This is a genomic window from Pseudonocardia sp. NPDC049635 (assembly GCF_040659795.1).
GTDB lineage: Bacteria > Actinomycetota > Actinomycetes > Mycobacteriales > Pseudonocardiaceae > Pseudonocardia.
On the sequence record NZ_JBFAON010000034.1, the window covers coordinates 1 to 49,525 of the forward strand.

A 49,525-nucleotide genomic window follows, 5' to 3' on the forward strand; every position below is an offset into this window, starting at 1 on the left:
CGCCGTCACTCCCGGCTGGGCAACCTCAGCCCCGCGACCTACGAGCAGCAGCTCACGACACAGAACGAGGTGTCCGGCTGACGGGTGTCACTCCACATTACGGCTTCGTCATCGACGTGCTCGCCGCCTACCGCCCGACCGGCAAGGGCCGCGTCGAGCGCCAGGTCGCGATCGGACGAGATCATGTCCTGGCCGGGCGCACGTTCACCTCGCTGGCCGAGCTGGACGCGGCGTTCGCGGCGTGGGTGCCGATCCGACGCGGGCAGGTCCACCGCACCCACGGCGAACAGATCGGTGTCCGTGCGGCCCGCGACCACGCGGCGCTGGGGCCGTTGCCGCAGTTCGGATACGCGGTCACCGAGACCCACCTGCGCCGGGTCGGGCGGGATGCGTTGATCTCGTTCGCCGGCTCGTCCTACTCCGTCGCCGCGAGAGCCGCGGACGGGCGCCTGACGAAGGCCGGGCAGCGGGTCGAAGTCCAGGTCGCGGCCGAGCACCTGGAGATCTGGCGGCTCCCGGTCGATGGCCCCGACCAGACGCCGACGCTACTGGCACGCCATGCTCGCTCACCGCTGCGCGGGCAGATGGTCATCGACCCACAGCATTGGGCCGAGCTCCCCGACGGCCACACCCGTTCCACCACCCTTGATGCTGCACGCTCCCCGGACCCTGAACCCGTTGCCACACAGCAGATCCCGGGAATATCGATGTCGTCGTCGATGGTGTTCGACCGGTCTCGGGCCGCGTTCGAGGTCACCGTCGCTCGACGGCCGCTGACCGACTACGACCGCCTCGCCGGACTGCCCGCACCACCAGAGCCCGCCAACGAAGCCGCTGGCCCGTTGAGCGAGGCCGCCGAGTCGGGCGAGTCGTTGGTGGGTGCGGCATGAGCGAGCTGATCACCAGCCGGATCACCACGCACGCCGCTCGGCTCGGCCTGCCGCACCTGGCCGAGAACGTCGAGCTGCTCATCGACCGCGCCGAGGCGGACTCCATGGGTTACCGGGAACTGATCGACACCATCCTCGGCGAGGAACTCGACCTGCGCGAGGGACGGCGGTTGCGGACCGCGCTGAAGCTGTCCGGGCTGCCCCATCACAAGACCCTCGACGAGTTCGACTTCGCCTTCCAACCCGACCTCGACGTCCGCAAGATCCGTGACCTCTCGGCGCTGGCGTTCGTCGAGGCCCGCGGCAACGTCGCTCTGCTCGGCCCGCCGGGCACCGGCAAGACCCACATCGCCGTCGCGCTCGCCGTCGCCGCCTGCCGAGCCGGGCACTCGATCTACTTCACCAGCCTCGATGACTGCGTCCGCCAACTCCGCGCCGCCGAGGCCGCCGGCCGGTTCGCCAAGAAACTCCAGACCTACCTGCGGCCCTCGGTGCTCGTGTTGGACGAGGTCGGCTACCTGCCCTGCGACCGAGCCGCGGCGAACATGGTGTTCCAGCTGATCAGCCGCCGCTACGAACGCGGCAGCATCATCCTCACCAGCAACAAGACGTTCTCCGAGTGGGGCCAGGTGTTCACCGACGAGGTCATCGCCACCGCGATCCTCGACCGGCTCCTGCACCACTGCGACGTCGTCGCGATCAACGGCCCCAGCTATCGACTCAAGGACAGGACCCTGTCCTCGGTCCCAGCGGCCGTGTCATGATCCCGCCCGGGCCAACGACACATCAGGTCGTCCACCAACCGACACCACAGCCCGTCCCCGGACACCACCCGGTTACACGGCTACCTCCACGACCGGCCACCGGCCGAGTACGAGCAGGCGTTCTACGCTGCCCAACAGGACGACCGCGAGACGGTCGAAATCCTATGAGCCGGGCCTCCACCGAGCCCAGGGCGAGTCATTCGACCGGGTCGACTACCGCGGGCGCAACCTGGTCGAGCGTGGGTTCTGCGACGTCAAGCAATGGCGCGGTCTGGCGACCCGCTACGACAAACTCGCCCTGACCTACCGCGGCGGGGTTGTGCTGAAGGCGATCGTCACCTGGCTACGCGCTTTAAGAGACCTTCCCTAGGCCGAACAAGGCGGTCGAATCGTCACGAGGACCCTCTCCCTATTCCGACGGGCGTCGCCCGTGGCGTAGTCGAGGGTGCAACCCAGTTCTACGACCGTCGGTTCGGTCGCTCGCAGCTCCGCCGCTTGCTCGCTGCCACACCCGTAGGTCTTGGCGGCCGCCGCCTCCGCCGAGCGCGGTGGGTGACGTGCCCTGCTGCTTCGGAGGTCACCATCATCCTGAGCGCGTCGCGACATGCACAGACGCCCGGCCCCCGGACAGGACCTCGTCCAGTCCGGCCCGGAGTCCGGCTTCCATGATGTCTAGATGGTCCTCGGTCGCGGTGAGGGGCGGCGAGACAGCTATCGATGTCGACATCGGCCGGACGATCACGCCGGCGCGCCGGGTCGCCGCAGCAACGGCTGCGGGGAGCCAGGGGTCGGACGCGACTCTGTCGGGGTCGAGGTCGACAGCACCAAGCACACCGACGCCGCCACGCGATCCCGCAACGAGCGCGTGGTCGTTGAGCCTGGTGAGCCGGTCGAACAAAGAACCCTCCAGGACAGAGGCCCTGGCCTGAAGCCCTTCGCGCTCGATCACCCTTATCGTCGCGAGGCCTGCGGCGCAGGCCGCGGGATGACCGGAATAGGTCTGCCCGTGGCGGAAGACGTTGCCGGGCGAGTCCCAGAACGGGCTCGCGACCGCGCCGGAGACGACAACGCCGCCGAGCGGCTGGTACCCACTCGTCACGCCTTTAGCGAACGTGATGAGATCAGGTTGGACGTCGAAACGCTCAATACCGAACCAGTTGCCCAATCTACCGAATCCGCAGATGACGGCGTCGGCGACGAACAGGACGCCATGTCGAGCGCAGACGTCGGCCGCTTCACGCAAGTACCCGGGCGGTGGTGAGAGGACCCCTCCTGCACCTATGACAGGTTCGCAGAAGAATGCGGCGACACGATGACTTCCTAACTCCGTGATTCGGCGCTCCAATGAAGAAGCGTCGTCCCATGCGACCTGAGCTACGTCAGGGACGAACGGGGGAGCAACTCGGTTCCCGGGCATCCCGGCCAGGGCGGTGCCGAAGCCGTGCGTCCCGTGATATCCGTGCTCCCGGTGAAGTAGAATCGTGCGCTCGGTCTGTCCGACGAGTTGGAAATGCGATCGGCACAGTTTTGCAGCCGTGTCTATCGCGTCCCCGCCCCCACTGGTGAAGAAGATCCGTGGTGATTCGACGGGAGCTCGGGCAGCGAGGGCGTCGGCGAGTTCGAGGGCGGGCTCGTTGGCGAAGTCGGCGAACAGGTGGAACGCGTCGAGCTTGGCAAGCTGTGTCGCGATCGCTTCAACGATCTCGACGCGCCCGTGTCCGACATTCGAATACCAGAGCGCGGAGGTCGCGTCGAAGTACCGGTGGCCGTTCGACCCCCATATCCAGACGTCCTTTGCGTGCTGGATCACCAACCTCTCGTTGCGCACGGTGTGCATGTCGGCGAACGGGTGCCAAAGGGTCATCAAGTGCCTCCTAGGCCGGGAAGTAGATGGTTGACTGGCGGATGACGAATCCCGGGCAACCGGTTGAAATAAGCTCTATGTCGACTTGCTCCCGAATCCGGGCGCGTGGCCGGCGGAAAGGCGTGCCCGGCGGCCCCGAATCGTCCACATCGGACCCAATCGTGAAGTTCCGGTGAGCGACCGTGTGGCCGGGTCCTGCCAGGTCTGCGCGGGAGAACGCCACCCCATCTCCGGGACGCCCCGCATCCGACGAGATGCTGCAGGAGCACGTGCGGCCCCCCCGCGTTACTTGTCGCCTGTGTACCGGTCCCCGGAATGCAGCGATCACACCCGAGCCAGCCACGCGGTAGGTATGTCCTGGTCGTCCATTCGGTCGCCCAGCCGCGCGCCACTGCGGCCCTTGACGACCCGCTGTGTCGCGTCGGGGGTTGCCTTTCCTACCCTCGTCCTGTGGGAATCTCCGCGCGGGCGCTCGCCGCCGACCATCGGCTGGACCTCACCATCGTCGCAGGTGAGGCAGCCGCCGATCGTCCGATTCGTTGGGTGCACGCCATCGAACTCGTCGACCCGACGCCGTGGCTGTCCGGTGACGAGCTCGTGATGACTACCGGTCTAGCGCTGCCACTGGGGGATGACGAACGCATAGCCTACGTCGACCGGCTCGCGGACGTCGGCATCGCGGCCTTGGCTTTCGACACCGGGACGGCGCACGGCGCGGTGCCGCCGGCGGTGGTGGCCGCCGCCGACCGGCGTGGCGTACCGCTCCTGGCCGTGGGACCGCAGCTGCCCTTCATCGCCATCAGCAGGGTCGTGGTCGACGCGCTCGCCGACGATGAGCTTCGTGAGGCCCGACTCCTCTCGGCCCGCCAAGCCGACCTCGCCCGGGCGGCCATCACAGGCCAGGCCGCGGGCGTAGTCCGCTCCCTTCGACGAACACTCCATTGCCAGGTCGTGCTGACCGATGCGGGCGGCGGGGTGGCTGCGGACACCTCCGATGAGGACCGGCGTCTCGCCGACCGGGTACGAGGGCTGATCGGACCCGGCGGACGTTCCGGGACGAGTGTCATTGTGGACGAGCATGGGACGCTGCTGGTCCAGGCGCTGTCATCGGCAGCGCGCAAGCGGGCTGGCTACCTCACCATCAGCGCCAGCCGCCAGCTGTCCCCTTGGGAACGGGCCCTCGTCGGGCACGCCGTTGCCTTGTTGACCGTCGAGTCTGCCCGCCCCGCGCCTGCGACTACGTCGCTGCTCGAGGCGCGACGAAGCGCCCACGCCGTGCTCGTCGGAACTCCCCGGAGCCAGGCCGCGCTACTCACGGCGCTCGATTTCGACCCGAACGCCGAAGTCGTTGTTCTGGCCGTCCTCGGGATCGGGACGGCAGGTCGGACGATTACCGTCGTCAGCAGGAGCCTCGATGAGGTCCGGGTTCCCCACCTCATCGGCGACGGCCGATCCGGGCCGGTGTTCACCGTGCCTGAGTCGGCTGTCGCCACTGCCGTCGAGGCGGTCCGAGGATCCATCCGCGACGGGGGTGTCCGGATAGGGATCAGCGGTCCGACGACGTTCTCCGCCCTCGCCCTCGCCGTCACCCGCTCCACCGCCGCGGCGATGCACGCCGTGGCCTCGGATCGTGTCGTCATGTCGTTCGATGACGTCGGCATAACAGAGCAACTGGTGGCGGCGATGCCGCGAGAGCAGCTCCGAACCCTGGCCGGGGCCCTCGTGCCGCTCAGCGGCACCCTGCTGGACACGTTACGTGCGTACCTCACCTGCAACGGACATCTAGAGGCCGCCGCAGGCGTGCTCGGCATCCACCGGCACACGCTTCGCCAGCGCTTGGAGCGCAGTGAACGGCTGCTCGGCCGTTCTCTCGGGAGCGCGGCGGCACGAGTCGACCTGTGGCTCGCGCTCCGTGCGGCGGACCTAGTCTCGGACTCCGAGATGGACAGCTAGCTGCTCCCGGACTGTACAAGGCGTCCATAGCTGGGCCACCAGAACCTCCTTAGCCTTGCCATCCAACGGTGACCGCGCGAGATCACGATCACGCTGCAGTGGTGGGCGAGCCCGGAGTTCGGGAGGGGCTCATGCTTCTTGCACTTGCAAGAGTGATCTGTTAGGACTAATCACGATTCGCGTCGAAGAGGACTCCGATCCGTGCTGGCGATCTGGAAACGGATTGCTTTCGTGCTTGTCGCCGGCGCACCCCAAATGATTTCACCAGAGGACGATTGGATTCTTCGATGAGCGATGACCCGCCACCTGTTCCCCGACTAGGCGCACTCGTTCCGGGCGGGGGTTTGGAAATCGAGATACGGAACCGGTTCGTTCGCGCTTCTGTCTGGTTGGCATCGCGGCGGCAGCGATGGCCGTCGGGCACGGTGGTGACCCGAGGTGCTGTGCACCGCACCCCCGCCGCCCCGCACCCCGAGGGGACCGATGGACCACGGCGGGTGACGCACACGAGTACTGGCTGGGTTTCGGCTCGGTTGCGACGCAGCTCCGCACTGTTCGTGACGACGGCCGTCGCGGGCGTGGTCGTGCTCGCGGGCTGCGGCACCGGCACCGGGGGCGGGGAGCCGGGCACCGCGGCCGGAATCCCGGCCGGGGACCCGGTCGCCGGTGGGACGCTGCGCTGGCGCGCGTCGTCCGACGAGGGATGCATCGACCCTGCCCAGGTGCAGTTGCGGCCGTTCGTCGCCTTCGGCCGGCAGATGGTCGATTCGCTGACCTACCAGAACAACGACGGCGAGATCGAACCGTGGCTCGCCTCCGAGTGGACGGTCAACGAGGATGCCACGGCCTTCACCTTCACCATTCGCGATGGCGTCACCTTCGGTGACGGCACACCGGTCACCGCCGACATCGTCAAGCGGAACTACGACGCGATCTCGCAGATGGGGGTCGCATCCCCGCTCGGGTCTCCGGTGCTCGCCGGGTACACGGGGAGCAGTGTCGAGGGCAACACGGTGACGATGTCATTCGGCAAGCCGTCTGCGTCGTTCCTTCAGGGCAGCTCGATCCCGGCCCTGGGCATCGTGTCCCAGGCGACGCTCGATAGGACGCTCGCCGAGAGATGTGCGGGCCAGGTCGACGGGACCGGTCCGTTCGAGGTGCAGGAGTACGTGCGCAACAGCACGATCACGCTGGCCCGGCGCGAGGGATACGCCTGGCCGCCTGCCAGTTTCGATAACCAGGGGAACGCCTATCTGGACTCGATCTCCGTGCAATTCGTGCCGGACGGATCCGTCGCCGTCGGCATGATCCTCTCCGACCAGATCGACTTCGTCACCGACATCGTTGTGACCGACGCGGATCGGATCGTGAACAGCCCCGGTGTGACGGTATGGGAAGCGATCCAGCCCGGGACCAACACCGGCCTGGCGACCAACCCGAAGAGTGGACCGATGGCTGACTTGCGAGTTCGGCAGGCAGTCAACAAGGCCATCAATCGCGAGGAACTCGTCGCGGCGACATTGTCGTCAATCGACACTATCGCGCCTGGGATCCTCTCGCCGAAGAACCCGGGATTCGCCGATCTCTCCGAGATGCTCACCATGGACGTCGCCGGGGCTGGCGCCCTGCTCGACCAGGCGGGTTGGATTCCAGGACCGGACGGCGTCCGAATCAAGGACGGACAGCCGCTAAGCATCGAGATCATGTATTATGTCCCGCCGCTGGCCCCGTATCAACCCATGCTCGAACTCATCCAGCAACAGCTCGCCGAGGTGGGCATCGAAGCCGAGCTGTCGCCGCAGACCGTCGCTCAGGCCTTCGATAACGAGCGCACGTTCAACTTCGACCTGAGCCTCAACGGACGCACCCGATGCGATCCCATCGTCCTCGCGGACTGGTTCGGAGGTTACGACCCGGAACTGGACACGCTCATGGCGGCGGTCGAGGCGGAGCCGGACACCGCGCGCCGGAATGAGATCGCCGCGCAGGCGCAGAGGTTTGCAATGGAGAACGTCTACCTGGTGCCGACGAACGTGTGGCGGTACCCGCAGGCCTACCGGTCCGAGGTGCAGGGAGTGGTGTTCGACTGCGCCAACGTCCCTGCGATGTCTGAAGTGTGGATGAGCGAGTGACCGTGCCTCAGGCGTCCGACGATCCCATTGGCGGCGCCGTCGTTTCCACCTCCGACCCAGATAGTTCAGTTTCCGCCTCCCCACTCGTCGATCTCGGCGACCAGCACCAGGTCCGATCGGCGATGCACCGGTTTGCGACCGGAGTGGCGGCGGTATGCGGGCTGGCCGACGGGCAACCGCGTGGCATGGTGATCAGCCGCTTCGCGTACGTGTCCTCGGCCCCCCCGATCGCCGCGATCTGCATCCACGCCGGATCGCCATCATTCCCGGAGGGATCGATGACCTGGCCGGTACTTCGGGAGCTGCCGACGCTGGGAGTCAGCATTCTCGGAGAGCAGAACCTGGATGCCGCTCGGTCGCTGTACCGGCGCCCGGAGGAACGATTCTCCGGGGTATCGTGGCGAGCCGATGAATCCGGCGCCGTCCTGATCTGCGGGAGCATTCTTAATCTGCAGTGTAGAATCCGTAGTAGCGTTCGTATTGGGAGCCACGATCTGGTTCTGCTGGATATCGTGGAGGCACAGGAAGGCCTGGATTCGGCTCCGCTGCTGTTCCACGGCGACCTGTACCGGGTGCTCGACCCGGTCCGTCAACATTCTATAACTGGAGGTGAGTAACCGTGGTAATGCCGTTCCGGCTGGCGCTGTTCTCGATGTACGGAGCGCGGCACTGGGACCTGCCTCAGTTGCAGAACAACGACTGGCGCCGGGCTCCCATGTATGTCGAGGCGGCCCGGATGTTGGAGACACGCGGTGGACTCGAGGCCATCATCTTCGCTGACGGGGCAGCGATCCCGACCGCGTACAAGGGCTCGACCGAGGCGTACGTGCGCTACGGCCTGGAGGGGGTCAACGGCGACGCTGTCCCCCTGCTTGCCGCGATCGCAACCTCGACCCGGCACATCGGCCTCATGTGTACGATGTCGACCTCGCTCTACCCGCCATACCTGCTCGCGCGGATCCTGGCCACCCTGGACCACCTCAGTGGCGGGCGGGCCGGCTGGAACCTGGTCACCTCGGTCGGGGAGGTAGCGAAGAACTTCGGTGCCGACGCTCTCCCCGAGCACGACGAGCGCTACGACCGGGCCGAGGAGTTCCTGGAACTCGTCACGCAGTTGTGGGACAGCTGGGCCCCCGGCGCCGTGCTGCGTGACCGTGACGGGCTCCGCTTCGCGGATCCGGAGCGGATCCGGCCGGTGAACTACGAAGGTACTTACCATCGGGCCGCCGGGCCGCTCACGGTTCCCCGTCCGCCCCAGCGCCGTCCCACGATCATGCAGGCAGGTAGCTCGGAGCGGGGGCGGGACTTCGCCGCGAAGAACGCCGACATGATCATCTGCATTCGGAACTCACCGGAGGCGATGAAGGACTTCCGCGACGACATCCGGGAGCGGGCCCGCTCGTTCGGGCGCAACCCGGACAGCGTCAAGGTCTTCTTCACGGTGCGTCTGTTCGTCGGCGACTCATACGAAGACGCGCTGGCCCTGCGGTCGTCCATGATCGACCGGGCGACGGTGAACGAGGAGGTCGGGCTCGCGAACTATTCTTATCGGGCGGGTTACGACTTCAACAGGCTCCCCCTCGACGAACCGTTGCCCGCCGATTTCCGGACGGGGCACTCGCAGAGCATGGTCCCGCAGTACACCGAACGCGGGCAGACCCTCACCCTGCGAGAGATCGCGCTCGCCGAGGCGCGCAAGGAGAACTTCCACCTCACCGGTACGCCGAAGGACGTCGCCGACGGGATGGTGGACCTGATGGAGCAGGTCGGTGGTGACGGCATCGCGATCCGCGACACGAACGACCCGACGACGGTCACCGCCGTGGTGGACCGTGTCATCCCGCTGTTGCGGGCTCGGGGCGCGGTGCGCAGCCGGTACCGCTACTCGACGTTGCGGGAGAACCTGCTGGATCCGGAGTTCACGTCATGACCGGCGCCGTCGGTCAGACCTATGGACCAGGCCCCGGCCGTCGCCGGACTCGAATGTGGGGAGCTGCGAGGATATGACGGACAAGCGGCCGATCCGGCTGGGTTGGGTGAGCTCGATCAGTCCCGCGGGTTGGGAAGACGACCGCTTCCCGCAGATGCTGGACTGGACCCGACCCGAGATGTATGTCGAGATGACCAGAGTGCTGGAGTCCGCCGGGTTCGACTTCGTCGTCCTCGACGATGAGCAGCTCACACCGGACGCGTACGAAGGCTCGCTCGCGGCGGCGGCTCGCCGTGGGGTGGCGCTGCCCCAGCTCGACCCGTCGGTACTGATCCCGATGTTGGCCGCACATACCCGGTCGATCGGCTTCGTCCCGACCCTGTCGACGGCCCTGTATCCGCCCTTCATCCTCGCCCGGTTGGTCCGCACCCTCGACCACCTGTCGGACGGCCGGGTCGGCTGGCGGCCGGGTACGACGGTAAGCCGTTGGGCTGCTCGAGCGGCGGGGCTCGCACCGCCCGGGGGGGGCGAGCAGCGCGAGCGGGTCGAGGAGTACATGCGAGTCGTTGCCGCGTTGTTCGCCAGCTGGGAGCCCGACGCGGTGGTGGAAGACCCGGTGTCGGGGACGTTCGCCGACCCGGAGAAGGTTCGCCCGATCGACTTCGTCGGACAGTATTACCAGGTCCGCGGACCGCTGAACGTCGTGCCCTCACCGCAGTACGACCTGCCGGTATTCCACACCGTTGCCGAGGAGGCCGACATCGGGTTCGCGGCCGCCCACGCCGACGTCGCGATTGTCCCGTTCGCCCCGGTCGAGGAGATCCGAGGCGTCCGGGAGGAGTTGCGGCACCGTGCAGTGAGCGCAGGCCGCTCACCGGACGCGGTTCGCCTCTACGTGGGGCTGAACCCACTCGCTGGCCGGACCGCCGATGCCCGAGAGGCGATCAGTCGTCCGCTCCCGGAGACGGAGTGCATTGAGTTCGGGCTGGTGCGGTTGTCCTGCGGCACCGGCATCGACCTGGCGAGCGTGCCACTCGACGAGCCGCTCGACGACACGCTCACCAAGCAGATCGAGAGCAGCCCGTTCGGTCGGTCCGCGGCGATCGCGCGAGCGTCGTCCTTGCGTGAGGCGGCCGCGGCCGTCGGTGTCGCCGGGCCGTACGACGTCAGTGGCGACGCGGAGGAGATCGCCGACGACCTCGAGCGGATCGCCGATGCGACGGCTTGCGACGGCTTCGTGCTCCGTGGCCGCTGGATCCCGACCGAGGTGAACTATGTCGCGAACCATGTTGCAGCGGTCCTGCGCATGCGGGGACGGATGGCGCCGCGCGAGCGCTCGTCACGATTGAGCGACCGGTTACCCGCAGAGCCGGCGCGATCGAGTTGATGGTCACGACGACTGACCGGGCGCCCCATCCGGCCCGCCCGTCCCGGGCGGGCACCGGGGGCCCGGCTGGATTCTCGATGCTCCTGCTACGGCGGGTCGGTCAGGTACTTTTCGTCATCTGGCTCGCGTTCACCCTCTCATTCATCCTGCTGAACGTCCTTCCCGGCGATGCCGTGCTGGCCAAGCTCGGCGGGGTGGACGCTAACAGGCAGATCACCGAAGCCGAGCTCGCCGCGATCCGGGCGCAGGTCGGTCTGGACGGACCGCTGGTCACGCAGTATCTGCAGCGGCTCGGCGGCGTGGTCACCCTGAATCTCGGCCACTCCCTACAGACCCGGGAGCCGGTGCTGGACATGCTCGTCACTGCACTCCCACCGACGCTACAGCTGGCCGCGGCCGGGTTTCTGCTGGCCATCGCCTTCGGCGGGTTGCTCGGAGCAACTGCCGCGTACACCCGTACGCCGTGGCTGCGCACCGCGCTGTTGGCATTCGGTACGATCGGCACCGCGGTGCCGGCATTCTGGATCGGGATCTCGCTGATCACGCTCTTCTCCTTCTGGTTGCCGCTCTTCCCGGCCAGCGGGACCGCCGGTCCTTCTTCCCTGGTCTTGCCTGCGATCACGCTGGCGATCATGCCGGCGTCGCTGGTGACCCAGGTCTTCTACGAAAGCCTGGCGCGGGCGATGTCCGAGCCGTTCGCGACGACCGCGGTGATGAAGGGGGCCAGCCGCATGAGGGTTCTGGTACGGCACGGGATCCGCAACGCGGCCGTGCCGGTGGTCACGCTGGCCGGGGTCGTCGCCGGCTACCTGCTGGTTGGATCGGTGGTCGTCGAGACCGTGTTCTCCCGAGCCGGCATCGGGTATCTGACGGTCAACGCAGTCCGCACGGTCGACCTGTCTGTGATCTCCGGCCTGGTGGTGTTCAGTGCGGTTGTCTTCGTCACGTTGAACCTGCTCGTCGATCTGGCGTGCCCGTTCATCGATCCCCGGATGCGTGCGGGGATGACGTCGTGACCGCCGCACGGCAAGCGCCTGCGCCGGCTGCAGCGGTCACCGAGTCGCCGGGTTCGGGGCCGCTCGTCCGGCCGCGGGTGCGCCCGGAGTTCGTCTTACCGGCGGTCGTGGTGGCGTTCTTCGTGCTGATCGCGCTGTGGCCGGAGCTGATCGCCAGCCAGGACCCGACCTTGGCCCAACCGCGAGAACGGCTGTTGCCACCCAGCGCCGAGCACCTTTTCGGGACCGACTCGATCGGACGCGATCAGTTCGCTCGGGTCGCACACGGGACGTTGCCGTCGTTGCGGGCCGGTCTCATCGCAGTGTCCATCGGGCTCGTAGGTGGGGGGCTGTTGGGGCTGGTGTCCGGTTTCAGTCGCGGACCGCTCGACCTGGCCATCGCGCGGTTGTGCGACGCGCTGCTGGCCATACCCGGCCTCCTCATGGCGCTCGCGTTCCTGACCGCCATCGGTTCCGGGGTCACCGTCGCGGCGTGTGCGATCGGCATCGCCCAGATGCCGGTCTTTGCACGGGTCATGCGCGCCGAGGTGAAGCGGGTCAGCGCTTTGCCCTACACCGAGGCAGCCGCGGCAGCCGGGGTGGGGCCGGTGGCGACGGCCGTCCGGCACGTCCTGCCGAACTCGTGGGGCCCGGTCCTCGCGCTCGCGGCGTTGGAGTGCGGGCAGGCAATCCTCATCCTCAGCTCGCTGAGCTACCTGGGGTTCGGGGAGCCGCCACCGGCACCGGAGTGGGGTGCGCTGATCGCGGCGGGCCAGTCCTACCTGGCGGTCCAATGGTGGTTGGCGGTGCTACCCGGTGTCGTCCTGGCCGCAATGGTGATCGCGATCACGCGCCTTGGTCACGCGGCGCGTCGGAACGACCGGTGACCGGGTCGGCCTACGCCGGGCACCCCCTACTTGGACGAGGACGCGACTCATGACAAGCGACGCTCATGTGCAGGTGCGTGGACTATCCGTGTCGTACCGGGTGGGTGGCCGGCAGGTCACCGCAGTTAACGATCTCGACATCGAATTCTGCCGGGGAGCGGTGACCGCCGTCGTCGGCGAGTCGGGATCGGGCAAGAGCACGGTGGCCCGGGCGATCGCCGGGATACTCCCGTCCAACGCCAGGGTCGACGCGGGGGAGGTGCTGCTGGGCGGGCAGGATCTCCTCCGGCTGTCAGAGCGGCAGCTGCGGACCATTCGGGGCAGTCGGGTCGGGTTCGTCCCGCAGGATCCGACGGCGAGCCTCAACCCGACCCAGCGGATCGGCGCTCAGGTGGCGGAGGCGGTGGTACTTCACCTGCCGATGCGCGGCGCGGCACTACGGGATCGGGTGGGTGAACTGCTCGCTGGTGCGGGACTCACCGACGTCAAGCGGATCTCCCGGAGCTTCCCGCACGAGCTGTCCGGCGGGATGCGACAGCGCGTGCTCATCGCGATCGCGCTGGCGGGCGGCGCCGAGCTGGTGATCGCGGACGAGCCGACGAGCGCCCTGGACGTCACGGTCGCGGCACGGGTCCTGGATCAGCTGACCAAGATGGTGACCTCCGCCGGTACCACGCTGGTGATCATCACGCATGATCTCTCGTTGGCCACTCACCGCGCCGACCGGGTAGCGGTGCTGCACCGGGGAGCCGCTGTCGAAGCCGGCCCCGCTGCTGAGGTCATGGCGCGCCCGCGACACGAGTACACCAGCCAACTGCTCGCGAGCACCCCCGGGCTCCGGGACCGGCGGCAGGACCGCGTTCGGCCGGACACCTCCGCCGTGGACGGTGCACTGGTCCGTTTGGAGGGCGTGTCGAAGTCCTTCGGCGGCAGCCGGTACGGCAGAGCCGCGGTCGCGGCGTTGTCGGATGTGTCGTTGCGTCTGCTGCCCGGGCGGACGTTCGCTTTGATTGGCGAGTCCGGATCTGGGAAGTCGACGACGGCGAGGATCGTGCTCGGTCTCGAAAGAGCCGACAGCGGCACCGTCGAGTTGTTCGGGCACGATCTAGCCGATGTCGGGCGGCACGCCATGCGCGAGCTCCGGCGGCGGGTCCAGGTCGTCTATCAGAGTCCCTTCGCCTCACTGGATCCGCGCTTTTCGGTCGGCCGGAGCATCCGGGAGCCACTCGTGGCGCATCGGGCGGGCACCCGGGCTGAACAGCTCGCTCGGGTCGATGAACTACTCAACCTGGTTCGCCTGCCGTCGTCCTATGCCCGCCGGAGACCCGCCGAGCTGTCCGGTGGGCAGTGCCAGCGGGTCGCCATCGCCCGCGCGCTGGCGTTGTCGCCCGAGTTGGTCGTCTGCGACGAACCGGTGTCGGCGTTGGACGCTTCGGTCCAGGCACAGGTGCTAGATTTGCTGCGCGAGATCCAGGAACGTTCCGGGGTGGCCTACCTGTTCATCTCCCACGACCTGGCCGTCGTGCGCGATATCGCGCACGATGTCGCGGTGATGCAGAACGGCCGGATCGTCGAGTCCGGCGGTATCGACGACATCTTCGAACGACCGACACAGCCCTTCACCCGGTTGTTGCTGGAGGCAAGCCTGCGACACGCCGGCGGGACGGTGGAGGCCACCATCGGGTCCGAGGGCTGAGTGGTGCGGTCGACGACGGGTCTACCCCGTCCTGCCGTCGGTCAGCACCGCATCAAGGTCATCGGTCAGGTCGGTGAAGTACTGGATCTCGGCTCGCAGGCGGTACTCGGTGTGCCGAAGGGCCCACCGCTTGGTCGGGGGAAACGCTCCGTGCCGTCGGGACAGCGCTGTAGGACAGCCCTGTCAAGCATCTTCTGCGGCAGCTGGATGCGCTCGGCCAGTACGGTGGGGAGGGTCCGGCGATTCGTCTCGTCGATCCGGGCGAGTGCCAGGTCGAAGGGGTCGTAGCGGAACCACACCTCGGCGAGCCCTTCGGCGCGCAGCTCGGCAAGGGCGCGACGGCCCTTCTCGGGGATCTCGTAGACGCGGCGCATCGGACGGTTCCCGACGATCTCCTGACCGAAATTGCGCAGCAGGCCCTCGGCGGCGAGCCGATTCACCGCCCCGTACAGCGCACCGACCGAGACTTCGGTCCAGAGGTGGACATGCCGGGCCACACCCTCGAACCGGAGGCGATGACCGTGCATGGGCCCGAGTTCAGCGAAGGAGAACGAAGAGGCGAATGGATGACATGAACCTTGCCCTCGGGAGACTAGAGATGGGTTCAGAATGAGCTCGGCGTGTCTGCTGTAGACACTCGCTGAGCTGCGGCAGAGTCGTCCGACATGGCTGCCGATCTTGTTCCTGACTCGTTGTGGGAGCGCCTGCGCCGCCCGGCGCGCGGGTCGTCACCCAGCTGCGGGGCACGTCTGGACCCCGATCGACGCCGGCGCCGCCGGTGCCATCCTCGCCGCTCTCGGCCATCACGCGGTGCGCCTGTTGCCCGGCCCCGCCACCGCGGCTGGGCTACCCGATCCGATCCAACCGTGCTGCCCGTGCCCACATCGGGGCCGGTTCCCGTTCCGCCCGTCTCCTGGAGATCCCGTGACCGTCACCGTCGTCGTCGGTAACCCAAAGCCCGGTTCCCGCACCCGCGCGGCCGGTGAGCTGCTCGCCGAGCAGCTCACCGGTGCCGCGCCGGATCACGTCATCGAGCTGATCGACCTCGGTCCCGGCCTGCTCGGCTGGGGTGATGAGGCCGTCGCTGCCGCCATGAAGACCGTGCAGGCGTCCTCGCTTGTCGTGTTCGCCAGCCCGACGTTTAAGGCCACCTACACCGGGCTGCTCAAGCTCTTCCTCGACCAGTTCGCAGGCGGCACCGGACTGCTGGACGTCGTCGCTGTACCGCTGATGCTCGGCGCCGGCCCGACCCACGCCATGGCGCCCGACCTGACACTCAAACCCGTCCTGGCAGAGCTCGGCGGCACCTGTGCGCTGCCTGGCCTCTACCTTCTCGATTCGGGTTTTACCGACGATCCCACTCTCTCCAGGTACGTCGAGCGATGGACGCCGGTCGCTCACGCCCTCATGGCCATGTGAGGTCCCCGGTGGCTCGGAGTGCCTGACAACCGAACCCGAGACGGTTCAGCGGATGCCATGTGGGCGTTTCTGACCCTGGTAATCGAGCGTGGTTCCTCTGGCATGTCGTTGGATGGACCTCGAGGCCTCCGGCGATTCGGCTGACAGCTTCGACTGGTGGCGTCAGTCGTGAGTGGCGTGTGGGCGCCCGACTTCGCGGGATTGTCGGACGAGCCTCTGCGCGAGCTGGAGACGAGATCGCTCGTACTGCGCGAGTGCGCGAGGGATGTCGTCGGGTATGTCCACCAGCGCGCGGACGAGGGCGTCGATGTCGAGGAGGGCATTGTGAAACCCGGCTCCCGTGACGGGGCTGACGGCGTGTGCGGCGTCGCCGATCATGGCGACAGGGCCGCGAGAGAGCCTGGTGGGCAGGTATTCGGCGACCGGGGTGCCGACGAACTGTCGTGACGCGAGCCGGTCGCGGATGGCGCTTCTCCACGGGTTCGGCCATCGGATGGTGGCGTCGAGGAGGGTGTGTAGCACCCTGTCGTCGAGATCAGGTCCGTAGAGGCTGTGGACCACAGTGCGTCCTTGCAGAATCCCGTTCATCCGGAGGTAGGCGTTGTGGCGTGCGTCGAACCAGGTGAACGAGCCGAGGCGGTGGCCCGGGCGGATGTCGGCATCGCTGCCAGGGATGGCGAAGGTGACGAGCAGTTGCTTGCCGTGCTGGTGCCAGCCGACGCGAGCGGCGCGCGCGCTCAACGGAATTCGGAGCGTGCTCTCCTCTATGAGTCCGCGCCACAGAATGTACCCGCTGTACTCGGCGTGCGGGCGGCGCGGTTCGATGTGACCTCTGACAGTCGAGCGGTGTCCGTCCGCCCCGAGCACGAGATCCGCCGTCCATTCATCGGCATCCGTGTGCACTGACGCGCGGCCGTCGGGCGAGACCTGGATGCCGGTCACGGTGATCCCCCGATGCGCGGTGATGAGTCGCTCGCGCTTCATCGCGTCACTGAGTCGGTCGTAGACTAGCCGCCAAAGGGTCATCGGTGCGTTGAATCCGACCTCGATCGTCGGGATGTCCCAGGTCGGTGCGCCTGTGACTCGCGAGAGGAGTCCCAGATCGATGCCGATGGACATGCCGGTCGCGTCTGATCGAGACTTCTCGAGGATCGTGACCCGCCATCCTGCATGTGCCAGCGCGAGCGCTGCACTGCGCCCTGAGAGGGATGCGCCGACAATGACCGCGTGGAGTCTTTTTGCACGGGATGTCACGGCGCGACCAGTGGAGGCAGGGCAGGGATGGCACGTTCGAGGAATCCAGCCGGGAACTCGGCGACGTGCCGTGCGCGCTTCACGAGCTCTGCGCGCGGCCGGAGATCCGCGGATGTCGGCGCCGCCTCGAGATCGATGAAGCTCTCGATCACCGCTCCGGCGGGCTCATGGAAGTAGACGGTGAGGCGATCGCCGGGGCCGTGATGCACCGGGCCCCACAGATACCGGGGATCGGTGTCCACTGTGGTGAGAAGGCTTTCTGCGCTGAGTGCTTCCCAGGCGTAATGATGCAGAACCGACCTGTCGCCGGTGAAGAGCGCGATCGACTGCTGCTCGCCGGCGAAGCGTAGAAAGGCGGCGTTGCGGCGGCCGCGCAGATGCGCGGCCGTTTGCATGCCGAGAGTCTCGGTGAGGAATGCTGCGAGGGCATTCGGCTCGGGTACCTGCCGATTGACATGGCCCAGGCGGGATGACGTTGCGCCCGCGGTCGCTTGTGCGAGGACGCGCCACCGGATGCCCTGGGGACCGGTGAACGCGACGTCGTCGGAACCGGCGCCAGCGGATCCGACGGCTTCGGTGCGGAGCCCTGCCCGGTGGAGCCTGTGGCGCAGACCGTGCAGCGCCCCCGCGTCGCTCGCGAGCAAGGACACGTGGTCGAGACCCGGGGTGGCGCCCTCGATGTATTCGAGCTCCGGCACGGACGCGACCGCGTCTCCAGCAGGCGATGGCCGCGGAGAGACGGCGAGCGGCGCGCCGAGGATTGCTGCGGCGAGTCGGGCGTTACCGGTGGGATCGGGTGTGCGGATGGTGACGGACGCCACCGTGGCGATCGGGCCGGGACGGTCGCTACTACTCATGCGTGAGTACGATCTTGCCCGCCGGTCCGGATTCGAGGTGACGCGTGGCGGCGACGATGTCGTCGAGCGGATACGTGGCGGCGATGCGTATGTGGAGTCGTCCATCCGTGACACGCTCGACGATCTGCTGCAGGATCTCCGTGGACGTCGCGGCGGCGGCACCCGTCACCGCCGCGCCCACTTCGGCCGCGCGGGCGAACGATGTCGCCGTGACCAGGCGATCCGGGCGAACTCCTTCTGCGAGTCCGAGGTCGAGGTACTCGGGGCCGACCAGGTCGATGACGGTATCCAGTTGGCGGCCCGCCAGCGCTTCGTGCACTCGGTCGGAGAGTCCCGGGCCGTACGCGACCGGAACGGCTCCCAGGCTCACGAGCCATTCGGCGCTGCGTTCGGAGGCGACCGCGAGCACCTCCACGTCGCGCCTTCGAAGCAGCTGCACGATCGTCGACCCGACGCCCCCGGACGCGCCGGCGACGAGCGCTCGCTCGCCCGGTGCCGCCCCGCTGCGCTCGACGAGGGCCCAGGCGGTCGCCCCGATCATGTACAGCGAGCCGGCCACCTCCCATGGCATGTCCTGGGGCTTCCGGACCAGCTGATCGTCCGCGACGAGCACATGAGTGGCGTGGGTCGTCCACTGGCGGTTCCATCCGATGACCTCGTCCCCGACTCTCCACGCGGTGACCTCAGGTCCGACGGCGGACACGACACCTGCAAGGTCGCTGCCCTGCGTTCCGGGGAACGTGACCGGGAAGTGGGACCGCAACTCGCCGGAACGCCGGTGGGAGTCGAGCGGGTTCAGCGCCGCCGCCCGCATGCGCACCACGACCTCTCGAGGACCGGGCACGGGGGCGCTGGTCTCGGTCAGATGGAGCACCTCGGGCGCACCGTACCGGTCGAACTGGACGATCTGCGCGATCTCGGACATCGAAAACTCCTCCCACAAGCGGAATAGCCATTCCGCTTCGTTGGATAGCATATGGAAGTAGGATTCCGTTTGTCAAAGCGAGGAGAGGTGGCTGATGCGGTCGGATGCGCGCCGGAATCGAGAGAAGCTGCTCGACGCCGCACGCCGGCTGCTCGCCGAGCGGGGTCACGAGGTGTCCATGGAGCAGATCGCCGCTGCCGCCGGAGTAGGTCTGGGCACGCTGTACCGCAACTTCGACAGCAAGCAGGCGATGCTCGCCGACGTCGTTCGTGAGCGCTACCAGACCCTCATCGAGTTCGCTGGGCGCTGCGAGCAGATCGATGATGCCGCCGAAGGACTCCGAGCGGTGTTCGAGGGTTACCTCCAGATCGCCGAGGACGACGCGGTCTTCCGCTATGCGATGCTCGGGGAAGAGCTCGACTGGCACGACGTCGGGGAGCACAAGGCCCTTTTCGCCGGCCATGTGGAGCGCATCATGCGTCGTGGAGCCTCGGCCGGCGTGCTACGAGACGACATCACGTTCGCGGACTTTCCGATGCTCGTCTGCGGCGTGCTCGCGACCATGCACTACCAACCCGGCCCCCGACCCGATTGGCGCCGCCATCTCGCACTCACCATGCGTGCGATCATGCCCTGACGGCGACATCCGCCAGCCGACAGGCCGACATGTTTGACCTCGACGGTGAACACGATGCGGGCCACGGGCATCCCTCACGCCGGTGGCCAGCACGCACGATCGCCGCGATTCACTTCGGCTTGCCACCGGCTTCGAGCCTCGGCATCCGCCGATCTGCTGCACCCGTGAAGGCGCGCGAACCAGGTCCACCATGATTGCCACCAGCGCCGCGCTGGAGGCAAGCCGGCAAACCACCCTCGCCCGGGTCGTGACCGGCCTGCAGCGCAGCCGCGGCACCGTCGCCCTCGACGGAAAACCGCTGACCCGCCGCGGACGGCTGCGCGCCAGCGCGGTCGTCATGCAGGACGTACAACGGCAGCTGTTCAGCGACACCGTACGAGGCGAGATCGAGCTGGCCGCGACCGACGCCTCGCATCCGACGGACGTCACCGCGCTGCTCGAACAACTCGACCTCGCCGCGGTCGCCGAGCGACACCCACCGTCACTGTCCGGTGGGCAGCAACAACGCCTCGTCATCGCCGCCGCCCGCATCACTGGGCGCCGGGTCGTGGTCTTCGACGAACCCAGCTCCGGAGTCGACCGCCACCCCCTCTGCAGTCCATCTCGCAACGGATCCGCCACGTGGCCGACAGCGGTGCTGTCGTACTGCTCATCAGCCACGACGAGGATCTCCTCGCGCTCACAGCCGACATGCAGCTCACGCTCGCCCCGGCCGAGGGGGCTGACACGGCGACGGTCAACGGGGACCACGGCCCCGTCTCCCGCGACTACCGGAGCCACCCAGGCCACCGACCCTGCCACGCCACGTCTGCTGCGAAAACCGGAAGAGCCGCTAATCCGGCACACCACCGCTTCTGCGCCAGAGCAGGAAAGTTGACAGTCCTCCGTCGCCGGGGTCGGCAGCACTGTCAGTGGTGGCCGAGGTGGTCACCGGCCCGTGCCGCGGTGGCGAGTGCGGCCACGACCGGGCCGAGCGCCACCCGGGCCTGGTCCAACGCCCCGGCCACCTCCCGGCAGGTATCAGCCCCCGACCGGTCACCACGGTCGTCGTAGAGTGTGAACGCCTCGGGGAGGTGGCCGGCGACGTGCGCGGACAGCTGCGCGAGCAGCTGATCCCACCGTGCGGCCGCGGACTCGACCGCGGCGATGAGCTGCGCTACTGCGGCGGGGGAGCCCAGCGCGTCGGGGTGGCGGGTGGTGTTGTTCAGGTAGCGCACCAGCTCGCTGAGCGCCTCGCCCGCCGCCGCGGTGAGCTCGGGGGTGCGGGGCCCGTCATAGGGCCACACGGCGGCGACGAGGTCGCCGCCGCGGAACTCCAGCCATCCAGCGCAGCCCGCACCTCATCGCCTCGACTGTGCTCGCTCAACGGGCCCTCCACGGTCACAGGGGTGCAGTCGGTCGGCCCCGTGGACGAGCTGCCCGGGGTGCTGGTGCGGGGTTCTAGCGGATGGTGATGACGGTGATGTCGAGGTCGAGTCCGGTCCAGGCCTGATCAGCGGTGATCGCGGGCCCGTCGAGGCGGGCGGCCAGGGCCAGGCAGCACCGGTCACCCAACGACAACCCGACGGTGCGGGTGGCCGGACACAGCTTGGCTGCGGTGGCGGCGTCGAGGGGTTCGATCCGGATACCGAGGGTGCGCACGACGGTGAGACCTGTGCGCACCTGCCCGAGCGCCACCCCGACCGTGACGAGGACTCGGCGATCTCCGGACGCATCCGCTCGATCAGCTGCTTCTCGGCCGCCAGCATCACCGCGGGCAGCGGCGAGCAGAGATTCACGTGGTCGGCCAGCGGGAGGCGTTCCTCCTGGGAAGCCGTCACGGCGTGGTCCGACGCTGCCGGACGGGGGTGAGGGTCTCGGGGGGCTTGGGACCTGAGCCGGCACCGCCGGTCGGGCAGGGCAACGCTCCGACGGTCGACACGGACACCTCCAGCGTGCCGACCCGTTCGATCGTGACGGTGACCTCGTCGCCGTCCGCCACCGTGCCGACGCCGGCGGGTGTGCCGGTGGTGATGACGTCTCCTGCCAGAAGCTTCGTCACCGAGGAGACGTAGCTGACGAACCGGGGGACGTCCCAGATGAGGTCGGCGATGTCGGCGTCCTGGCGGATCTCTCCGTTCACCCAGGTGCGCAGTGTGATCGTGCCGAGGTCACCGACCTCGTCCGGGGTGACCAGGTGCGGGCCGATGGGGGTGAATGTGTCGAACGACTTGCGGGTGGAGCGGTCCTCGCCCCCACGCATGGTCATGTCGATCAGGCAGGTGTAGCCAGCGATGTGCTCGGCGATCCTGTCAGGTGCGATGTCACGTCCGTCTTTTCCGATCAGCAGGGCCAGCTCCCCCTCCTGGTCGAAGCGCCGGTCGGTGTAGGGCAGGCGGACGACGCCACCGTGCGGTGCGACTGACGACGGTGACATGAGGAAGAAACCCAGCGCCGAGACGTTGCCGATCTGCTGCATCTCCTCCTGGTGGTCGCGGTAGTTCACGGGCGCCGCGATCACCTTGCCCGGTTGTGAGACCAAGGGAGCGTAGACTGGGGGTCCGGGCAGCTCTGGCTGGGCGAACGCCGTCTGCTCGTCGGGCAGCCCCACCCGCAGCAGCTCGACCATCGGGTCGGTGCTGGTCCGGTCCTGCGGGAGCAGCCCGGAGAGGTCGTGGAGCCGGTCGCCGTCGAGTGCGGTGACGATCGTGCGCCCCTCATGGATCAGGCTGGCGAAGCGCATCAGATGCCGTTTCTCTCGTGTGCGGACGCATGAGGTACGCCGTGGCCGACATGGTCAGCGTAGAGCCAGTCGAGCTCGGAGTAGTCGTCATCGGCGCGGAGGCGGAAGTACCGGTCCCGCAGGGTCGTCACCATCGGGTCGGTGGTGTGCCACAGGTCACCCCACGGGCGGGCCACGAGCTGGCACTTGGTGGTCTTCGCGAGGCGACGTTCCTGGTAGGTGCGAAAGGCGTCCTGCGGTTCTCGGTGGTGGACGAGCTCGTGGGTCAGCACGAGGACGTCCTCGAGTGCCTGGCAGGCGCCCTGGGCGAGGTACTGACGCATGGCGTGGGCGGCGTCGCCGATCAGGACGGTGTGTTGGGTGACCCACGACGTGAGGGGGTCGCGGTCGTAGATGGGCCAGACCCGGTGGCTGTCGAAGAGGTCGAGCGCGGCGAGGACGGTGTCGCACGAGTCCGCGAAGACCTCCGCGAGCTCCGCACGCTCGCCCCAGCCTGCGCGTCCGTCCTTCGCCCAGCCACTCTCGAACACGGCGACCTGGTTGTAGAGTTGGCCTCCGCGCACGGGGTACTGGATGAGGTGCCGGTTTGGCCCGATCCAGAGGATCATGTCGGTCGGGTCGAAGCCGAGGTCGGCGTCCGCGATCGGGACCGTGCCGCGGTAGGCGACCTGACCGGTGAAGAGGGGCTCGCTGTCGTCGTGGAGCCGTCGTACCTTCGAGTGAATGCCGTCGGCGCCGACGACCACGGTGGACCGGATCGAGGCGCCGCCCTCCAGGTGGACGGTGGCGTGGTCGGGACCGTCCTCGACCGTGACGACGCGGGCGTTTGTCTGCATGGTGACCCCGGGGGTGCGCCGGGCCGCAGCGACCAGTGCCTCGAGCAGGTCGTGGCGGTGGGTGACCACGTACGGGTACCCGTAGCGGGCGACGAAGCGGTCACCGAAGTCGAGGGCGGTGAGTCGCTCCTTGCGGACCGCATCCATGACGATCGTCGAGCGCGGGGTCACGGCCAGGGGCCGGAGGTCCTCCCATACTCCCAGCCGGTCGAGGCTGCGGACGGCGTTGGGGCCGAGCTGGATCCCCGCACCGATCTCGCCGAACTGCTGCGCCTGCTCGAGGAGCAGCACCTCCTTGCCGGCGAGGCCGAGGGCACGGGTGATGGCGACTCCGGCGATGCCGCCGCCGATGACGATGACGTCAGGGGGACCGGTCATCGGGCGGGCTCGGTGCGGTGGACATGGAGCGCCTCGAGAACGGGGGCGTCGCTGGTGACGAAGAGGTCGAGCTGTCCGTCCGACGCCGCGACGGCGTGGGTCGCCCACGACGGGATCACGTAGACGTCACCGGCCCGGAGATCGTACTCCTGGTCCGCGACCGTCGCGGTTCCACCGCCAGCGAGGACCGCGACCACGCGGGAGCCGGTCTGCCGCTCCGGCGGGAGCTCGCCACGGGGTCGGACGCGCAGCATTTCGCAGCGCATTGTCGGCATCACGTCCGCGGCGCGGGTCGGGTCCTTGAACCGGACCGTCGCCGCCGACTCCCCGGTCGCTCCCAGGATCGCCTCGAGGGCGGTGTCAGTGTCGGCCCACCGGTAGACGAGCAGCGGTGAGTGCGGGGTCGCCGGGTCGTAGAGGCCCACCGGCACGATGCCCGGGTGGGCGTAGTTGATCTCGGAGCCCGACACCGGGTCGGTGCGCTGGTCGACCTCATCCAAGGGGCCCTCCTCGAAGAAGATCGCGTCGAGGAAGTCGATCATCGGTAGGTCGAGGACGTCGAGCCACACCATCGACCGCGGGCTGGGGTTGTGGTGCTGGTGGAAGCACATCGACGGGGTGAGGACGAGGTCCCCTCGCCCCATGTGGAGGGGGTCCCCGTTGACGAGGGTCCAGACACCGCTCCCCTCCAGGACGAAGCGCAGCGCTGCCGGGGAGTGCCGGTGCGCGGGTGCCACTTCGTGCGGGCCGAGGAACTGCGCCGCTGCCCATAGGCTGTTCGTGGCGTAGGGGGCACCGCTGAGACCGGGGTTCGCGAAGGCGAGTACGCGGCGATCGCCGCCGCGGTCGATCGGCACGAGCTCCATCGCACGCTGGCCCAGCTTCATGAGGTCACCGGTCCGCCACCGGAAGGGGACCATCCGCGGAGCAGGTGCCGCGGTGAGGAGGCCCTTCATCTCCCAGAGGGGTTGCAGGTCGTGGGCAGCGAAGTCGGCGTAGAGCTCGTCGAGATCGGAGTGGCCCGCCGCCACAAAGCGCTTCGTGGTCATGACGCCTCGGGCCCTCCGATCAACCGTGTGGCCGCGGTGAGGGCGAAGGCCAGCTGCTGCGTCTGGAAGGCGGGCCCGGCGCGGTGATAGTCGATGTCGTGGCCGACACCGGGCCACAGCTCCGCGTCGACGAGCGGGGAGTTCACGAGTACCCGGACGAACTCCTTCACCTGGCTGCGGTCCGAGATCCAGAGGTGGTCGAACTCGCCGTGGCGGAGGTGCACGGGAACCGTGATGGACGGTGCCAGCTCGCGGAAGCGGTCCTCCCAGGCGGTGAAGATCTCGACGAGTTCCTTGACGAGGACCGGAGTGTCTCCGTGGACAGCCTCCTCCGCAGCCGGCATGTCGTTGCTGTAGCTCCCTGCCGGGCCGAACATCAGCTGGAAGCGCATCGCGCCATCGCAGGGAAGCCATTCCATCGGGAGTGAGGTGAACCGCGCTGCGGTGTCGGGTGGCGACTGGACCAGACATCCGGAGAGAGCGACGCCCAGGAGCGGCCACGCCGGGGTGTTGGAAGCGAGCAGGATGCTCAGCGCTCCACCGATCGAGTGCCCGACGAGGAACACGCCGGTGGTTCCGCCGCCGAACTCCTCCCAGAGCTCGCCGATGAAGTGGTCGATCGTCTCGACGTTCGCCTGGAATATCGAGCCGTCGGTCTCGAGCCGGCTGGTTCCGCCGTAGTTGGGCCGGTCGACCGCGATCGCCGGGATGCCGAGCGCCTCCGCCCGGTCAAGGAGCGAGTAGCCCGGTACGTCGAAGAACTTCGAGTCGTAGCCGCCACCGTGGAGCGCGACGACGAGGGGGACGTCCCGATCACCGGTGTGCTGCACGGACGCATTCATCCGGCCGGACAGGGTCATTCCCTCGGCCGGGCCGCCGGACGTCATCTTCCGCGTGAACGTGGTGCTCATCGGGCGGTCCCCTCGGTCAGGGTGTAGGACTTGCCGGGGTCGAGTGGTGTGAAGGTGGTTGCCTTCGGGCCGAAGTTGGTGAACAGGGCGCGGTGCAGGCCCCGGTGCGCCGGCCCCAGTCCGCCGTCGTGGATCGGGATGACCACGGTGGGCTCGATCGACCGGACGAAGTCGATCCCCTCCGAGGCCTTCATCCACGGCCCGGCCAGTGGCGCCAGCAGCACATCGACCGACTGCGAGGGCGCACTCAGGGCGTCGCCGGGAGTGAACACACGGCCGGCGATCTCGTAACCCATGTTGACCGGCAGCGGGAACCCCGGATACAGCGTCTCGTGGGTGCTCTGCGTCGCCACGACCTCAACGCCGGCGACCTCGAACGCCCCCGTCTCCACGGCGGTGAACGTCACGTCGAGGTCCCTGACCTGCTCGGCCAGGTCGGCCGGTCCGTAGAGGGCAACGCCACCGTCGGTAGTGAGACTGCGCATCTGGTCGGTATCGAGGTGGTCAGGGTGGCCGTGGGTGATCAGGACCGCGTCCAGGGGCCCGACCCCGCCGAGCGGCTGGGAGAGGTTCCCGGGGTCGAGCAGCAGCCGAGACGTTCCGGTTTCGATCAGTACGCAGGCGTGTCCGAGGAAGGTGAGGGAGATGTCGTTCGCCATAGGTGGATTGCCTTTCCGATCGCGAATGGTGGTGGTCATCGCCGGTCCGCGGCTGCAGCCCGGCGCAGGAGGTACTCGTAACCGGCGTCGTACTGACTGGTCGCCCACACGAGTTCCCGCTTCGCCGTTACCTCGGCGTCGTCCGACCAGCGCGCGGGACCGCCGACCGCGAGGGCTTGGAGATGGTTCCGACAAGCGCGCTCGAGGAGGACCGCTCGCAGCACCGCGACCGCCAGCGACTCCCCCACAACGACGAAGCCGTGGGCGGGCATCAACGCACCGGCCGCATCGCCGAGGGTCTCGGCCAGTCGGGCACCCATGTGGTCGTCGCGCACGAGGTTGCCGCTGTCGGTGTAGCGCGGGATGTCAGGGGTCAGGAAGGGGACCGCGTCGTGTGAGATGGCTCGCAGCGGGAGGTCGAGGGAGGCGAACACCGACGCAGCGGGGGCGTGGCTGTGGACCACGGCGCCCACATCGGGGCGTGCCTCCATGATCTGGGTATGGATCGGGTACTCGATGTGTCGGCGGCCCTCACCGGCGAGCACCTCGCCCTCTGGGGAGACGAGCACCAACCGCTCGGGGGTCACCTCCTCGAACCCCCAGGGAGCCGCCTTCATCCAGACGCCGCGGCCCTCGGGATCGCGCGCGGAGACGTGCCCCCAGACCATGTCGGTCTGTCCGGCAGAGACGAGTGCGCCGTAGGCCTGCGCGACGTCGAGGGTGATCTGCTCAGTCATCGTTCCGCCTCACACATCCAGCACGAGACGCTCGCTCAGAGCGCGGCTCACGCAGGGAAACATGGTCCTCCCCCGGGCGCGCTCCTCCGGCGTCAGGATCTCGTCACGGTGATCCGGGGTACCGTCCAGCACCGCCACCTCACAGCTGCCGCAGTAGCCCTCGGTGCACGAGTAGGGCATGCCCGGCACAACCTCGCGGATGACGTCCAGGGCCGAGCGGTCCGGTGCGATCTCGACGGTCCGGCCGGACCGTCGCAGCTCGACGACGAAGGGGCGCTCTCCGCCGGCGGGGACCGCGTCCAGCCTGGAGTCGGGGTGTGCGGCGGCAAAGCGCTCGAAGTACAGCGCCGCCTCGGGTGCGAGGCGCTCGCGAGCCTCCTGGACCGCGTCGAGGAGAGCGGCAGGACCACAGCAGTAGATGGCGGTCGAGGCGTCCGCGGTCGCCACGATGCCGTCGATGTCGAGCAGGCCGTGGACGTCCTGGGGGGAGATGTCGACCCGGTCACCGCCGAAGCCCTGCAGCTCGTCGACGAAGGCCATGCTGGCCCGGCTCCGGCCGCCGTAGTGCAACCGCCACGGCGCGGTGTCACCGACGGCCCGTGCCATCGAGAGGATCGGTGTGACCCCGATGCCACCGGCGATGAACACATAGCGGGGGCTCGGCTTGAGTGCGAAGTGGTTGCGGGGGCCGTTCACGCGGATCCGCCGACCGACCAGGCCGGTCTCATGCAGCTCGCGCGAGCCACCGCGACCCGCCGGCTGGTGGAGCACCGCCACCTTGTACTGCTTGCGGTCCTCCGGGCGGCCACACAGCGAGTACTGACGGAGCAGGCCGCTCGGAAGCACCAGTTCGAGGTGGGCGCCCGGCTGCCATTGCGGCAGGTCCCGGCCGGCGGGGTCCGCGAACGCGATGGAGATGACGCCGTCCGCCTCGAGGTGGACATCGGTCATGATCAGCTCGAGTGAGCCGTCGATGGAGGACACGTCAGCACCCTCCGAGGAGGGCGCGAGTGCGGTTGTCATGTCGTCTAAACCCTTCCGACAGGGAGGGTGGCCGCCAGTGTCGGGTCGGCGGCCACCCCGATGGCTGGCCTCACGACCCGGCGAATGCGAGCTTGAAGGTCTCTCCGCCCTCGTACGTCATCATCACCGGGGGCAATGTCGCGCCCTGGTGTGACTCCGGTGAGAACGCGTAGTCGCCAAGGACCCCGGTGAAGGCGGTCGACTCGACGTTCGCCGCGATCTCCTCCCCCGTAGCGGCGCCGGACTTCAGCGCCTCGAGGACCTGCATCGTGGCGTCGTAGGCACCCGCCGCGCTGGAGACGGGCTCGCCGTACTCGGCGGAGTACGCCTCGGAGAACGAGGTCACCTCCTCGGCGTAGGGCACGCTGCTCGGAACCTCTGCGGAGATGTCCGCCCAGAAGGCGTTGGCGAAGAGGCCTCCGGCCGGGAGGTCGCTGGCGAGTGGGCTCAGCGCCTCGATCGTCGCGGAGCCGGTGCCGACCCAGACGGGCTGGGTCATGCCGAGCGCCTTGATAGCGCGCACGATCGGCACGATGTTGGCACCGGAGGTGCCGGTCGCGATGAGGTCCGGGTTCGCGTCGCGGATCTTGGTCAGGTGCGTCTCGAGGTTGGTCGCACCGGAGTCGAAGCGCTCCTCGGCGACGACCTCGAAGGTCGGGTCGGTCTGCGCGATGTAGCTGAACACCGAGAGGTACCCATCGCCCGTGGCATCGTTCTGGCCGATGTAGGCGATGCGCTCGATGCCCTGGTCCTTCAACCACGGGATCGTGGCCGGCACGTAGTCGGCGACCGGTGCGAGTGCGGAGAAGAACAGCGGGGTGTGGTCGATCTGCTGCGGCGAGAGGCAGTACTGAAAGACCTTCGCGGCGTCGAGGATTGGTTGGACCGCGCGGCAGCCCGCGCCGACCGAGGTGCCGATTACGGCCGGGACCTTTCTGCTCAGGGTGCGGGCGACCGCGGCCGCGACGGTCGGATCCGAGGTGCCGTCCTCAATGAGGAGCTCGACCTCCTTGCCGTCGATGCCGCCGGCCTCGTTCACCTGGTCGACGGCCAGCTGGATGCCGTTGAGGGCAGGGAGCCCAGTGGAAGAGAAGACTCCGGTCTGGTCGATGATCACGCCGAGCGATAGTGAGTCGTCCGACGCGGCGCCACCTGAGGAGCCGTCCGAGGAGCCACAGGCGGAGGTGAGGGCGACTACGCCAGTCAACAGCCCCATGGCGATCAACTTGCCTTGCTTCATTGCAAAACCTCGCTTGTATCCGTTCTCAGCGATGAGAACTTCTTGAACGGGTCAGGACAGCCCCAAGGCCGCTCGGTTCCCCTTGGCGGGCGCACCGATGCCGACCCGGGCGCGCCATCCGCGCCGTGAGCCCGCGCGCTTGTCTTCACGAAGAAGAAGGAGGATGAGGATGAAGGCGCCGTAGATGTAGACGTCCTGCCAGGCCGTCGAGACGTAGCTGCCGGCGTAGCTCGCGAACAGTCCGATGGACAGCGAGATCACGGCGACGGGGAGGTACTCCCAGCGGCCGCCGATCGCGCCGACGGCGCCCAGGACCGCCAGCGGGAACACCCAGGTCCAGCCGAACGGCATGATCGGGACCAGCAGGATCCCCGCGCCGGCGCCGTAGAGCGCGGCGACCTGGAAGCTGATGAACTGCATCAGCCTGGTGTTGATGCCGACGAGACGCGCGCCCTCCACATCGTCGGCCGCTGCTCGCAGGGCCTTCCCGAGCATGGTCCGCTCGAAGAGGACGAAGCCGAGGCCGACCAGGACGGCCGTTCCCGCCCACATCAGCAGGGAGTGGGGCAGCACGGTCGCGCCGAGCACATGGATCGGGTCGCTGGGGAGCCAGGGCGTGGCGCCCCGGTCATTGAGTCCCCAGAAGCGGCGGGCGATCTCCTGGAAGAGCAAGGCGCCACCCAGCATCATGATGACGGGGCCGCTCCCCCGGGCCGCGAAGCGGTTGAGTGCGAGAAAGTAGAGCAGCACCGCGATCAGGGCGCAGGCGAGCAGGCTGCCCAGCACGGCGACGACGAGCGGAAGGCCCCGGCTGTCGTGCAGGGTGGTGAAGACCAGCGCGCCGTACACCACGTAGACGCCCTGGGCGAGGCTCTCGACCCTGGACACCTGGTAAGTGACGACCATCCCAAGGGCGACCAGCATGTAGAGCGCGCCGATGCTCATGCCCGCGAACGTCACTTGCAGGAACGTGCTCATGCGATGCCTCCCAGGTAGGAGTCGACGACGAGCGGGTTCGTGGCGATCTCCGGCGCGGTCCCTGTGAGAGCGACGCGACCGGTCTCGAGGACCACTGCGTGGTGGCCGACCGCTAGGGCCTTGCCGACGTTCTGCTCGATGAGGAGAACGCCGACGCCCTGACGGGCGAGGCCGGCGGCCTGCTGGAGGATGGTGTCGACGTAGATCGGCGCGAGTCCGAGACTCGGCTCGTCGAGGATCAGGTAACGCGGGTTGGCCATCAGGGCCCGCCCGATCGCGACCATCTGCTGCTCGCCACCGGAGAGATCGCGCGCTCGTCTCTTCAGCAGCCGGGGGAGCTGAGGAAAAGTCTCCATAACCCGGTCGAAGGACGCAGCCCGCTCCGAGCGCGACCTTGTCCAGGCGCCGAGGATGACGTTGTCGCGGACGGTCGACCGGCCGAACAGGTGCCTCGCCTCGGGGACGAGCGACACCCCGCGGGCGACCCGCTCGTTGGCAGTCGCCTGGGTCACGTCGACGTCGTCGACGAACACCCGGCCCCCGGCATGCCGCAAGACGCCGGCCAGACACTTCGCGGTGGTGCTCTTCCCGGCCCCGTTGGCGCCCAGCAGGCAGAAGACCTCGCCCGGCCGCACTTCGATGCTCACCTCGTGGAGCACCGGTGCGCCGACGTACCCCGCCACCAGTTTCTCAGCTCGCAGCATGACCGGCTCCCAGGTAAGCCTCGATGACCGCAGGGTCGGACCTGATCTGCGCCGGGGCGCCCTGTGCGAGGACGCCACCGCGGTCGAAGACCACGATGCTCGACACCAGGGACATCAGGAATCCGAGGTTGTGCTCGACGAGGAGCACGGTCAGGTCGTGCTCTGCGAAGTAGCGCTTGAGGTCCTCACCGAGCAGCTCGCGCTCCGCGTCGGTCAGACCGGCTGCTGGCTCGTCGAGGAACAGCAGCGAGGGGTGGCCGACGAGGGCGCGAGCGACCGCGACCAGCCGCTGCTGTCCCGCCGGCAGGTCCTCGCTAAGCCGGTGCGCCAGGTGGAGTCCGTGCACGGCCTCGAGTGCCTCGACGGCGGCGTCGCGGAGGAGCGCCTCGTCCTTGCGCCACCGCGGGGTCCGGAACATCGCGCCGAACACGCCCGACTGGCCGGCGAGGTGGCCCCCGATCATCACGTTCTCCAGCGCTGACAGGCCGGGGAAGAGTCGGGTGTGCTGGAAGGTGCGTCCGACGCCGAGGCGGGCGATCTGGTCCGGGCGCTTGCCGGCCAGCTCGGTGCCGTGCCACGTCACCGAGCCCTGGCTTGGGAGCACCGCACCGCTGGCGACGCCGATGAAGGTGGACTTGCCGGCCCCGTTGGGACCGATCAGACCGACCACCGAGCCGGTTTCGACGCTGAAGGTCACGTCGGACAGCGCCGCGACACCACCGAACTCCACCGTCAGGGAGCGCGTCTCAAGCATGACTCCTCCCGGTGCCGCACAGCCGGCCGATCAGGGCTCTGCCGATGCCGGCCAGGCCATGTGGGGAGAGCAGGTAGACCACGATCATGGCGACGGCCTCCATCAGGTCGATGGTGAACGTCTCCGTCACGTAGGCGGACATCGCCACCAGCGCGGCCACCATGAAGAGGCCACCGAAGATACTCCGCTCACCGCCGACGATGACCGCCGCGAAGAGCAGGAGCGACGTCGAGAAGGCGAAGTCGCTCGGCGCGATGAAGAGGCTGTAGTGGGCGAACACCGACCCGGCCAGTGCCGCCGGGACGCAGGCGACCAGCCAGAGCACGGCCTTGGCGCGGGCGGGGTTGATGCCGACGCTCGCCGCGGAGTCGGCGTCCTTGTTGATGGCGGTGAGGGACCGGCCGAACCGGGAGTGCGTGATGTTGCGACCGAGCAGCAAGAGGATCAGGACGATCGACCAGGCGAGGGCGAAGTACGCCGGCTCGCCGGTCACCTCGAGTCCTCCGACCGACAGCGGTGGGATGCCGAAGATGCCGTTGTTGCCGCCGGTGAAGGTCTTCAGGTTGACGATGACCTCCTGCAGCATGAATGAGATCGCGATCGTCGCCATCGCGAGGTACCAGCCGCGCAGACGCAAGATCGGGCTGGTGAGGAGCGCCAGGGTCAGCGCCGCGGTGATGCCGAGCAAAATGCCGACCACCGGGGATAGGCCCCACCTGGTGGTCGACAGGGCCGAGGCGTAGGCGCCCATGGCCATGAACACCGCATGCCCAAGGGTGATCTGTCCACCGAGCCCGGCCAGGATCGAGACGCCCACGACGGCGATGCCGTAGATGCCCGCCAGCACGAGCAGCGGGTAGACGTCGGAGCCCCCGAAGATCGGCGTCCCGAGGAGGATCCAAGCGAGGAGCAGCGCGGGCTGCCAACCCCAGGCGGCCATCCACCGGAGCCGGGGGGTGATGCCGCCCGCCAGGGTGGCAGGTCCACCGCCTACCGCGACGGGTGGGGAGGCGGTGCGCATGGGCGTCGTCACCAGTCGCTCTTCACGGCAGGGGCCCCCGCCGTGAAGTCGGCCAGACGGCTCATAAACATGCGGCGCAACTGCAGCACCGCCTTGTCGGACTGAGCGAGGTTCTCCCGGTCGAGGTGGTTGATGAACTGCATGCCCATCTGAACCACGTGGTCCTCGATGTTGACGAGATCCGGGTGGTCGGCGAAGTCGTACAGCGTCTTGACGCCGCGCAGGATCGCCTCAGCGCACTCATCAGTCGGGGGGTACTTCGCGATCAGCTCGTTCCTACGGGCCTCGTACTCACGGAACCGCTGCGCTCCTTCCTCGCTAGTGTGAAGCGCGGTGATCTGGATGCTGTAATGGAGCTGGTCGTCGATTGGCACCCGCCATCCGACCTGCTCGAGGAAGCCGTCGCGCTGCGCCACCACCAGGTGCATCGCGTTGGGCAGCATGACGGTGGACCGCACTGGCTCGGCCTCGTGCTCGATCTCCACTGCCCGGACCCCGAAATCCAACCGTTCCACGGTGACGTCGCGGATCCGGATCACACCCGGGTCGAAACCGACCTCGGTGACGGTCGGGTCCGAGGACAGCTTGTGGGTGAAGGCGACGTGGGCGAGGTCGAGGGCGTTCTCGACGTTGATGTAGTAGTTGCAGTGCCGCCGGTAGGTGGCGGTCCCCCGCACGCGGGCCGACATCATGTCGTGCCCGTGCTTCTTCGAGAAGCCTTCGATGTCGAAGAACGCCGGCGGCTCACCCTCTCCGAAGTAGGCGAACACGACGCCGTATTGCTCGTGGGTGGGATAGGTGCGGATCCGCATTCGGTCGATCAGGCTCGGGCTCTGGCCCGGCGCCTCCTGGCATTTGCCGTTAGCGCCGAACTTCCAGCCATGGAACGAGCAGCGGATCGAGTCGCCCTCGACGTTGCCGATCGCAAGCATTGTCTGGCGGTGTGGACATCCAGCCTGCGTGACAACGGCATCGCCGTTCGAACCTCGGTAGATGGCGAAGTCCTCGCTCATCACGCGTAGTGGCTGCACTCGTCCCTTCGGCAGGTCCTCGGACAATTTTACGGGCTGCCAGAAGCTGCGCAGGTATTTGCCGGCCGGTGTGCCCGGGCCAGTCTCGAACAGGCTGTGGACGCCTGCGGTCGGCGCCGGAGGAACGACTGCGGTCATGGTCGTGTCCCTTCCTCAAGTGGGTCGTCGGTGGCCTATGAGTGGTGGAGCGCGTAGTGCTGCGCCAGCAGGTCCTTGCCGTAGTCGTTGCCGTTGGGCTCACGCACGATGGTGTGGATGTGGAAGCGCTCCGGCTCTTCGTTGTCGAGGAAGATGCCAGGGTGGTTGTCGTACTCGACCCACAGCACCGGCGAGTGGATGCGGTAGTAGAAGGCCGCGACGTCGTCGTGCCCGCCTCGCCAGCAGAACCTGGTCTCGTCGAGGTGGTCCTCCACCTGCCGCCGCTTGACCTCGGCGTGGACACCGGGCATACGGCGGATGTAGACGTCGGCGAGGTCGAGCAGGAGCCGCTGCTGGTCCGAGGTCAGCTCGGAGCCCTTGATGCCCTCGTAGGGCTGGATCTGGTTGTCGCGGCCGGCGCCGCCCACGTGGCGCCCGTTGAAGGGACCGCCGAGCTCCGCGGGGAGGTCCCGGCTGAGGATCGTCCGGCTGAGTAGGAACGCGTCCTCCTGGGACGGGGTCAGCGCCTGACGCAGGTCCAGGCCCTTATCGGTCTCAAGGTCGAGCGCACGGGTGCCGGCGTGGATGCCGTGGAATGCGAAGTTCGGCTCGGCGCCGAGGAAGACCGGTGCGAGCACGAGCTGCGAGCCGACGAAGACGCAGTTGATGTCGACGTGATGGCCCATGAGCTGCCAGCCCCACGGGTCGGTCCCGTTCGGCTCCCCGAAGATGAGGAAGTTGTAGGCGTACTCGGTGAGGGTGTCCCGGTACAGGCCGATCAGCTCACCAAGCGAGGCGTTGAGCCTCATGCAGTTGCGGGCCGACTCGTAGCCTTCGGGGCTCAGGCTCTCGCGCATGATGTCGAGGACGAGGTCGCGCTTCACCGCGGAGATGCGTTCGAGGCGCACCCCCTTGGCGGGCCACATCATGAACGCGTTGGTCCAGGTCCGCCATTCGTCCGAATCCATCGGCATCTGGGTGCACATGCGCTCGTTGTCGCTGAGCGCCGCCAGGAAGGCCTGGGCGGCGTCCACGGCGGCCTTGTGGCTGGCGCCGGTGTCGGCCACGTTGTACAGACCCCCGATCGGAGTGCCGTCTGTCGTCAGCCCCACGTAGGGCTGCTTCACGTTCCGCGCCGCCGCGGACAGCTCGTACGCCGGCACCCTCGGCAGCAGCGGTTCGCCGTAGAGGACCCCGTCGAGGACGGGAAGGTCCGCGGGCCGCGCACCGACGCCCCGGAGCGCCCTGAAGGTCTCGTTCGTCATGTCACTTCTCCCCGGGTCGCAGGTTCGTAGTCGGCCTGGTTGAGCACCCAGCCCTGGTCGATGAAGTCCGACCTCGGTGGCGCGAACACGTCGACCAGCTGGTGGCGACCGCGGTTGACCCATCGCGTGGTGTGGATGTTGCCCGGGGGAATGAACGTCGCGGACGGGCTTGTGACCTGGACGTGTTCGTCGGGTCGCCAGTCGCGCAGCCGCTCGGTCCACGGGCGCCTGATGTGGTGGACGAAGGCACCGTCCAGGGTGAGCGAGGCCTGCTCGAAGTCGTCATGCACATGAGGTGTGAGCGCATCGGTGTCGCGTGGTTCGTAGACCGGTGCGAACCAGTTGACCATCAGCGATCCGCTCCGGTAGATCCGGCCCAGGCGGCCCGGCACCTCGGGGACGTCGGCGAGCGGGACTACCCGCAGGGTCCCGGGCCCCTCCGGACCGTCCAGGTCGGGCAGCGGCGCGACGCGCGGGTCGGGCACGGCGTACGTCGCCGCGTTGGCCGCCTTCACCGCGACCGGCGCCCGGGTCGAGAACACCCGAACGATGTCGCCGGGTTTGCACACGGTCACCTGGGCGGGTCCGGCGGGAACGACGACCAGCGAGGGGCCGCTCGCCGAGACGCGGTTCTCCCCGGCCGTGGCCTCGACCTCGACGCCCTCGAACACCAGCACTAGGTGCTCGTCCGGGGCGGCCTCCTCCTGGAGCACCTCACCGGCGCCAGCCTGGCTGAGGACCGTTACGAAGTTCTGGCCCCGGAGGTACCAGGAATGCTGATCCGTGAGGCGCTCCGGAGGGGCGTACTCCCCGGACCCCAACTCGAAGAACGCAGGGGGCCACGGGACGATGTTCTCACTCATCCGTTCACTCCTGGGGGACTGCCAACTCGGTGGTCGGTTCGATGAAGAGGTTCTGGATCCACCGGGATCTGATCAACCAGCGGCCGTCGTGGCGCTCGAACTCGTCGAACACATCACCGACCAGGGCGGGCATGGTGGATGGCCGCGGTGGCTCCCCGTCGTCCCCGAACAACAGAAGCACCGACACCGCGCGGACGCGGTCCGCCCCGGTCGCCACCACCTGGAGGTTGGTCACGATGTGCCGCGAGACGCGGGGGCCGCGAGCGGTCCGGTCGGCGTAGACCTGCTCGATCGCGGCCGTCCCCCGCACAATCGCGTCGGAGAACCGGAGCTCGGCGTCGGGTGTAAAGAAGGTGGCGGCGTCGGCACCTCCGTTGTGGTCGATGTCGAACCACAGCCCGGTGAGCACGGACATCAGCTCGCTCTGCAGTGCCGGGATGCCGTCCCCCGCGCCCGCCTCGGAGCCGGCGCTGCGCTCGATCCCCGTCGTCACCCGACACCTCGCCGGGTGAGCTCGCGAGCCGAGTCGGCCAGAAGGGTCGTGTCGGCACCGACCAGGACGAAGGAGTATCCCTTCGCGACCAGGTCGTCGGCGCGCGTCGCGGGAGCGACGCCTCCGAGTGCCGTCCGGCCCGCAGCAGCCCGCTCCACCTGCTCGACGAGGGTGACGAAGTCGGGCGACGCGGCGGCGAGCCCGCTCGACAGCGCGAGGTCGAACGGCCCGATGAAGACGGCGTCGACTCCCGCGACGTCCAGGATGCCCTCGATGTTCGCGACGGCGTCGGGGGTCTCGACCTGCGCGACGAGCATGACGCCCTCGTTGCCGCGGCGGACCAGCTCCGCCACGTCGACGGTGCCCCAGTCACCCGCCCGGTTCGTCGGGCTGCCGTGCCGGTGGCCCAGTGGGGGGAACCGGCAGGCGTCGACGACCTCCAGGGCACGTGCTCGGTCGTCGACGTGGGGCACGAACACACCGCTCGCCCCGGCGTCCAACGCCGGCTGCACCTCGGCGGGCGCGTGGCCCGGCACCCGGACGAACACGGGAAGCCCAAGCGCGTGACCGACAGCGATCATGGCGTTCATGGCCCGGAGGTCGATCGCCCCGTGCTCGCGGTCGACAACAACGAAGTCGACGCCGGCCGTTGCCAGCACCTCGATGACCTCGACCGCCGGGATCTTCACCCAGACACCGCGCGCCGCCGCGGGAAGCGTCCATCCCATCAGCGCACCTCCGGCCGAGACGTGGTCCGCAGCGCGGCGGTCCCGAGGGTGTCGACGTGGACCTCGACGTCGCTGCCCGCAGGAAGCGGCACGGCCGCGGTCGCCGCACCGGCGAGCACGACGTGGCCCGGTTCCAACGGGTGTCCGTACTGACCAGCGAGCCGGGCGGCTGCCCTCAGGGCTTCGAGCGGGTCGCCGAGGATCGCGCGCGTCGAGCCCGAGGCGACGACCTCGCGGTCGATTCTGAGCTCGACCGCGAGATCCGCCATGTCACCGGCGCGCATTGCGTCGGTCATCTCGTGCCACTCGCCGATCACGTAATAACTCGCGGAGGTGTTGTCGGCGACCACGTCCTCGAGGCTGAAGGAGAAGTCGCGGTAGCGACTGTCGATGACCTCGAGCGCCGCCGCCACGTGGGTTGCGTGTGCGACGGTGCCCTCCGCGCCGGCCAGGTCCTCGGACGACACGTCGCCGGCAAGGCGGAATGCGATCTCGGGTTCGACCCGAGGGTGGATGAGCAGCCCGTGGTCGAGCTCGCCGCCCACCGACACGGCCATCCCGTCGGTAAGCACACCGAGGATGACGTCGGAGACGCCCATCTGGGCCGCCTTCTCCTTGCTGGTGAAGCCGAGCTTCAGGCCGAGGACCTGTTCGCCGCGTTCGCGGCGCAGCGAGATCCCCTCCAGCAGGACGGCGTAGGCGTCGGCCAGGGTGATCTCGACGCGGCCGGCGAACTGCTGAATGTCCCGGGCCTCGCGGCGGGCGGCGTCGAGCTCGGCGGCGATGACAGCCGGGCGGGTGGACTCAGTCACGGGCCGCACCTGCCGCCTCAAAGAGGGTGACGTCGCCGTTGGCCCAGTGGGTGGTGGGGACCTCGGTGACGATGACGCGCACAGTGGAGGCCGGGGTGTCCAGTGCCGTGACGACCGCCTCGGTCACGGCACTTATCAACCGGCGGATGCTCTCCGGCTCCCGTCCACTGCGGACCTGTATCGCGACCTGCGGCACGAGCTACCCCTTCGGAGCTGATGCTTGCTTGATATCTCGTATTGCGAGATGTAGTCTCGCAGTACGAGCACAGTAGCCTGCGGCATATGTGGCGGCAAGCACTTTCTGGAAAGCGGGGGCAAACGTGACGGAGCTCGAGGGGAGCGACGCGAGTGCGCGGTCGGCCGGGTCGCGCATCGCCGTGATCGAGAAGGCTGTGCGCACCTTGGACGCCCTGCTGCCCGTGCCGGCGGGACTCACGCCGACGGAGGTCGCCAAGGCGATCGGCACCAACCGCAGCACGGCCTTCCGGCTGCTCACCTCGCTCGAGCTGACCGGCCTGCTCGCCCGCGAGCCAGCGACTGGGCGCTACCAGCTCGGCATCAAGTTGCTGCAGTACGGCGCTGCGGTCCGCAACAGCATGAGCATCGTGCGGATCGCCGAGCCTACGCTGATGAACCTGCGGGACCAGACCCGGCAAAGCGTGCTGCTTTCGATCCGCGAGCAGTGGGGGGCCCGCTGTCTGTTCCGCCTGCCGGGTCCCGAGGTGGATGTCCTGTCGTGGACCACGGGCGAGTGGCTGCCGATGCACATGGGCGCCGCGCCCCAGGCTCTCCTGAGCGCGCTGAGCGACACAGAGATCGAGAGCTATCTCGACCACACCACCGACTGGCACACCCTGAACGGAGACCGCACTGCCGATGACATCCGCCAGGGCATCGCGGTCATCCGCGAGCGTGGCTGGGCGCTGAACAGGGAGACGCTAACGCGAGGCGTGGCGTCGCTGGGCACGGTCGTGCGCGACGCGGCAGGCGCGGTTGTGTGCGCGATCTCAGTCGCCGGGCTTGTGCATCACTACGACGGACAGGAACTCGATCGTACTGCGGCAGCGATCCTCCGAGCTGCACAGGAGATCAGCAGCCGGCTGGAATGAGGCATGACCCGTGACAGGTGCTTCCCCACCTCGCTCCGACGTCAGGAGAGTCCCGTGGACCGATGGGCTTTGAGGAACCGGCCACGATGTCGGGGACAGCGAGGATGAGGTCTTTCTGACGTAGTTCCCGCCTCAAGCAACTCGGACTGACCGGGGTGAAATTGGTGATCAGCCACCAGCACTCCCGACTGGTCAGGCGCTCGGGCGACTCAGTGCACGTCGGCCTCAATGGCGGCCGCGACGCGCTGCAGGGTCGCGACAAGGGCTGGCAACTGCCCCTTCTCGAACCGAACGCTCGGCATTGAAACCGAGACCCCAGCGATGGGAGCGCTGTCCGCGCCCCGCACCGGTACGCCCACTGCAACGACCCCTCGCTCGGATCTGCCGTTGTTGACCGCGAAGCCAGCGCGCCGAACACTCGCCAACTCACTCCGCAACCGGCCCATGTGCGGGCGCTCGCCTGGCCGCTCGGCGTACTTGTCCGCAGCGAACAGCGCCTCGACCTCGGTTGGGTCGAGAGCCGCGAGCATCACCAGGCCTGCCGTGGTGCGGTGAACAGGGAAGCCCATCCCCTCGCGCGAACCGACCCGAAGGGCGTGGGCGCACTCGACACTCGCGATGAACCGTGCACTATCACCGGCCCTGACGCTGAGGTTGGCGGACTCCCCCACCACGTCGACCAGCCGCTGCAGGTGCGGCAGCGCGACGGTTCGGAGTCTCGACGTGCGGGATTGCGAGTGCGTTGCGAGCTCGAGCACGACGCCCGGGTGGTAGACGCGCTGCTCGTCCTGGACAGCGAAGTCGCGATAGACGAGCGTCTGGAGCAACCGGTGAGCGGTCGAGCGCGCGACCCCGAGCCGCTCCGCGACCTGGCTGACGGTCAGTGCTCCCTCCAATTGCAGCATCACCGCGGCCCGCAGCGCGTGGTCGGCGCTGGTGACCACGTAGGTCGGTGGGGTCTTCGGATCGGAAGACGGCATGGTCTCGTTCCGTTGTCCAGAATCCTGTGTTCCTACCTATGCGACGGGCGTCACTGTAACCGCATGAGCACGACTGAAACCCCGGTCCGGTTGCAGGCGGTCGCCGCGCCCGACCAGCCTGATGTGACGCCCGCGCTTGAGCAGCTCTATCGCGGCTTGGAGCAGGAGCTGCTCGTTCCGCTTTGGACGGAGATCGGCGACCTGATGCCGGCCCACCCACGGTCGCGCGCGGTGCCGCACCTGTGGCATTGGGAGAACCTGCTGAGGCTGGCCGAGCAGGCGGGCGACATTGTCCCCGTCGGCCGCGGCGGCGAGCGTCGGGCGATCGCCTTGGCCAACCCCTCACTGGGCGGGCGTCCGTTCGCCACCCCGACCTTGTGGGCAGCGATCCAGTACCTGATGCCCGGAGAGGACGCACCGGAGCATCGCCACACTCAGCACGCCTTCCGTTTCGTTGTGGAGGGCTCGGGCGTGTGGACGGTCGTCGGAAGGGATGCCGTACCGATGAACCGCGGTGACTTCCTGCCCCAGGCCGGTTGGAACTGGCACGCCCACCACAACGCGACCTCCAAGCCGATGGCATGGATCGACGGACTCGACATCCCGTTCCAGTGCGGCACCGAGGCTCAGTTCTTCGAGTGTGGCCGCGACGAAATCGGCGCCGACGAGCGGATCACGCCGCAACGGTCGCGGTCCGAGCAGCTGTGGGCCCACCCCGGACTGCGTCCGGTCGGCGTCGCGCACACCGCGCCCGGCAGCCCGCTCCTGAGTTACAAGTGGGAGTACACCGACCGCGCGCTGATGGACCAACTCGAACTCGAGAAGGCCGGTTACGCCGGCACCGTCGAACCCGGCCACGCAGCTGTCCGGTTTTCCAACCCAGCCGACGGTTCCGACGTGTTGCCGACGATCCGTGCGGAGTTCCACCGCATCGCCAGGGGCGCTGAGACCGCGCCGGTGCGGGAGACCGGTTCGTCGGTGTTCCAGGTCTTCGACGGCGCTGGCACCGTCACGGTCGGCGACGAGGCCTGGTCGGTGACCCGCGGCGACCTGTTCGTCGTGCCGTCGTGGGAGCCGTTCTCCGCGAGGTCCGAGGCCGGCGCATCCGACTCCGACTCCGGCGCACTCGACCTCTTCAGATTCTCCGACGCCCCCGTCTTCGAGGCACTTCGGCTCAACCGCATCGAGACCAACAAGGACGCCTGACGTGAAGCTCGCCACTATCCGCACCGCCTCGGGCACCCGCGCGGTCCGTCTCGACGGTGAGGCCCTCGTCGATCTGGGATACCCAGACCTTGGCGCCTGGCTCGCGGCCGGCTCCCCCGCCGCGTCCGCTGGCGCTGCGGCGTATTCGCTGGAGGGGGCGGACTTCGCGCCCGTCGTGCCGAACCCGTCGAAGATCGTATGCGTCGGCCACAACTACACCAACCACATCAAGGAGATGGGCCGGGAGCTGCCCTCCTACCCGACGCTGTTCCCGAAGTTCGCCGACACGCTCCTCGGTGCCAACGACCCGATCGTGAAGCCGCCCGAGACCGATGCCCTTGACTGGGAGGTCGAGCTCGTCATCGTGATCGGCAGGAAGGTGCGCCGTGCACGGGGCACCGAGGCTGAAGCCGCGATCGCCGGGTTCACCGTCATGAATGACGTGTCGGTCCGCGACTGGCAGTTCCGCACGATCGAATGGACCCAGGGCAAGATCTGGGACTCCTCCACACCGGTCGGCCCGTTCGTCACCACGCCCGACGAGGTCGGCGGTGTCCGACCGGCGCTGGTCGTTTCAACGACCGTGGACGGCCAGGTCATGCAGTCCGACAACACCGGGACATTGCTCTTCGACCCGGTGTTCCTCGTCGAGTACATCTCCACACTGATCACGCTCCACCCCGGTGACCTGATCGCGACTGGCACCCCCGCCGGCGTCGGGCATGCCCGTGACCCGAAGGTCTACCTCGTCGGCGGCGAAACCGTCGTCACTCAGATCGAGGGGCTGGGCCGCTGCACCAACACGATCGTGACGGACGCCTGATGCTGCGCACGCATCTGAACTCCCAGAAGTGGGTGGAGCGCGGCACCGACCTGTTCCTGGCGCAGGTCGCCCTTCTGGACGAGCAAGCGCTCTCGGCCCCCAGCGCTCTGCCGGGTTGGAGTCGCAAACACCTGGTGGCACACGTTGCTGCGAACGCGGTCGCGCTCAGCAATCTGGTCCACTGGGCCGACACCGGTGAACGGACGCCGATGTACAGCTCGACGGAGCAGCGCAACGCCGACATCGAGGCCGGGTCGAGTCTGACCGGATCCCAGCTCTCAGCGTGGCTCACCAGTTCTGCGCACAATCTCGCCGGTGAGATGAGTCGACTAGCCGCCGAGAAGTGGCGCAACGAGGTCGTAACGGCACAAGGTCGAACCGTTCCGGCGACGGAGGTCCCATGGTTACGGGCCCGCGAGGTGTGCGTGCACGCGGTCGACCTGGGGACCGGTCTGACGTTCGCTGACCTGCCCGAACAGTTCCTTGAGGCCCTGGTGGTCAACGTCCAAGAGAAGCGCGACCTCGAGACCGTCCCGAGCGGCGGCCTACCCGACGTCGCTGCCTACCTGGCCGGCCGGCCGCATGCCCTGGTCGACGTGCCCGAACTCGGTCGCTGGTTGTGAGGTGTGCCCGATGAGCAACCCGGACGTCCTGATCGTCGGCGGCGGGATAGGCGGCCTCAGCACGGCGCAGGCCCTAACAGGCAAGGGATTCAAGGTCCGCGTCATAGAGCGGGCACGCGAGTTCGGTGAGGTCGGCGCTGGGATCCAGCTCGCGCCCAACTGCACGCGGATCCTCGACTTCTACGGCCTGCTCGACGAGGCGAAGGCGCTGGGCGTGGTCCCGAACGCCATGGTGATGCGGGACGCAGTCGACGGGGCCGAGCTGACCCGGCTCGACCTGCGCGACCTTGAGCAGCGCTACGGCTACCCCTACATGGTCATCCACCGAAGCGACCTACACGCGATGTTCCTACGGGCATGCGAACGCGACGGCGTCGAGCTCGTCACCGATGCCGCCGCGGCGTCGTACGAGAACACTGCAACCGGCGCGCAGGTGACCCTGCGCTCCGGCGAGGTCCACAAGGCACCCGTCGCCATTGCCGCCGACGGGTTCCACTCCGTCGCCCGCAAGCTCTTCGTCGACGACCAGGCCGCCTCCTCCGCGTACGTCGCCTACCGCGGGACGGTGTCCACCGCACAACCGCGCGCACAGCGCGTCGACCTGACTGAGGTCGTGGTGTACGTCGGTCCGCAGTGCCACTTCGTGCACTACGGACTGCGCGGCGGTGAGCTGCTCAACCAGGTCGCCGTCTTCGCGTCGCCCAAGGCGATGGCCGGCGTTGAAGACTGGGGCACGCCCGACGAACTGGACGCGGCATTCGCGAAGACGTGTGACTTCGTGCGGGAAGGATTGCCCTATATGTGGCGCGACAAATGGTGGCGGATGTACGACCGCGACCCGATCAGGACATGGGTCCACGGTCGCGTCGCGCTCCTCGGCGACTCCGCACACCCGCCCCTGCAGTACATAGCTCAGGGCGCGGTTATGGCGATCGAGGACGGCTGGGTGCTCGCCGAGCACGCCGCACGACACCGCGATGAAGACGGATCGGTCGACTGGGACGCTGCCCTCACCGCTTACGAAGCCGTCCGGCCCAAGCACTGCCGCCGCGTGGTCAGCACCTCACGACTATGGGGCGAGCTGTGGCACCTGGACGGTGAGGAGCGGGAGCAGCGCAACACGCTACTGCGCACGCGTGACACCTACGACTACTCCTTCGTCGACTGGCTCTACGGGCCCACCGCACTTCACCCGGACGAGGAACCACCGATGTTCGAGCCCATCCCGCTCGCCTCGGCAAGCGTCGAGGTCGCCGGGGAGTCGGCAGTTGGCCGAGCGCCAGCCGAAGCCGGTCGTCGCCAGGTTGACCAGGCTCAGGGGCGACAAGTCATACCGCGGCGGTCTCCAAGCCCTCACCGGGCTTGACATGGATGTGACGGGTTGGGGTGCGCCGTGTCCCTCGCCGTCCGCACTCTCGTCGTCAGCATCGTCTCGCTCAGGGACTGATCGGCCAGGTTCTGGAGCGACGTCAGCGGAAGATACTGCAGCACGACCTCCGGTGCGGTGAGCAGGGCGCCACTCTCCGACCTCAACTCAGCCAGGCGGCATCGGAGGTGTCGGATAGACGATGTACCTGAGCCGCCGACTTCTATCTGGGGTTGTGCCCCGGGACATCGTGTACGACGTCGTCGCTGGTGAGTGTTCGGGAGAGCCCGAGCGCGGCGGTCCGAACCGCTGGGATCACACGGGCCGCGGTGAACCTGTTCGACCATCCGGTGATCGAGATCGCCGCGACCGCCACACCGGTCGCGGCGAGTACTGGTGCCGCCACACAGGCGACCCCGGGCGCTGATTCCTCGTGTTCCTCCGCCCAGCCGAGCTCACGGATCTCGTCGAGCTGGGCGCGCAGCAGGCCCGGCGCGGCGATCGTTCTCGGTGCCCGCCGCGGGAGACCCCGCTCCAGGGCGGCCTCCAACAGGTTCGGGGGTCCGAACGCCAGCAGCACCTTGCCGACCGCAGTGGCGTGCGCAGGCATCCGGCCGCCGAGCCGTGACGGGATCCTGGGACCTCCTATGACCGCCAGTTTCTGCAGGTAGACGACGTCCGCACCGTCAGGGACGGCCAGATGCACCGTCTCCCCGGTGGCGTGGTGCAGATCGGTGAGGAAGGGCGTGGCCGACTCCTGCAGCTCGCGCTGCCGGGGCACGATCTGACCGAGCTCGAACAACCGCAGGCCCAGCCGATAGCCGTTCGATGTCCGTTCGACGATCGACCATGTCACGAGCTCCCCCAGCAATCGGAACGCCGTCGGTTTGGCCACGCCGCTGCGCCGGGACAACTCGGCGAGTGAGACCTCGTGCTCGCCGGCTCGGAACTCCGACAGCAACCGCAGCGCGCGCCCGAGCATCGAACACCGCTCGGGCTGGGAAGCGTTTCGTACAGTGGAATGCACGGTGCCATCGTGTCGTACCGGGTACGGCAGGGTCGAGGGATGACCACTCTCCTCGCCGACGAGGTACGGGCCGCGGCGGACCGGCTGCTCGAGGCGGCCCGCACCGGACTCCCGTGTGCACCGGTGCGAACCCTGCTGCCGGACGTGTCGGTCGACACCGGATACGCCGTGCAGTCCGTCCTCACCCGCACACAGCTCGAGACCGGGCGCACGATCGCGGGACGCAAGATCGGCCTCACCTCTCCCGCTGTGCAGGCCCAGCTCGGTGTCGACCAACCCGACTTCGGTGTGCTGTTCGACGACATGGCCTGCCCCCAGGACACCCCGATCGACATCGGACGGCTCCTGCAGCCCCGGATCGAAGCCGAGATCGCCTTCGTCCTCGGGCGCGACCTCGACGTCGACGACATCGACGACGCGGCCGCCCGTGCGGCGGTCACACAGGTGATCCCGGCACTGGAGATCGTGGACAGCCGGATCGCCGGCTGGGACATCACCATCGTCGATACCGTTGCCGACAACGCCTCCAGCGGCCTCTACGTCCTCGGGGGTGACGGCGTCCCGCTCGGTGACACCGACCTACGGACCGTCGAGATGACCCTGACCGGCGGCGACGGTGCAGTGGTCAGCTCCGGTAACGGCGGGGCCTGCCTGGGCGACCCGATCACGGCGCTGGTCTGGCTCGCCCGCACCTCGCGCGAGTACGGCGCCCCGCTGCGTGCCGGTGAGGTGGTTCTCTCCGGCGCGCTGGGCCCGATGACCCCGGTCTCGCCCGGTGACGCGTTCACCGCGACCCTCACCGGCCTCGGTGAGGTCCGCGCGAGCTTCACCCACAGCGCAGGAGGAGCCGTATGAGTACCAAGGTCGCGATCATCGGCTCGGGCAACATCGGCTCGGACCTGATGATGAAGGTCATCCGCCTGTCCGAGAACCTCGAGATGGGCGCCATGGTCGGGATCGACCCCGACTCCGACGGTCTGGCCCGCGCGCGGCGGCTCGGCGTTGCGACGACCGCGGACGGGGTCGACGGACTGCTCGGGCTGCCGGGTTTCGAGGCGATCGAGGTCGTGTTCGACGCCACCTCGGCCCGTGCGCACATCGCGAACGCCGACAAGCTCGCCCCGTACGGCAAGATCCTCGTCGATCTCACCCCGGCCGCGCTCGGCCCGTTCGTGGTCCCAGCGGTCAACCTCGAGGACCATGTGGACGCCCGCAACGTCAACATGGTCACCTGCGGAGGTCAGGCCACCATCCCGATCGTGGCCGCGATCGCCCGGGTCGCTCCGGTCCGCTACGCAGAGATCGTCGCCTCGATCTCCTCGCGCTCGGCCGGCCCGGGCACCCGGGCCAACATCGACGAGTTCACTGAGACCACCTCGGCCGCGATCGAGAAGGTAGGTGGTGCCGAGCGCGGCAAAGCGATCATCGTGCTCAACCCGGCCGAGCCTCCGATGATCATGCGCGACACCGTGCTGTGCCTGGTCGGTGACGTCGACCAGGACACGATCCGCGCGTCGGTCGAGGAGATGGTCGGTGTCGTCTCGCGCTACGTGCCCGGTTACCGGCTCAAACAGCAACTCCAGATCACCCCGGTCGCCGACGACGAACCGCTCGGCACTCTCCTGCGCGCCGACAGCCCGCGCCCGGCGTGGAAGGTCCAGGTCTTCCTGGAGGTCGAGGGCGCGGCACACTATCTGCCCGCCTACGCCGGGAACCTCGACATCATGACCTCGGCCGCCCTGCGTACCGCCGAGCTGCTCACCGCCCGCGCCACCAAGAACCGACCGGCGGAGGCCCTCCGATGACCACACCGATCACATCGCTGTACATCCAGGACGTCACCCTGCGGGACGGCATGCACGCCGTCCGGCACCGCCTGGCTCCTGCCGACGTCGGTCGGATCGCGGCTTCCCTCGACGCCGCGGGGGTCGACGCGATCGAGGTGTCCCACGGTGACGGGCTCGCCGGCGCGAGCCTCACCTACGGACCCGGCAGCAACACCGACTGGGAGTGGATCACAGCCGCGGCCGAGGCCGTGAACGACGCCATGCTCACCACGCTCCTGTTGCCCGGCATCGGCACCGTCCACGAGCTGCAGAAAGCCTACGACCTCGGCGTCGGATCGGTGCGCGTGGCCACGCACGCCACCGAGGCCGACATCGCCGGCCAGCACATCGGCAAGGCCCGTGAGCTGGGCATGGACGTGTCCGGGTTCCTGATGATGTCACACATGGCCCCCGCCTCCGCCCTGGCCGAACAGGCCAGGATCATGCAGGACGCCGGGGCGCACTGCGTCTATGTCACCGACTCCGGCGGGCGGCTGACGATGCACGATGTGCGTGACCGGATCCGCGCCTACCGCGACGTCCTCGACCCGGGGACCCAGATCGGTATCCACGCCCACGAGAACCTCTCCCTCTCGGTCGCGAACTCGGTCGTCGCGGTCGAGGAAGGTGCCACTCGCGTCGACGCTTCCCTCGCCGGGCACGGTGCCGGGGCCGGGAACTGCCCGATCGAGGCGTTCGTCGCCGTCGCCGACATACACGGTTGGAAGCATGGCTGTGACCTGTTCGCCCTGCAGGACGCCGCCGACGACATCGTCCGGCCGCTGCAGGACCGCCCCGTCCGGGTCGACCGTGAGACCCTCACACTCGGGTTCGCGGGGGTCTACTCCAGCTTCCTGCGCCACGCCGAGCGCGCCGCCACCGAGTACGGCCTCGACACCCGCGACATCCTCGTCGAGGTCGGCCGCCGCGGGCTCGTCGGCGGCCAGGAGGACATGATCGTCGACATCGCGCTCGACCTCGAAGGGGCGAACACCACGGTGCGCGCCTGACGGCCCGAGGTCGGCAACAACGGCTCGACCGGCTCGGGATGGCGCAGGATCTCGACCAACGTGCCCGGGCATCACAGCTGATATGGAGGCTCTTCCTGTCAAGTGGGCAGCAAGAGTTCGCCTCGATGTCGGGGTATCGTGGCTGGTCAGGGCGTTAGGGGTCCGGCGGGGCCGGGGCTGGTGGAGGCATGTCGTCGCGACGCGCGGTCAGACTGATATGCGCGGGTCGATTACCGCATGACCGGATGTCCGTCGGGAGCGGTCCGCGAGTCTAGAGTCGAGCGTGACCCGGTTTCGCGGTGATCACCACCGAAGCCGAGCTGCTCATAGCTGTACCGCGGGTCGCTCCTCGCGCTGCCTGCAACCTATGCCCAGGCCCCGCCGGGGTCTGTGGGCGAGGATCAGCCGGCCGGGCCGGTGGGGCCGTCGAGCACGGCCAGGCTCCAGCCGGCCAGCTCACGGGCGATCGCGACCGCCGAGATCGTGGGCCGCTTTCGACGCCGGTCGAGCCGGGTCCATCGCTGGTGCAGTCTCCGGTTCCCGGCCTCGGCCCGGTCCCGGACGACGGCGGGTTGGCCGTTGGCCCGCCGTGCACGCTCCCGACTGGTCCGTAGTGGACGGCGGTGATGCCAGGCCGCCTCGACCAGCAGCCGACGGGCGTGGGTGTTCCCGGTCTTGGTGATCCCGCCCTGCACGCGTCGCGCCCCCGAGGACGCCTCGGACGGGACCAGACCGAGGTAGGCGCCGATCGTGGCGCCGGTGAACCGGTGCCAGTCGGCGACCTCGACGCAGAGCCCGACCGCGGTCAGCGTGGAGACCCCACGCAGACAGCCGAGCCGCCCCACCGGCCCGGCCAGCGGTTCGAGCTCGGCCATCTCCACGATCGCGGCGTCCAGACGATCCCGGCGGGCCCCGACGGTGAACACCGCGTCCAAGGCCTCGTCGAAGGCCAACGCCACCCCGCGGCGGTCGAAGCGCAGCCCGCGCAACCACTGCTCGTGCGCTCCGGTCCAGGCCGTGGCCTCCCAGACCAGTCCTTGGCGCAACAGCAACTTCGAGAGCCGGTGCCGGGCCCGCATCAGATCGGTGCGGACGTCCTCGCGGGCCCGCACCAGATCCCGGGCCGCTTCCTCTGCCTCGGTCGGGACCCGCACCGCGGGCAGCTCCCCGATCCGCAGCAACCGTGCCAACCGCTCGGCGTCACGGCGATCGGTCTTGACCTTGTCCCCGGCCGGGCGTTCCAGCTTCGACGGCGCCACCACCTCACAACAGATCCCGGCCGCGGCCAGGGCTCTGGCCAGGCCGAACCCGGTCGGCCCGGCGTCGCGCCGGCCGAGCGCGGGACGCGACCGAGGACGACTTCACCTCACCGCTGATGCACCCCGCCAGTCGAAGTACTCGAAACACTCCCGGCGTAGTGGAAAACTGCAGATGATCGAAACAACGGGCCGCCCGGCGGGGACCGCGAAGTGCACCGCACGCTCAGTCTGAACCTGCTGGTCGTCGGGATCAGTCCTGCTCGGCCTGTTCCTGGGTCGCCTCGCGCCAGCGCTTCACCAGCGCCTGGCTGAACCGGTTGTTGGACGGCACCTCGATCCCGTTCTCCTCGGCCCACTGGCGCAG

Annotated in this window: 50 protein-coding genes and 1 pseudogene; 22 read left to right on the forward strand and 29 right to left on the reverse strand. The window is 68.4% G+C overall.

All coding sequences use genetic code 11. The features are described from left to right. Window positions 1–116 precede the first annotated feature (116 nt). The 3 genes from AB0J24_RS26105 to AB0J24_RS26115 all read left to right on the forward strand — a co-directional run bounded on the left by AB0J24_RS26105 (window position 117) and on the right by AB0J24_RS26115 (window position 2,024). The gene (locus AB0J24_RS26105) at window positions 117–890 is read left to right on the forward strand and encodes a hypothetical protein (protein WP_358686067.1); all 774 of its coding nucleotides are present in this window, start codon (window positions 117–119) and stop codon (window positions 888–890) included. Then, a complete protein-coding gene (gene istB, locus AB0J24_RS26110) occupies window positions 887–1,654 on the forward strand; it encodes an IS21-like element helper ATPase IstB (protein ID WP_358686069.1) in 768 nt (255 codons plus the stop codon). The genes AB0J24_RS26105 and istB overlap by 4 nt, the downstream gene beginning before the upstream one ends. A gap of 127 nt (window positions 1,655–1,781) precedes the next feature. Next, on the forward strand, window positions 1,782–2,024 hold the full coding sequence (locus tag AB0J24_RS26115) for a transposase (RefSeq protein WP_358686175.1): 243 nt from the start codon (window positions 1,782–1,784) through the stop codon (window positions 2,022–2,024). A gap of 213 nt (window positions 2,025–2,237) precedes the next feature. Here the strand turns inward: AB0J24_RS26115 and AB0J24_RS26120 are convergent, their stop codons facing one another. After that, a complete protein-coding gene (locus AB0J24_RS26120) occupies window positions 2,238–3,518 on the reverse strand; it encodes an aminotransferase class III-fold pyridoxal phosphate-dependent enzyme (RefSeq protein WP_358686072.1) in 1,281 nt (426 codons plus the stop codon). A 450-nt stretch (window positions 3,519–3,968) separates the two neighbouring features. On the opposite strand from AB0J24_RS26120, the gene AB0J24_RS26125 reads away from it, so the two are divergent. The 8 genes from AB0J24_RS26125 (at window position 3,969) to AB0J24_RS26160 (ending at window position 14,498) form a co-directional block, all read left to right on the forward strand. After that, window positions 3,969–5,471: a PucR family transcriptional regulator gene (locus tag AB0J24_RS26125; protein ID WP_358686074.1), complete on the forward strand. Its 1,503-nt coding sequence runs from the start codon at window positions 3,969–3,971 to the stop codon at window positions 5,469–5,471. Window positions 5,472–6,028: 557 nt separating this feature from the next. After that, entirely contained in the window at window positions 6,029–7,603 is a 1,575-nt protein-coding gene (locus AB0J24_RS26130) for an ABC transporter substrate-binding protein (protein WP_358686076.1), read from the forward strand. Continuing rightward, a complete protein-coding gene (locus AB0J24_RS26135) occupies window positions 7,600–8,220 on the forward strand; it encodes a flavin reductase family protein (protein ID WP_358686078.1) in 621 nt (206 codons plus the stop codon). Before AB0J24_RS26130 ends, AB0J24_RS26135 begins: the two co-directional genes overlap by 4 nt. A gap of 8 nt (window positions 8,221–8,228) precedes the next feature. Next, window positions 8,229–9,533, forward strand: a complete 1,305-nt coding sequence (locus tag AB0J24_RS26140; RefSeq protein WP_358686177.1) for an NtaA/DmoA family FMN-dependent monooxygenase — start codon at window positions 8,229–8,231, stop codon at window positions 9,531–9,533. 55 nt (window positions 9,534–9,588) lie between these two features. Then, window positions 9,589–10,920 (forward strand): NtaA/DmoA family FMN-dependent monooxygenase, encoded by a 1,332-nt coding sequence (locus AB0J24_RS26145; protein ID WP_358686080.1) that lies wholly within the window; start codon window positions 9,589–9,591, stop codon window positions 10,918–10,920. Between the two features lie 77 nt (window positions 10,921–10,997). Further along, window positions 10,998–11,936, forward strand: a complete 939-nt coding sequence (locus tag AB0J24_RS26150; RefSeq protein ID WP_358686082.1) for an ABC transporter permease — start codon at window positions 10,998–11,000, stop codon at window positions 11,934–11,936. A 122-nt stretch (window positions 11,937–12,058) separates the two neighbouring features. Beyond that, window positions 12,059–12,802: an ABC transporter permease gene (locus AB0J24_RS26155; RefSeq protein WP_358686084.1), complete on the forward strand. Its 744-nt coding sequence runs from the start codon at window positions 12,059–12,061 to the stop codon at window positions 12,800–12,802. Between the two features lie 49 nt (window positions 12,803–12,851). Further along, window positions 12,852–14,498 carry an ABC transporter ATP-binding protein gene (locus AB0J24_RS26160; RefSeq protein WP_358686086.1) on the forward strand — a complete coding sequence of 549 codons (1,647 nt, stop codon included), beginning with the start codon at window positions 12,852–12,854 and terminating at the stop codon, window positions 14,496–14,498. 65 nt (window positions 14,499–14,563) lie between these two features. Here the strand turns inward: AB0J24_RS26160 and AB0J24_RS26165 are convergent, their stop codons facing one another. Continuing rightward, a complete protein-coding gene (locus AB0J24_RS26165; protein WP_358686088.1) occupies window positions 14,564–15,025 on the reverse strand; it encodes a PadR family transcriptional regulator in 462 nt (153 codons plus the stop codon). 397 nt (window positions 15,026–15,422) lie between these two features. Between AB0J24_RS26165 and AB0J24_RS26170 the strand changes: the two genes are divergently transcribed. Beyond that, window positions 15,423–15,917: an NAD(P)H-dependent oxidoreductase gene (locus AB0J24_RS26170; protein ID WP_358686091.1), complete on the forward strand. Its 495-nt coding sequence runs from the start codon at window positions 15,423–15,425 to the stop codon at window positions 15,915–15,917. A gap of 162 nt (window positions 15,918–16,079) precedes the next feature. On the opposite strand, the gene AB0J24_RS26175 is transcribed toward AB0J24_RS26170, so the two are convergent. The 3 genes from AB0J24_RS26175 to AB0J24_RS26185 form a co-directional block, all read right to left on the reverse strand. Then, a complete protein-coding gene (locus tag AB0J24_RS26175) occupies window positions 16,080–17,036 on the reverse strand; it encodes an FAD-dependent monooxygenase (RefSeq protein WP_358686094.1) in 957 nt (318 codons plus the stop codon). A gap of 131 nt (window positions 17,037–17,167) precedes the next feature. Next, window positions 17,168–18,028: a hypothetical protein gene (locus AB0J24_RS26180; RefSeq protein WP_358686096.1), complete on the reverse strand. Its 861-nt coding sequence runs from the start codon at window positions 18,026–18,028 to the stop codon at window positions 17,168–17,170. After that, window positions 18,021–18,953, reverse strand: coding sequence for an NADP-dependent oxidoreductase (locus tag AB0J24_RS26185; protein WP_358686099.1), 933 nt, complete (start codon window positions 18,951–18,953; stop codon window positions 18,021–18,023). The genes AB0J24_RS26180 and AB0J24_RS26185 overlap by 8 nt, the downstream gene beginning before the upstream one ends. A 94-nt stretch (window positions 18,954–19,047) precedes the next feature. Between AB0J24_RS26185 and AB0J24_RS26190 the strand changes: the two genes are divergently transcribed. Both AB0J24_RS26190 and AB0J24_RS26195 read left to right on the forward strand, forming a co-directional pair. Next, a complete protein-coding gene (locus AB0J24_RS26190; protein ID WP_358686100.1) occupies window positions 19,048–19,590 on the forward strand; it encodes a helix-turn-helix domain-containing protein in 543 nt (180 codons plus the stop codon). Window positions 19,591–19,672: 82 nt separating this feature from the next. Beyond that, a complete protein-coding gene (locus tag AB0J24_RS26195; protein ID WP_358686102.1) occupies window positions 19,673–20,467 on the forward strand; it encodes an ATP-binding cassette domain-containing protein in 795 nt (264 codons plus the stop codon). 31 nt (window positions 20,468–20,498) lie between these two features. Here the strand turns inward: AB0J24_RS26195 and AB0J24_RS26200 are convergent, their stop codons facing one another. The 21 genes from AB0J24_RS26200 to AB0J24_RS26300 form a co-directional block, all read right to left on the reverse strand. After that, the gene (locus tag AB0J24_RS26200) at window positions 20,499–20,876 is read right to left on the reverse strand and encodes a hypothetical protein (protein ID WP_358686104.1); all 378 of its coding nucleotides are present in this window, start codon (window positions 20,874–20,876) and stop codon (window positions 20,499–20,501) included. Window positions 20,877–21,030: 154 nt separating this feature from the next. Next, window positions 21,031–21,252, reverse strand: a complete 222-nt coding sequence (locus AB0J24_RS26205) for a hypothetical protein (RefSeq protein ID WP_358686106.1) — start codon at window positions 21,250–21,252, stop codon at window positions 21,031–21,033. A gap of 154 nt (window positions 21,253–21,406) precedes the next feature. After that, window positions 21,407–22,312 carry a fumarylacetoacetate hydrolase family protein gene (locus AB0J24_RS26210; RefSeq protein WP_358686109.1) on the reverse strand — a complete coding sequence of 302 codons (906 nt, stop codon included), beginning with the start codon at window positions 22,310–22,312 and terminating at the stop codon, window positions 21,407–21,409. Then, complete coding sequence (locus tag AB0J24_RS26215; protein WP_358686112.1) at window positions 22,312–23,526, reverse strand: FAD-dependent monooxygenase; 1,215 nt, start codon at window positions 23,524–23,526, stop codon at window positions 22,312–22,314. The genes AB0J24_RS26210 and AB0J24_RS26215 overlap by 1 nt, the downstream gene beginning before the upstream one ends. Further along, a complete protein-coding gene (locus tag AB0J24_RS26220; protein WP_358686114.1) occupies window positions 23,523–24,575 on the reverse strand; it encodes a cupin domain-containing protein in 1,053 nt (350 codons plus the stop codon). Before AB0J24_RS26220 ends, AB0J24_RS26215 begins: the two co-directional genes overlap by 4 nt. Continuing rightward, window positions 24,572–25,486 (reverse strand): alpha/beta hydrolase, encoded by a 915-nt coding sequence (locus tag AB0J24_RS26225; RefSeq protein ID WP_358686117.1) that lies wholly within the window; start codon window positions 25,484–25,486, stop codon window positions 24,572–24,574. Before AB0J24_RS26225 ends, AB0J24_RS26220 begins: the two co-directional genes overlap by 4 nt. Then, on the reverse strand, window positions 25,483–26,145 hold the full coding sequence (locus AB0J24_RS26230) for an MBL fold metallo-hydrolase (protein ID WP_358686119.1): 663 nt from the start codon (window positions 26,143–26,145) through the stop codon (window positions 25,483–25,485). The genes AB0J24_RS26225 and AB0J24_RS26230 overlap by 4 nt, the downstream gene beginning before the upstream one ends. A 35-nt stretch (window positions 26,146–26,180) precedes the next feature. Continuing rightward, window positions 26,181–26,882 carry a class II aldolase/adducin family protein gene (locus AB0J24_RS26235; RefSeq protein WP_358686121.1) on the reverse strand — a complete coding sequence of 234 codons (702 nt, stop codon included), beginning with the start codon at window positions 26,880–26,882 and terminating at the stop codon, window positions 26,181–26,183. A 9-nt stretch (window positions 26,883–26,891) separates the two neighbouring features. Next, window positions 26,892–27,866, reverse strand: a complete 975-nt coding sequence (locus tag AB0J24_RS26240; protein ID WP_358686123.1) for a PDR/VanB family oxidoreductase — start codon at window positions 27,864–27,866, stop codon at window positions 26,892–26,894. 109 nt (window positions 27,867–27,975) lie between these two features. Further along, window positions 27,976–29,145, reverse strand: a complete 1,170-nt coding sequence (locus AB0J24_RS26245; protein ID WP_358686125.1) for an ABC transporter substrate-binding protein — start codon at window positions 29,143–29,145, stop codon at window positions 27,976–27,978. A 51-nt stretch (window positions 29,146–29,196) separates the two neighbouring features. Beyond that, window positions 29,197–30,123, reverse strand: a complete 927-nt coding sequence (locus AB0J24_RS26250) for a branched-chain amino acid ABC transporter permease (protein ID WP_358686127.1) — start codon at window positions 30,121–30,123, stop codon at window positions 29,197–29,199. Further along, window positions 30,120–30,827, reverse strand: a complete 708-nt coding sequence (locus AB0J24_RS26255) for an ABC transporter ATP-binding protein (RefSeq protein ID WP_358686130.1) — start codon at window positions 30,825–30,827, stop codon at window positions 30,120–30,122. Before AB0J24_RS26255 ends, AB0J24_RS26250 begins: the two co-directional genes overlap by 4 nt. Then, window positions 30,814–31,581, reverse strand: coding sequence for an ABC transporter ATP-binding protein (locus AB0J24_RS26260; RefSeq protein ID WP_358686133.1), 768 nt, complete (start codon window positions 31,579–31,581; stop codon window positions 30,814–30,816). Before AB0J24_RS26260 ends, AB0J24_RS26255 begins: the two co-directional genes overlap by 14 nt. After that, window positions 31,574–32,521 (reverse strand): branched-chain amino acid ABC transporter permease, encoded by a 948-nt coding sequence (locus AB0J24_RS26265; RefSeq protein WP_358686136.1) that lies wholly within the window; start codon window positions 32,519–32,521, stop codon window positions 31,574–31,576. The genes AB0J24_RS26260 and AB0J24_RS26265 overlap by 8 nt, the downstream gene beginning before the upstream one ends. An 89-nt stretch (window positions 32,522–32,610) precedes the next feature. Further along, window positions 32,611–33,771 carry a Rieske 2Fe-2S domain-containing protein gene (locus AB0J24_RS26270; RefSeq protein WP_358686138.1) on the reverse strand — a complete coding sequence of 387 codons (1,161 nt, stop codon included), beginning with the start codon at window positions 33,769–33,771 and terminating at the stop codon, window positions 32,611–32,613. A gap of 35 nt (window positions 33,772–33,806) precedes the next feature. After that, window positions 33,807–35,036, reverse strand: a complete 1,230-nt coding sequence (locus AB0J24_RS26275; RefSeq protein ID WP_358686141.1) for a DUF3500 domain-containing protein — start codon at window positions 35,034–35,036, stop codon at window positions 33,807–33,809. Then, window positions 35,033–35,899: a hypothetical protein gene (locus AB0J24_RS26280; protein WP_358686143.1), complete on the reverse strand. Its 867-nt coding sequence runs from the start codon at window positions 35,897–35,899 to the stop codon at window positions 35,033–35,035. The genes AB0J24_RS26275 and AB0J24_RS26280 overlap by 4 nt, the downstream gene beginning before the upstream one ends. 4 nt (window positions 35,900–35,903) lie before the next feature. Further along, window positions 35,904–36,392 carry a nuclear transport factor 2 family protein gene (locus AB0J24_RS26285; protein ID WP_358686146.1) on the reverse strand — a complete coding sequence of 163 codons (489 nt, stop codon included), beginning with the start codon at window positions 36,390–36,392 and terminating at the stop codon, window positions 35,904–35,906. Beyond that, window positions 36,389–37,120 carry an aldolase/citrate lyase family protein gene (locus AB0J24_RS26290; RefSeq protein ID WP_358686148.1) on the reverse strand — a complete coding sequence of 244 codons (732 nt, stop codon included), beginning with the start codon at window positions 37,118–37,120 and terminating at the stop codon, window positions 36,389–36,391. Before AB0J24_RS26290 ends, AB0J24_RS26285 begins: the two co-directional genes overlap by 4 nt. Next, window positions 37,120–37,932, reverse strand: a complete 813-nt coding sequence (locus AB0J24_RS26295) for a fumarylacetoacetate hydrolase family protein (RefSeq protein ID WP_358686150.1) — start codon at window positions 37,930–37,932, stop codon at window positions 37,120–37,122. Before AB0J24_RS26295 ends, AB0J24_RS26290 begins: the two co-directional genes overlap by 1 nt. Next, complete coding sequence (locus tag AB0J24_RS26300) at window positions 37,925–38,128, reverse strand: tautomerase family protein (RefSeq protein ID WP_358686151.1); 204 nt, start codon at window positions 38,126–38,128, stop codon at window positions 37,925–37,927. The genes AB0J24_RS26295 and AB0J24_RS26300 overlap by 8 nt, the downstream gene beginning before the upstream one ends. Before the next feature lie 124 nt (window positions 38,129–38,252). Here AB0J24_RS26300 and AB0J24_RS26305 point away from each other — a divergent pair, with 124 nt between their 5' ends. Next, entirely contained in the window at window positions 38,253–39,041 is a 789-nt protein-coding gene (locus tag AB0J24_RS26305) for an IclR family transcriptional regulator (RefSeq protein ID WP_358686153.1), read from the forward strand. 209 nt (window positions 39,042–39,250) lie between these two features. Here the strand turns inward: AB0J24_RS26305 and AB0J24_RS26310 are convergent, their stop codons facing one another. Then, window positions 39,251–40,021: an IclR family transcriptional regulator gene (locus AB0J24_RS26310; protein WP_358686156.1), complete on the reverse strand. Its 771-nt coding sequence runs from the start codon at window positions 40,019–40,021 to the stop codon at window positions 39,251–39,253. 63 nt (window positions 40,022–40,084) lie between these two features. Here AB0J24_RS26310 and AB0J24_RS26315 point away from each other — a divergent pair, with 63 nt between their 5' ends. From AB0J24_RS26315 to AB0J24_RS26330, 4 genes are read left to right on the forward strand one after another with little or no spacing between them, the layout of a single operon-like run. Next, window positions 40,085–41,227, forward strand: coding sequence for a cupin domain-containing protein (locus AB0J24_RS26315; protein WP_358686157.1), 1,143 nt, complete (start codon window positions 40,085–40,087; stop codon window positions 41,225–41,227). A gap of 1 nt (window position 41,228) precedes the next feature. Next, window positions 41,229–42,050, forward strand: a complete 822-nt coding sequence (locus tag AB0J24_RS26320; protein ID WP_358686159.1) for a fumarylacetoacetate hydrolase family protein — start codon at window positions 41,229–41,231, stop codon at window positions 42,048–42,050. Continuing rightward, window positions 42,050–42,673, forward strand: a complete 624-nt coding sequence (locus AB0J24_RS26325; protein WP_358686161.1) for a maleylpyruvate isomerase family mycothiol-dependent enzyme — start codon at window positions 42,050–42,052, stop codon at window positions 42,671–42,673. The genes AB0J24_RS26320 and AB0J24_RS26325 overlap by 1 nt, the downstream gene beginning before the upstream one ends. 10 nt (window positions 42,674–42,683) lie before the next feature. Then, on the forward strand, window positions 42,684–44,039 hold the full coding sequence (locus AB0J24_RS26330) for an FAD-dependent monooxygenase (RefSeq protein ID WP_358686164.1): 1,356 nt from the start codon (window positions 42,684–42,686) through the stop codon (window positions 44,037–44,039). A gap of 223 nt (window positions 44,040–44,262) precedes the next feature. On the opposite strand, the gene AB0J24_RS26335 is transcribed toward AB0J24_RS26330, so the two are convergent. Continuing rightward, complete coding sequence (locus tag AB0J24_RS26335) at window positions 44,263–45,021, reverse strand: IclR family transcriptional regulator (protein WP_358686166.1); 759 nt, start codon at window positions 45,019–45,021, stop codon at window positions 44,263–44,265. Window positions 45,022–45,105: 84 nt separating this feature from the next. On the opposite strand from AB0J24_RS26335, the gene AB0J24_RS26340 reads away from it, so the two are divergent. The 3 genes from AB0J24_RS26340 to dmpG are packed head-to-tail and all read left to right on the forward strand — an operon-like array spanning window position 45,106 to window position 47,902. Further along, on the forward strand, window positions 45,106–45,921 hold the full coding sequence (locus tag AB0J24_RS26340) for a fumarylacetoacetate hydrolase family protein (RefSeq protein WP_358686168.1): 816 nt from the start codon (window positions 45,106–45,108) through the stop codon (window positions 45,919–45,921). Beyond that, window positions 45,918–46,871, forward strand: coding sequence for an acetaldehyde dehydrogenase (acetylating) (locus AB0J24_RS26345; RefSeq protein ID WP_358686170.1), 954 nt, complete (start codon window positions 45,918–45,920; stop codon window positions 46,869–46,871). The genes AB0J24_RS26340 and AB0J24_RS26345 overlap by 4 nt, the downstream gene beginning before the upstream one ends. Then, window positions 46,868–47,902, forward strand: a complete 1,035-nt coding sequence (gene dmpG, locus AB0J24_RS26350; RefSeq protein ID WP_358686172.1) for a 4-hydroxy-2-oxovalerate aldolase — start codon at window positions 46,868–46,870, stop codon at window positions 47,900–47,902. Before AB0J24_RS26345 ends, dmpG begins: the two co-directional genes overlap by 4 nt. 401 nt (window positions 47,903–48,303) lie before the next feature. On the opposite strand, the pseudogene AB0J24_RS26355 reads toward dmpG, so the two are convergent. Beyond that, window positions 48,304–49,212 (reverse strand): annotated as a pseudogene (locus tag AB0J24_RS26355) (IS110 family transposase); the annotation flags it as partial. Between the last annotated feature and the right edge of the window lie 313 nt (window positions 49,213–49,525).

What these genes read in the sequence shown, in the direction of transcription:
- AB0J24_RS26325 (WP_358686161.1), top strand. Translation starts at nt 42,050, where the DNA reads ATGCTGCGCACGCATCTGAACTCCCAGAAGTGGGTGGAGCGCGGCACC.
- AB0J24_RS26260 (WP_358686133.1), bottom strand. Translation starts at nt 31,581, where the DNA reads ATGCTTGAGACGCGCTCCCTGACGGTGGAGTTCGGTGGTGTCGCGGCG.
- AB0J24_RS26235 (WP_358686121.1), bottom strand. Translation starts at nt 26,882, where the DNA reads ATGACTGAGCAGATCACCCTCGACGTCGCGCAGGCCTACGGCGCACTC.
- AB0J24_RS26165 (WP_358686088.1), bottom strand. Translation starts at nt 15,025, where the DNA reads ATGCACGGTCATCGCCTCCGGTTCGAGGGTGTGGCCCGGCATGTCCAC.
- AB0J24_RS26140 (WP_358686177.1), top strand. Translation starts at nt 8,229, where the DNA reads ATGCCGTTCCGGCTGGCGCTGTTCTCGATGTACGGAGCGCGGCACTGG.
- dmpG (WP_358686172.1), top strand. Translation starts at nt 46,868, where the DNA reads ATGACCACACCGATCACATCGCTGTACATCCAGGACGTCACCCTGCGG.
- AB0J24_RS26255 (WP_358686130.1), bottom strand. Translation starts at nt 30,827, where the DNA reads ATGCTGCGAGCTGAGAAACTGGTGGCGGGGTACGTCGGCGCACCGGTG.
- AB0J24_RS26190 (WP_358686100.1), top strand. Translation starts at nt 19,048, where the DNA reads ATGCGGTCGGATGCGCGCCGGAATCGAGAGAAGCTGCTCGACGCCGCA.
- AB0J24_RS26225 (WP_358686117.1), bottom strand. Translation starts at nt 25,486, where the DNA reads ATGAGCACCACGTTCACGCGGAAGATGACGTCCGGCGGCCCGGCCGAG.
- AB0J24_RS26310 (WP_358686156.1), bottom strand. Translation starts at nt 40,021, where the DNA reads ATGCCGTCTTCCGATCCGAAGACCCCACCGACCTACGTGGTCACCAGC.
- AB0J24_RS26275 (WP_358686141.1), bottom strand. Translation starts at nt 35,036, where the DNA reads ATGACGAACGAGACCTTCAGGGCGCTCCGGGGCGTCGGTGCGCGGCCC.
- AB0J24_RS26335 (WP_358686166.1), bottom strand. Translation starts at nt 45,021, where the DNA reads ATGCTCGGGCGCGCGCTGCGGTTGCTGTCGGAGTTCCGAGCCGGCGAG.
- AB0J24_RS26245 (WP_358686125.1), bottom strand. Translation starts at nt 29,145, where the DNA reads ATGAAGCAAGGCAAGTTGATCGCCATGGGGCTGTTGACTGGCGTAGTC.
- AB0J24_RS26270 (WP_358686138.1), bottom strand. Translation starts at nt 33,771, where the DNA reads ATGACCGCAGTCGTTCCTCCGGCGCCGACCGCAGGCGTCCACAGCCTG.
- AB0J24_RS26210 (WP_358686109.1), bottom strand. Translation starts at nt 22,312, where the DNA reads ATGCGCTTCGCCAGCCTGATCCATGAGGGGCGCACGATCGTCACCGCA.
- AB0J24_RS26290 (WP_358686148.1), bottom strand. Translation starts at nt 37,120, where the DNA reads ATGGGATGGACGCTTCCCGCGGCGGCGCGCGGTGTCTGGGTGAAGATC.
- AB0J24_RS26175 (WP_358686094.1), bottom strand. Translation starts at nt 17,036, where the DNA reads ATGTCCATCGGCATCGATCTGGGACTCCTCTCGCGAGTCACAGGCGCA.
- AB0J24_RS26265 (WP_358686136.1), bottom strand. Translation starts at nt 32,521, where the DNA reads ATGGCCGCCTGGGGTTGGCAGCCCGCGCTGCTCCTCGCTTGGATCCTC.
- AB0J24_RS26160 (WP_358686086.1), top strand. Translation starts at nt 12,852, where the DNA reads ATGACAAGCGACGCTCATGTGCAGGTGCGTGGACTATCCGTGTCGTAC.
- AB0J24_RS26280 (WP_358686143.1), bottom strand. Translation starts at nt 35,899, where the DNA reads ATGAGTGAGAACATCGTCCCGTGGCCCCCTGCGTTCTTCGAGTTGGGG.
- AB0J24_RS26180 (WP_358686096.1), bottom strand. Translation starts at nt 18,028, where the DNA reads ATGAGTAGTAGCGACCGTCCCGGCCCGATCGCCACGGTGGCGTCCGTC.
- AB0J24_RS26120 (WP_358686072.1), bottom strand. Translation starts at nt 3,518, where the DNA reads ATGACCCTTTGGCACCCGTTCGCCGACATGCACACCGTGCGCAACGAG.
- AB0J24_RS26230 (WP_358686119.1), bottom strand. Translation starts at nt 26,145, where the DNA reads ATGGCGAACGACATCTCCCTCACCTTCCTCGGACACGCCTGCGTACTG.
- AB0J24_RS26330 (WP_358686164.1), top strand. Translation starts at nt 42,684, where the DNA reads ATGAGCAACCCGGACGTCCTGATCGTCGGCGGCGGGATAGGCGGCCTC.
- istB (WP_358686069.1), top strand. Translation starts at nt 887, where the DNA reads ATGAGCGAGCTGATCACCAGCCGGATCACCACGCACGCCGCTCGGCTC.
- AB0J24_RS26185 (WP_358686099.1), bottom strand. Translation starts at nt 18,953, where the DNA reads ATGTCCGAGATCGCGCAGATCGTCCAGTTCGACCGGTACGGTGCGCCC.
- AB0J24_RS26340 (WP_358686168.1), top strand. Translation starts at nt 45,106, where the DNA reads ATGACCACTCTCCTCGCCGACGAGGTACGGGCCGCGGCGGACCGGCTG.
- AB0J24_RS26150 (WP_358686082.1), top strand. Translation starts at nt 10,998, where the DNA reads ATGCTCCTGCTACGGCGGGTCGGTCAGGTACTTTTCGTCATCTGGCTC.
- AB0J24_RS26315 (WP_358686157.1), top strand. Translation starts at nt 40,085, where the DNA reads ATGAGCACGACTGAAACCCCGGTCCGGTTGCAGGCGGTCGCCGCGCCC.
- AB0J24_RS26215 (WP_358686112.1), bottom strand. Translation starts at nt 23,526, where the DNA reads ATGACCGGTCCCCCTGACGTCATCGTCATCGGCGGCGGCATCGCCGGA.
- AB0J24_RS26250 (WP_358686127.1), bottom strand. Translation starts at nt 30,123, where the DNA reads ATGAGCACGTTCCTGCAAGTGACGTTCGCGGGCATGAGCATCGGCGCG.
- AB0J24_RS26220 (WP_358686114.1), bottom strand. Translation starts at nt 24,575, where the DNA reads ATGACCACGAAGCGCTTTGTGGCGGCGGGCCACTCCGATCTCGACGAG.
- AB0J24_RS26345 (WP_358686170.1), top strand. Translation starts at nt 45,918, where the DNA reads ATGAGTACCAAGGTCGCGATCATCGGCTCGGGCAACATCGGCTCGGAC.